The sequence below is a fragment of the Kitasatospora sp. NPDC004289 genome (genome assembly GCF_053602875.1).
In genome coordinates, this window is the sequence record NZ_JBSGEL010000038.1 from 1 (window position 1) to 57535 (window position 57535).

At 73.6% G+C, this 57535-nt stretch carries 49 protein-coding genes and 1 tRNA gene (1 of these 50 cut by a window edge); 26 read left to right on the top strand and 24 right to left on the bottom strand.

The window, feature by feature from the left end; translation table 11 throughout:
- Positions 1-97: 97 nt before the first annotated feature.
- Both ACWEPF_RS24340 and malQ read right to left on the bottom strand, forming a co-directional pair.
- Entirely contained in the window at positions 98-328 is a 231-nt protein-coding gene (locus tag ACWEPF_RS24340; RefSeq protein ID WP_345288592.1) for a hypothetical protein, read from the bottom strand.
- A gap of 21 nt (positions 329-349) precedes the next feature.
- Positions 350-2473 carry a 4-alpha-glucanotransferase gene (gene malQ, locus ACWEPF_RS24345; RefSeq protein WP_345288591.1) on the bottom strand — a complete coding sequence of 708 codons (2124 nt, stop codon included), beginning with the start codon at positions 2471-2473 and terminating at the stop codon, positions 350-352.
- A 403-nt stretch (positions 2474-2876) separates the two neighbouring features.
- On the opposite strand from malQ, the gene ACWEPF_RS24350 reads away from it, so the two are divergent.
- Positions 2877-6653: a beta-N-acetylglucosaminidase domain-containing protein gene (locus ACWEPF_RS24350; protein WP_452174147.1), complete on the top strand. Its 3777-nt coding sequence runs from the start codon at positions 2877-2879 to the stop codon at positions 6651-6653.
- A gap of 84 nt (positions 6654-6737) precedes the next feature.
- On the opposite strand, the gene ACWEPF_RS24355 is transcribed toward ACWEPF_RS24350, so the two are convergent.
- From ACWEPF_RS24355 to ACWEPF_RS24375, 5 genes are all read right to left on the bottom strand, one after another.
- Complete coding sequence (locus ACWEPF_RS24355) at positions 6738-8441, bottom strand: AMP-binding protein (protein WP_452174148.1); 1704 nt, start codon at positions 8439-8441, stop codon at positions 6738-6740.
- A complete protein-coding gene (locus ACWEPF_RS24360) occupies positions 8438-10312 on the bottom strand; it encodes an FAD/NAD(P)-binding protein (RefSeq protein WP_452174149.1) in 1875 nt (624 codons plus the stop codon). The genes ACWEPF_RS24355 and ACWEPF_RS24360 overlap by 4 nt, the downstream gene beginning before the upstream one ends.
- Positions 10309-11652, bottom strand: a complete 1344-nt coding sequence (locus ACWEPF_RS24365; protein WP_449798464.1) for a methylaspartate mutase — start codon at positions 11650-11652, stop codon at positions 10309-10311. Before ACWEPF_RS24365 ends, ACWEPF_RS24360 begins: the two co-directional genes overlap by 4 nt.
- Positions 11649-12131: a cobalamin B12-binding domain-containing protein gene (locus ACWEPF_RS24370; protein WP_452174150.1), complete on the bottom strand. Its 483-nt coding sequence runs from the start codon at positions 12129-12131 to the stop codon at positions 11649-11651. The genes ACWEPF_RS24365 and ACWEPF_RS24370 overlap by 4 nt, the downstream gene beginning before the upstream one ends.
- A gap of 146 nt (positions 12132-12277) precedes the next feature.
- Positions 12278-12694, bottom strand: coding sequence for a cupin domain-containing protein (locus tag ACWEPF_RS24375; protein WP_345288584.1), 417 nt, complete (start codon positions 12692-12694; stop codon positions 12278-12280).
- A gap of 227 nt (positions 12695-12921) precedes the next feature.
- Between ACWEPF_RS24375 and ACWEPF_RS24380 the strand changes: the two genes are divergently transcribed.
- Positions 12922-13845 carry a LysR family transcriptional regulator gene (locus ACWEPF_RS24380; protein WP_345288583.1) on the top strand — a complete coding sequence of 308 codons (924 nt, stop codon included), beginning with the start codon at positions 12922-12924 and terminating at the stop codon, positions 13843-13845.
- A gap of 118 nt (positions 13846-13963) precedes the next feature.
- Here the strand turns inward: ACWEPF_RS24380 and ACWEPF_RS24385 are convergent, their stop codons facing one another.
- Together ACWEPF_RS24385 and ACWEPF_RS24390 are read right to left on the bottom strand one after the other, a co-directional pair.
- A complete protein-coding gene (locus tag ACWEPF_RS24385) occupies positions 13964-14590 on the bottom strand; it encodes a pyridoxamine 5'-phosphate oxidase family protein (protein WP_452174151.1) in 627 nt (208 codons plus the stop codon).
- Positions 14591-14613: 23 nt separating this feature from the next.
- Positions 14614-15990, bottom strand: coding sequence for a vanadium-dependent haloperoxidase (locus ACWEPF_RS24390; RefSeq protein ID WP_452174152.1), 1377 nt, complete (start codon positions 15988-15990; stop codon positions 14614-14616).
- A 257-nt stretch (positions 15991-16247) separates the two neighbouring features.
- Between ACWEPF_RS24390 and ACWEPF_RS24395 the strand changes: the two genes are divergently transcribed.
- A complete protein-coding gene (locus tag ACWEPF_RS24395; RefSeq protein WP_452174153.1) occupies positions 16248-16712 on the top strand; it encodes a cupin domain-containing protein in 465 nt (154 codons plus the stop codon).
- A gap of 28 nt (positions 16713-16740) precedes the next feature.
- On the opposite strand, the gene ACWEPF_RS24400 is transcribed toward ACWEPF_RS24395, so the two are convergent.
- The 4 genes from ACWEPF_RS24400 to ACWEPF_RS24415 form a co-directional block, all read right to left on the bottom strand.
- Positions 16741-17940 carry an NAD(P)/FAD-dependent oxidoreductase gene (locus ACWEPF_RS24400; protein WP_452174154.1) on the bottom strand — a complete coding sequence of 400 codons (1200 nt, stop codon included), beginning with the start codon at positions 17938-17940 and terminating at the stop codon, positions 16741-16743.
- Positions 17937-18143: a ferredoxin gene (locus ACWEPF_RS24405; RefSeq protein WP_449798462.1), complete on the bottom strand. Its 207-nt coding sequence runs from the start codon at positions 18141-18143 to the stop codon at positions 17937-17939. Before ACWEPF_RS24405 ends, ACWEPF_RS24400 begins: the two co-directional genes overlap by 4 nt.
- Positions 18144-18162: 19 nt before the next feature.
- Positions 18163-19086 (bottom strand): pyridoxamine 5'-phosphate oxidase family protein, encoded by a 924-nt coding sequence (locus ACWEPF_RS24410; protein WP_345288577.1) that lies wholly within the window; start codon positions 19084-19086, stop codon positions 18163-18165.
- Positions 19087-19149: 63 nt separating this feature from the next.
- Positions 19150-19605, bottom strand: coding sequence for a VOC family protein (locus tag ACWEPF_RS24415; RefSeq protein WP_380149096.1), 456 nt, complete (start codon positions 19603-19605; stop codon positions 19150-19152).
- Positions 19606-19764: 159 nt separating this feature from the next.
- On the opposite strand from ACWEPF_RS24415, the gene ACWEPF_RS24420 reads away from it, so the two are divergent.
- Positions 19765-20334: a CGNR zinc finger domain-containing protein gene (locus ACWEPF_RS24420; protein ID WP_452174155.1), complete on the top strand. Its 570-nt coding sequence runs from the start codon at positions 19765-19767 to the stop codon at positions 20332-20334.
- Between the two features lie 267 nt (positions 20335-20601).
- On the opposite strand, the gene ACWEPF_RS24425 is transcribed toward ACWEPF_RS24420, so the two are convergent.
- Positions 20602-21174 (bottom strand): HNH endonuclease, encoded by a 573-nt coding sequence (locus tag ACWEPF_RS24425; RefSeq protein WP_345288575.1) that lies wholly within the window; start codon positions 21172-21174, stop codon positions 20602-20604.
- Between the two features lie 583 nt (positions 21175-21757).
- Here ACWEPF_RS24425 and ACWEPF_RS24430 point away from each other — a divergent pair.
- From ACWEPF_RS24430 to ACWEPF_RS24460, 7 genes are all read left to right on the top strand, one after another.
- A complete protein-coding gene (locus tag ACWEPF_RS24430; protein WP_452174156.1) occupies positions 21758-22918 on the top strand; it encodes a mechanosensitive ion channel family protein in 1161 nt (386 codons plus the stop codon).
- A 207-nt stretch (positions 22919-23125) separates the two neighbouring features.
- Entirely contained in the window at positions 23126-24334 is a 1209-nt protein-coding gene (locus ACWEPF_RS24435) for an ROK family transcriptional regulator (protein WP_452174157.1), read from the top strand.
- Between the two features lie 141 nt (positions 24335-24475).
- Positions 24476-25822: an ABC transporter substrate-binding protein gene (locus ACWEPF_RS24440; RefSeq protein WP_452174158.1), complete on the top strand. Its 1347-nt coding sequence runs from the start codon at positions 24476-24478 to the stop codon at positions 25820-25822.
- Between the two features lies 1 nt (position 25823).
- Positions 25824-26783: a carbohydrate ABC transporter permease gene (locus ACWEPF_RS24445; RefSeq protein ID WP_452174159.1), complete on the top strand. Its 960-nt coding sequence runs from the start codon at positions 25824-25826 to the stop codon at positions 26781-26783.
- Positions 26783-27667 (top strand): carbohydrate ABC transporter permease, encoded by an 885-nt coding sequence (locus tag ACWEPF_RS24450; protein ID WP_452174160.1) that lies wholly within the window; start codon positions 26783-26785, stop codon positions 27665-27667. Before ACWEPF_RS24445 ends, ACWEPF_RS24450 begins: the two co-directional genes overlap by 1 nt.
- Entirely contained in the window at positions 27667-28956 is a 1290-nt protein-coding gene (locus ACWEPF_RS24455) for a 6-phospho-beta-glucosidase (RefSeq protein WP_380148967.1), read from the top strand. The genes ACWEPF_RS24450 and ACWEPF_RS24455 overlap by 1 nt, the downstream gene beginning before the upstream one ends.
- 116 nt (positions 28957-29072) lie before the next feature.
- The gene (locus ACWEPF_RS24460; RefSeq protein WP_345288569.1) at positions 29073-30098 is read left to right on the top strand and encodes an N-acetylglucosamine kinase; all 1026 of its coding nucleotides are present in this window, start codon (positions 29073-29075) and stop codon (positions 30096-30098) included.
- A 169-nt stretch (positions 30099-30267) separates the two neighbouring features.
- Here ACWEPF_RS24460 and ACWEPF_RS24465 read toward each other — a convergent pair whose 3' ends face one another.
- Positions 30268-31245 (bottom strand): GlxA family transcriptional regulator, encoded by a 978-nt coding sequence (locus ACWEPF_RS24465; RefSeq protein WP_452174161.1) that lies wholly within the window; start codon positions 31243-31245, stop codon positions 30268-30270.
- Between the two features lie 71 nt (positions 31246-31316).
- Between ACWEPF_RS24465 and ACWEPF_RS24470 the strand changes: the two genes are divergently transcribed.
- Complete coding sequence (locus tag ACWEPF_RS24470) at positions 31317-31907, top strand: cysteine hydrolase family protein (protein WP_452174162.1); 591 nt, start codon at positions 31317-31319, stop codon at positions 31905-31907.
- Positions 31908-31932: 25 nt separating this feature from the next.
- Here the strand turns inward: ACWEPF_RS24470 and ACWEPF_RS24475 are convergent, their stop codons facing one another.
- A complete protein-coding gene (locus tag ACWEPF_RS24475) occupies positions 31933-32511 on the bottom strand; it encodes a nucleosidase (RefSeq protein WP_452174163.1) in 579 nt (192 codons plus the stop codon).
- Between the two features lie 401 nt (positions 32512-32912).
- Between ACWEPF_RS24475 and ACWEPF_RS24480 the strand changes: the two genes are divergently transcribed.
- The 8 genes from ACWEPF_RS24480 to ACWEPF_RS24515 all read left to right on the top strand — a co-directional run bounded on the left by ACWEPF_RS24480 (position 32913) and on the right by ACWEPF_RS24515 (position 44154).
- A complete protein-coding gene (locus tag ACWEPF_RS24480; protein WP_452174164.1) occupies positions 32913-34169 on the top strand; it encodes a hypothetical protein in 1257 nt (418 codons plus the stop codon).
- A gap of 13 nt (positions 34170-34182) precedes the next feature.
- The gene (locus ACWEPF_RS24485) at positions 34183-35154 is read left to right on the top strand and encodes a glutamate ABC transporter substrate-binding protein (protein WP_452174165.1); all 972 of its coding nucleotides are present in this window, start codon (positions 34183-34185) and stop codon (positions 35152-35154) included.
- A gap of 155 nt (positions 35155-35309) precedes the next feature.
- On the top strand, positions 35310-36671 hold the full coding sequence (locus tag ACWEPF_RS24490) for a hypothetical protein (protein ID WP_449798453.1): 1362 nt from the start codon (positions 35310-35312) through the stop codon (positions 36669-36671).
- A complete protein-coding gene (locus ACWEPF_RS24495; RefSeq protein ID WP_452174166.1) occupies positions 36664-39327 on the top strand; it encodes a tetratricopeptide repeat protein in 2664 nt (887 codons plus the stop codon). The genes ACWEPF_RS24490 and ACWEPF_RS24495 overlap by 8 nt, the downstream gene beginning before the upstream one ends.
- A gap of 4 nt (positions 39328-39331) precedes the next feature.
- A complete protein-coding gene (locus ACWEPF_RS24500) occupies positions 39332-40495 on the top strand; it encodes a protein phosphatase 2C domain-containing protein (protein ID WP_452174167.1) in 1164 nt (387 codons plus the stop codon).
- A gap of 142 nt (positions 40496-40637) precedes the next feature.
- The gene (locus ACWEPF_RS24505) at positions 40638-42008 is read left to right on the top strand and encodes a vWA domain-containing protein (RefSeq protein WP_452174168.1); all 1371 of its coding nucleotides are present in this window, start codon (positions 40638-40640) and stop codon (positions 42006-42008) included.
- A 72-nt stretch (positions 42009-42080) separates the two neighbouring features.
- Positions 42081-43634: an FHA domain-containing protein gene (locus ACWEPF_RS24510; protein ID WP_452174169.1), complete on the top strand. Its 1554-nt coding sequence runs from the start codon at positions 42081-42083 to the stop codon at positions 43632-43634.
- Between the two features lie 136 nt (positions 43635-43770).
- Positions 43771-44154, top strand: coding sequence for a globin (locus ACWEPF_RS24515; protein ID WP_452174170.1), 384 nt, complete (start codon positions 43771-43773; stop codon positions 44152-44154).
- Between the two features lie 127 nt (positions 44155-44281).
- Here the strand turns inward: ACWEPF_RS24515 and ACWEPF_RS24520 are convergent, their stop codons facing one another.
- The 5 genes from ACWEPF_RS24520 to ACWEPF_RS24540 form a co-directional block, all read right to left on the bottom strand.
- Positions 44282-45025: a hypothetical protein gene (locus ACWEPF_RS24520; protein WP_452174171.1), complete on the bottom strand. Its 744-nt coding sequence runs from the start codon at positions 45023-45025 to the stop codon at positions 44282-44284.
- A 186-nt stretch (positions 45026-45211) separates the two neighbouring features.
- Positions 45212-45682 (bottom strand): acyl-CoA thioesterase, encoded by a 471-nt coding sequence (locus ACWEPF_RS24525; protein ID WP_452174172.1) that lies wholly within the window; start codon positions 45680-45682, stop codon positions 45212-45214.
- A 120-nt stretch (positions 45683-45802) separates the two neighbouring features.
- On the bottom strand, positions 45803-47467 hold the full coding sequence (gene ettA, locus ACWEPF_RS24530) for an energy-dependent translational throttle protein EttA (protein ID WP_345288550.1): 1665 nt from the start codon (positions 47465-47467) through the stop codon (positions 45803-45805).
- A 246-nt stretch (positions 47468-47713) separates the two neighbouring features.
- Positions 47714-49078 (bottom strand): Cys-Gln thioester bond-forming surface protein, encoded by a 1365-nt coding sequence (locus ACWEPF_RS24535; protein WP_452174173.1) that lies wholly within the window; start codon positions 49076-49078, stop codon positions 47714-47716.
- Positions 49079-49404: 326 nt separating this feature from the next.
- The gene (locus tag ACWEPF_RS24540) at positions 49405-50049 is read right to left on the bottom strand and encodes a single-stranded DNA-binding protein (protein ID WP_452174174.1); all 645 of its coding nucleotides are present in this window, start codon (positions 50047-50049) and stop codon (positions 49405-49407) included.
- Between the two features lie 578 nt (positions 50050-50627).
- Here ACWEPF_RS24540 and ACWEPF_RS24545 point away from each other — a divergent pair.
- A tRNA-Arg gene (locus tag ACWEPF_RS24545) sits at positions 50628-50703 on the top strand.
- A gap of 43 nt (positions 50704-50746) precedes the next feature.
- Here ACWEPF_RS24545 and ACWEPF_RS24550 read toward each other — a convergent pair.
- Positions 50747-51397: a TetR/AcrR family transcriptional regulator gene (locus ACWEPF_RS24550; protein ID WP_452174175.1), complete on the bottom strand. Its 651-nt coding sequence runs from the start codon at positions 51395-51397 to the stop codon at positions 50747-50749.
- 63 nt (positions 51398-51460) lie between these two features.
- On the opposite strand from ACWEPF_RS24550, the gene ACWEPF_RS24555 reads away from it, so the two are divergent.
- The 3 genes from ACWEPF_RS24555 (at position 51461) to ACWEPF_RS24565 (ending at position 53523) form a co-directional block, all read left to right on the top strand.
- The gene (locus ACWEPF_RS24555) at positions 51461-52027 is read left to right on the top strand and encodes a GNAT family N-acetyltransferase (protein WP_345288546.1); all 567 of its coding nucleotides are present in this window, start codon (positions 51461-51463) and stop codon (positions 52025-52027) included.
- A 232-nt stretch (positions 52028-52259) separates the two neighbouring features.
- Complete coding sequence (locus ACWEPF_RS24560; protein ID WP_452174176.1) at positions 52260-52679, top strand: RidA family protein; 420 nt, start codon at positions 52260-52262, stop codon at positions 52677-52679.
- A 58-nt stretch (positions 52680-52737) separates the two neighbouring features.
- Positions 52738-53523, top strand: coding sequence for an enoyl-CoA hydratase/isomerase family protein (locus ACWEPF_RS24565; protein ID WP_452174196.1), 786 nt, complete (start codon positions 52738-52740; stop codon positions 53521-53523).
- A gap of 43 nt (positions 53524-53566) precedes the next feature.
- On the opposite strand, the gene ACWEPF_RS24570 is transcribed toward ACWEPF_RS24565, so the two are convergent.
- The gene (locus tag ACWEPF_RS24570) at positions 53567-54784 is read right to left on the bottom strand and encodes an acyl-CoA dehydrogenase family protein (RefSeq protein ID WP_452174177.1); all 1218 of its coding nucleotides are present in this window, start codon (positions 54782-54784) and stop codon (positions 53567-53569) included.
- A gap of 129 nt (positions 54785-54913) precedes the next feature.
- Between ACWEPF_RS24570 and ACWEPF_RS24575 the strand changes: the two genes are divergently transcribed.
- Both ACWEPF_RS24575 and ACWEPF_RS24580 read left to right on the top strand, forming a co-directional pair.
- Positions 54914-55507 carry a TetR/AcrR family transcriptional regulator gene (locus tag ACWEPF_RS24575; protein ID WP_345288543.1) on the top strand — a complete coding sequence of 198 codons (594 nt, stop codon included), beginning with the start codon at positions 54914-54916 and terminating at the stop codon, positions 55505-55507.
- A 102-nt stretch (positions 55508-55609) separates the two neighbouring features.
- A complete protein-coding gene (locus tag ACWEPF_RS24580) occupies positions 55610-57088 on the top strand; it encodes a cellulase family glycosylhydrolase (RefSeq protein WP_452174178.1) in 1479 nt (492 codons plus the stop codon).
- A 28-nt stretch (positions 57089-57116) separates the two neighbouring features.
- Here the strand turns inward: ACWEPF_RS24580 and ACWEPF_RS24585 are convergent, their stop codons facing one another.
- Positions 57117-57535, bottom strand: the end of a protein-coding gene (locus ACWEPF_RS24585; protein WP_452174179.1) for a M3 family metallopeptidase. 1612 nt of this gene lie beyond the right edge of the window; the window shows 419 of its 2031 coding nt (coding positions 1613-2031); the start codon falls outside the window, past its right edge; the stop codon is at positions 57117-57119.

The window sequence follows — 57535 nt, forward strand, 5'->3', positions numbered from 1 at the left end:
TGGCCGGCGGGACGAAGGAGCCGCAGTTGGTGCCGGTGGCCAGGCAGCGGAGCGCCCGGGCGGCGGCCCTTTCGGTTGGTGCGGGTGGCGGGTCGGGTTACTTCTTGCCCTTGCCCAGGGACGGGATCATCACCAGGCCGGCGATGATCGCGAAGGCGACCAGCGGGGCGGCCACGAACAGGCCGAGGGTCTGGGCCACGGAGATGCCGGAACCCGGGTCGTCGCCGTCGTCCCGGGTCAGCGCCAGGGCGGCGGGCGACGTCAGCAGCATCATCAGCGTCGCCGTGGCGGTGACCGCACCGGCTCGCAAAGCGTTCCTCTTGTCCACGTTTCCCAAGGTACCGGCCGCTTATCGGGCACCGCTCGCCGGGGTGCGCCTTCCGAGCGCCTCCACCAGCCGGGCGGCGGAGTCCGAGGCCGCCAGCTGCTCCAGGGTGACGGGGCGTCCGCTCCGGTCGGCCACCGGCAGCCGCCAGTTCGGGTACTGGTCCCAGGTGCCGGGCAGGTTCTGCGGGCGCGGGTCCCCCACCAGGTCGGGCAGCCAGACCCCGACCAGCTCGGCCGGGGTGGCCAGCAGGAAGGCGTAGAGGGCCTCGGGGGTCGGCTCCGCCCCCTCGGCCAGCAGGCCGAGCCGGGTCAGTTCGGCCTGCCAGTCGGCCAGTTCGGCGGCCGCCTCGGCCTGCTCCTCGGCCAGCGGGCGGCCCAGCAGGCCGAGCCGGTGGCGCAGCTCCACGTGCTCGCCGGAGAGCCGGGCCGCCGTGCTCGGCAGGTCGTGGGTGGTCAGGGTGGCCAGGCAGGCGGCCCGCCAGCGCTCGGGCGGCAGGATCGCCCCGTCCGCCCGCCAGTCCCGCTCGAACCAGAGCACCGAGGTGCCCAGCACCCCACGGGCCGTCAACTCCTCGCGCACCCCGGGCTCCACCGTGCCCAGGTCCTCGCCGATCACGTACGTGCCGGCCCGGTGCGCCTCCAGGGCCAGCACCCCGAGCATCGCCTCCGCGTCGTAGCGAACGTACGCGCCCTGGGTCGGCGGCAGCCCCTCCGGCACCCACCAGAGCCGGAACAGCCCCATCACGTGGTCGATCCGCACCGCCCCCGCGTGCCGCACCGCCGCCCGCAGCAGCTCCGCGTACGGGGCGTACCCGGCGGCGGCCAGCGCGTCCGGGCGCCAGGGCGGCAGGCCCCAGTCCTGGCCGTGGGCGTTGAAGGCGTCCGGCGGGGCGCCGACCGAGATGCCGGCCGCCAGCACGTCCTGCAGCACCCAGGCGTCCGCGCCGTCCGGGTGCACGCCGACCGCCAGGTCGTGCACCAGGCCGACGGGCATGCCCGCCTCCTCGGCGACCCGCTGGGCCTCGCCGAGCTGGTGGTCCGTCAACCAGGCCAGCCAGCGGTGGAACTCGACCCGCTCCGCCAGGTCCTGGGCGGCCTTGGTGACGTGCGGGCTGTCCGGGTGGCGCAGGCCCTTCGGCCAGTGGTGCCAGTCGTCGCCGTGCACCTCGGCCAGCGCGCACCAGAGCGCGTACCGCTCCAGCCAGCTGCCCTCGCGCGCCGCGTAGGCCCGGTAGGCGGCCTCGCGGCCGGGGCCCCGGGGGACGCGGTGCAGCAGTTCGAGGGCCTCCAGCTTGACGGCGCGCACCGCGTCGCGGTCCACCAGGCCGTCGTGGGCCAGCACCTCCTGGCTCAACCGCCTTCCCCGCTCCCCGAGTTCGGCGAGCTGCCGGTGGTCGGCGTACGGGTACTCGGGGACCGCCTCGATCCGCAGGTGCACCGGATCGGTGAAGCGGCGGGAGGACGGGCGGTACGGGGACGGGTCGGAGGGGGCACCGGGAAGGGCGGCGTGCAGCGGGTTGAGCTGGACGAAGCCGGCCCCGAGGGCGTGGCCGGACCAGGCGGCGAGCTCGGCCAGATCGCCCAGGTCGCCCATGCCCCAGGACCGTTCGGACAGCACCGAGTAGAGCTGGGCCAGGAAGCCCCAGGACCGGCGGCCGATCTCCGGCAGCCGCTGCGGGGCCACGATCAGCGGGGTGGAGTCCGCCCGGCCGTCGGTGGTGCGGACGGTCAGGCGGTGGCGGCCCAGCGGCAGGTCGGCGGGCAGCCAGTGCGAGCGGGACGGCGCGAGCGTCCAGGTGCCGCCGCTCTCCAGCTCCACCGAGAGGCGGGCGCCGGCCGGGACGTCCAGCGCGGTGCGGCGGCCGGCCCGGACCACCACGCACGGCGGGAGGACGCGGGCGGCGAGGTCGGCGCGGTGGCGCTCGAGCGCCGCGCGGACGGCGGCCGGGGTGGAGGCGTCCACGCCGAGGGCGGCCAGGACGGCGACCAGGGTGTGCGGCGCGACCGGCACCGGGCCGGCGCCGACGTCGTACGTGGTGTCCACTCCGTGCGCGTGCGCCAGGGCGGCCAACTCCGGTGAGGGCGGCGGCTCCTGGGCCGGGGCCTGCTGCGGGTCGGCGGCGTCACGGTCGAGATAAGCGGCCACTTCAGGGCTCCTGCGCTCGGTGTAACCGTACGGACACCCCCAGTCCTACCCGTGCCCGCCCCGCCCGACCCGACCCGACACGCCGCCCGCCCCGTGAGCCGCCCGGAGGGCGGCCAGGGGCGCGGGGAACTGCGCGAAGCGGAAGGCGGACCAGCGTGAGGTCGGGGCAGGCGAGCCAGTTGCCCGTGCTGCCGTTCCCCCGCGCGCCCACGCGGCGGAGCCGCACATCAGCAGAGCCTCGCGCCCCCGGGGTGACCACCGCCCGCGGCGCGGTCGGTGTGGGCGGACGGACATTGCCGCATAGCGGACATAGTGGGCGCGGGCGTTGACAGTGTTTCGGCTTGCTGATGGGCTGTGCCGCCGGGGGCACGTGGACTGGGGCGATGTGGGCGAGGAGGGTCCTGTGCAGGCTCGGGTGTCGGTGGCCGCCGGGAGGCTGCTGCGGCAGCAGATCGAGCAGAGTGCGGCCCTCCGTGACGTGCTGTACCACCCGGCCGCCCTGGCGGCCCGCCGGGCCACGGCGCGGACGGCCCGTCAGCTGGCGCCGCGCGCCGCGGACCGCCTGATCGCCGATCTCAAGGGGACCGCACCGCTGTTGGCCTCCGTCCGGGCCGAGCGGCGGCACCGCCCGGGCCCGCGGCGGGCGACGCTGCAGCTGGCCGCGACGCTGTCGGCGGCGGCCGTGGTGGGCGGGCTGCTGGTGGCCGCGCCGGGCACGGCGTACGCGGAGCCCTCCCCCGGACGGCCCGTCAGCACGGCGGAGCGCACCCCCCTGGGTTCGCTGGCGGATCCTCAGCTCTTCCCGCAGCCGCAGCAGTTGACCTCCGGCGGGCAGCCGGTGGCCGTTCCCGCGACGGTGCAGTTGGTGGCGGCGGAGAAGGCGGACGGCCCGGCGGTCGACCTGCTGAGGTCCCTGCTCACCTCGGCCGGGGCGACCGAGATCACCCCGCTGCCCGGGCCGCCGGAGCACCCGGCGCCCGGGAGCCTGACGGTGTACGTGGGCGGCCCGGCCGAGCTGGCCGGCGGCGCGGCCGACCGGGCGCTGCGAGAGCTGGCGCAGGCGGCCGGGCGCAAGGACGCCGAGGCGCTCTCCTTCGACGGACTGCCCGCCGGGGGCTACCTGCTGGCGGCGGGTCAGGTGCCGGGCGAGGGCGGCCCGCACGGCACCGTGGTGTTGGCCGGGGTGGACGCGGACGGGACGTACCACGCGGCGCAGAGCCTTCGTCAGCTGCTGGCCCCGGCGGCGGACGGCAGGGGCTTCGCGTTCCCGGGCGTGACGGTGCGGGACTGGCCCTCGGGCGCGCCGGTGCGCGGTCTGGCGGAGTCCTTCCACGGCACCCCGTGGAGCACCGACCAGCGGATCGCGCAGCTGGAGTTCCTCGGCCGGACCAAGCAGAACTTCTACCTCTACGCGCCGGGCGCCGACCGCTACCGGCTCTCCCGCTGGCGCGACCCGTACCCGGAGGCGGAGGCCGAGGACCTGCGCCGGCTGGCCGAGGCGGCCCGGCAGAACCACGTGACGCTGGGGTACTCGATCGATCCGGGCCAGTCCTTCTGCTACAGCTCGGGCCGGGACGTGGACGCGCTGCTGGCCAAGCTGGACGGGCTGCGCAGGCTGGGCTTCGGGGCCTTCCAGCTGGAGTTCCTGGACGTCTCCTTCGACGAGTGGCACTGCGGCACCGACCGGCGCGGCTTCGGCACCGGCCCGGAGGCCGCCGCCAAGGCGCAGGCCGCGCTGGTCGGCAAGGTCCGGGAGCGGTTGACCAAGGGGAAGCTGCCGCTGACGGTGGTGCCGACGGACTACCAGAAGGCGGCCGTCTCGCCGTACCGCAAGGCGCTGGCCGCCGCGCTGCCCGCCGACGTCCAGGTGGCCTGGAGCGGCGGTGCGGTGATCCCGGCGAAGATCTCGGCGGCCGCCACCGCGGAGGCGGCCCGGGCGGCCGGGCGGCCGCTGGTCACGCTGGACGGCTACCCGGCCAACGACTCGGCGCCGGAGCGGCTCTACCTGGGCGCGTACCAGGGCCGGGAGGCCGGGGTGGCGACCGGTTCGGCCGCGCTGCTGACCGCCGCGATGGAGCAGCCGGTGGCCTCGCAGGTGCCGCTGGCCACCGCCGCCGACTTCGGCTGGAACCCGGCCGGCTACCGGCCCGCCGACTCCTGGCGGGCCGCGCTGCGCCCGCTGGCCGGCTCGGCACAGGGCCTGGCGGCGCTCACCGCGCTGGCCGGGCACAGCTCCTCCTCGGTGCTGGCCAAGGGCGAGTCGGGCTACCTGACCCCGCTGGCCGAGCGGTTCTGGGCGGCCCTGGAGCCGACCGGCGGGGCCGCGCCGGACCGGGCGAAGCTGGCCGAGGCGGCGGCCCCGCTGCGGGACGCCTTCGCCACCATGGCCGGGGCCCGGCAGGCGCTGGCCACCGAGCAGGTCGGGGTGGAGGCGGACCCGTGGCTGGCCGAACTGGCCGGGTACGGGCGGGCCGGGCTGGCCGCGGTGGACATGCTGCTGGCCCAGCGCGGCGGGGACGGCTCGGCGGCCTGGCAGCAGCGGGTCGCGCTGCGCGGCGAGCGGGAGCGGCTCGGCCAGGGCGGCGCCACGGTCGGTGCCGGGGTGCTGGATCCGTTCCTGGACCGGGCGGTCCGGGCCGCCGACAGCTGGTCGGGGGTGAGTGCCGGGCCGGTCTCGCCGACCACCACCCTGGGCACCGCGCACGACCACCGGCCCTCGCTGATGACCGACGACTCGGCCGACACCTTCTACTGGACCGCCTCCCCGCCGCAGACCGGCGACACCATCGGCCTGGACCTCGGGCCGGGCCGCCCGCTGGGCAGCGTCACGGTGCTGATGGGCAGTTGGGGGCAGGGGCCGGACGCCCGCAGCGCGGCCGGCGACTTCCTGCGCGAGGGCGTGCTGGAGTACAGCACCGGCGAGGGCGGCTGGCGGCCGCTGGCCGATCTGAACGGCCGTCAGGACCTCACCGTGGCCGTCCCGCCCGGAGTGGTGGCCAAGGCCGTCCGGCTGCGTGCCACCTCGGGGCAGAAGACCGCCGTGGCGGTGCGCGAGTTCAGCGTGGCCGCGCCCGGCGAGACCCCGGCCACGGTGACCGGCGGCCCGGTGGCCGAGCCCGGCTCCTCGGCCGCGGCGGTCCTGGACGGGAACCCGGACACCGCCTACCGGGCGGCCACCGCCCCGGCCGCCGGGGACGCCCCGCTCACCGTGGAGCTGGGCGCGGCCCGTCCGCTGGACCGGGTCACCGTGCTGACCGACCCGACGGTGAAGGCCTCCGGCACCGTGGAGCTCGGGCTGCCGGACGGCACCTGGGTGCCGGCCGGGCCGGTCCGCCCCGGCTGGAACGAACTGTCCGCCGGCGGGCGGCAGGTGACGTCCATCCGGCTCAGCTGGGCGCCGGGCGGCGAGCCGCCGGTGGTCAACCAGATCGTGCCCTGGTACCAGGACACCCCGGCCGCCCGGCTCTCGCTCTCCGTTCCGGTGCTGGACGTGGTGGCCGGCGCCGCCGCCCCGGCGCAGACCAACACGGTGGTCGAGTCCGGCCGCCCGGACGGGGTGACCGGCCGCCTCACCGCCGAGGTGCCGGTCGTGGCCCAGGGCCTGACGGTGGCTCCGGTGCCCGAGCTGGCGGTGCCGCGCGGCGGCCGGATCGCCGCCCCGCTGCAGGTGACGGCGGCGGCCGGGACGCCCACCGGGACGTACGAGGTGCCGGTGGTCTTCGCGGCCCAGGGCATGACGGTGCGCCAGACCCTGCGGGTGCGGGTGGTGCCGCCGACCGGCGGGCCCGACCTGGCGCCGCGCGCGACGGCCTCCGCCTCGGGCGCCGACTCCGCGAAGACGCCCGCCTCGGCGGTCAACGACGGGGATCCGCGGACCAGGTGGTCCGCCCCGGCGAAGGACGACGCCTGGGTGCAGCTGGAGCTGCCGGAGCCGGTCCGGCTGGGCTCGGCGGTGCTGACCTGGGAGGCCGCGTACGCCTCCGCGTACCGGCTGGAGGCCTCGGCGGACGGGGCCTCGTGGACCACGGTGGCCACCGTGGCGGACGGCCGGGGCGGCACCGAGACGGTGCGCTTCGACGCCCCGGGCACCCGGTACCTGCGGGTGCAGGGCGTCACCCGGGCCACCAAGTACGGGTACGCGCTCACCTCCGTGCAGCTGTACGGCGTCACCGGACCGTGAACGGAAACGGAGCCGCGCCGCCCCCGGGTTCTCAGGGGTCGGCGCGGCTCCGTGACGGTGCGCGGTGGGGCGCGGTGCGGGGCCTCAGTTGGCCACCGCCAGTGCGGCCAGCAGGTGCTCCTCGTGGCCGAGGGTCTGCAGGGTGCGGAGCTCGGCGCGGCGGATCTTGCCGGAGATGGTGGTCGGCATCCCGGTGACGAACTCCAGGACCTTGACCCACTTCTCGGCCGGCAGCTCGGCCCGGACCCGCTCGAAGAGCAGCTCGGCTGCGTCCTCGCGCTCGGTCCACTCGGGGGCGAGCAGCACGAAGGCCTTGGGGATCCACATGCCGACCGGGTCCGGCACCGGCACCACGGCGGCCTGCTCGACGGCCGGGTGGCCCAGCAGTACCCGCTCCAGCTCCAGCGGGGAGATCCGGTAGTCGAAGGACTTGAACATGTCGTCGTCGCGGCCGACGTAGCTCAGCTCGCCGTCCACGCCCAGGCGGACCAGGTCACCGGTGTGGTAGTAGCCGCCGGCGAAGGCCGCCTCGGTCTTCTTCTGGTCGCCGGCGTAGCCGACCATGATGCCGGTCGGACGGACCGTCAGGTCCAGGCAGAGCTCGCCGACGCCGCCGGGGGCGACCGGGCGGCCGGTCTTCGGGTCCACCACCACCGGGCGGTAGCCGGGGAGCGGGCGGCCCATCACGCCGGCCTGCGGGCGGCGGCCGGGGGTGTGGCCGATCTGGCCGGTGGTCTCGGTCTGGCCGTAGCCGTCCCGGACGTAGACGCCCCAGGTCTCCTCGACCGTGTTGATCAGGGTGGCCTCCAGCGGCTCCCCGGCGCAGGTCGCCTCGCGGAGGGTGGCGGGGGCCTCGCCGAGGCCCTCGGCCAGCAGGCCGCGCCAGACGGTCGGCGGGGCGCAGAAGGTGGTGATGCCCTGCTCCCGCAGGGTGGTCAGGACGGCGGTCGGGGTGGAGAGGGCGGAGTCCAGGACCACGATGGTGGCCTCGGCGTTGAAGGGGACGAAGAAGGAGCTCCAGGCGTGCTTGGCCCAGCCGGGGGCCGAGATGTTCAGGTGGACGTCGCCGGGGCGGACCCCGTTCCAGTACATCCCGGAGAGGTGGCCGACCGGGTAGCTGGTGTGGGTGTGCAGCACCATCTTGGGGCGGGAGGTGGTGCCGGAGGTGAAGTAGACGAACAGCGGGTCGTCGCCGCGGGTGGCGCCCTGCGGGTCGAAGGCCTCGGGGGCGGTCTCGGAGTCCGCGTAGTTGGCCCAACCCTCGACCCGGGCACCGGTGTTGATCCGGGTCCAGCCGCCCGGCAGGTCGGCGAAGCGCTCGACCAGCGAGTCCTCGGTGAGCACGTGGCGCACCTTGGCGCGGTCCAGCCGGTCGGCCAGGTCGTCGGTGGTGGCGGTGGCGTAGGTGGGGACCACCACCGCGCCCAGCTTGATCGCGGCGAGCATGGTCTCGTAGAGCGGGAGGCGGTTGTGCAGGGCCATCAGGAGCCGGTCACCGCGCCGCACGCCCAGCGAGCGGAGCCAGTTGGCGACCTGGTCGGAGCGGCGGGAGAGCTCGGCGTAGCTGACCTCGCGGGCCGGGCCCTCGCCCAGCAGGCGGAGGGCGGTGCGGTCCCCGCCCTCGGCGGCGATCACGTCGAACCAGTCCAGCGCCCAGTTGAACTGCGGGAGTTGGGGCCACTGGAACTGCTCGCGGGCGGTGTCCAGGTCGTGCGCGTTGTCCAGCAGGACGTTGCGGGCGGCGCGGAAGGCGGCGGTGGCGTTGGGGTTGCGGCCGGCGGTGTTCACGCGGCTCCTCCGGCGGTGACGGTGGCGGACTGGCGGACGGTGGTGGTGACGGCGAGGTCGAGCATGGCGGCGGCGATCGAGTCGGCGTCGCGGCGGAACAGGGTGTTCAGGCCCGGCTTGCCGCTGCCGACCTGGGTGAACCAGCGGGTGTGCTCGGTCGGGATGCCCAGGGCGTAGAGGTCGCAGCGGATCCGGCCGCCGGCGTCGATCACCCGGAACGGGGCCTCGGTGACGTTCAGGCCGCCGGTGGCGTGGCTCGCGCCGGTCGCCGGGTCGGTCATCACGTACTCGCCGATCAGGCCGTCGGCCAGCAGCGAGGTGGTCAGCGGGGAGGTGTCCTTGTGCAGGTCCGGGGTGGGGATGCGGGCGTCGACCAGCACCTCGGCGTGGTGCACCGAGCCGGCCACCTGCGGGGAGGAGATCCGGAACTTCCCGGCCGTCTCGTCGGCCTCGAACTCGGTGGCGGGGCCCGCCACCTCGACCACGCCGGCCTCGATCAGCGCCACCAGCTGCTCCACCCGCTCGATCGGAGGTCCGGCGGAGAGCAGGGAGTTGACGGGGAGGAACTTCTTCTGGAACTCCTCCACGTAGGAGTCGGGCTGGAGGCCGCCGTAGTCGACCGCCTCGCGCACCACGTTGCGGATGTCGCGGAGGACGTCGAGGGCGGACTTGAGCGGACCGTCCGCGTTGCCGAGCTGGGCCGCATCGAGGTCCTCCCGCATGATGGTCAGCAGTTCGGCGCGGAAGTCCTCCGGGCCGGCGTACTCCTTGCCGCGGAACGGACGGGCCAGCGCGTCCAGGTCGAGCGGGGCCAGCGGGGCGCCGCCGGAGCGGGCCTGGGAGTCGGCGCGGACCGCCTCCACCTCCTGCATCAGCAGCGGGAGGACGTCCTCGTCGAAGCGCAGGCGTCCGCTGCCGCCGGCCTCGATCCGCCGCTTGCGGGCGTCGGCCACCGCGGCCGAGGTGAGGAAGCGCGGCTTGTGGCTGTGGTTCGGGTTCTTCTGGTTGCGGCCGCGGGCCGGGATCGGCAGGCCGCTGCGCGAGCCGGTGACGATCTTCGGCTCCAGGCCGCTGGCCAGGTAGCGCAGGGTGCCGTCCGCGTCGGTGGCGAAGGTGCCGCCGCGGCCGACGGTCAGGCTGAGCATCACGTCGTAGAAGGAGAGGCCGAGGCCGCGGATCGCGACGGTGGAGCCGGGGCGGACGGTCTGCTGGTCCAGCGCCATGTCGGCGGCGGAGTCACCGGCCAGGTAGGCGGTGCCCGGGTGGCGGTCGGCGAAGGCGAACATGCCGCGCTCGAAGGCGTCCGCCTTGTTGGTCGGGTGGCCGGTGGCGAGCAGGAGCTGGTCGACCTCCACCAGGTAGGGGGCGGCGTCCAGTTCGAGCACGTAGCCGCCCTCGGCGGCCGGCGAGGCCTGGGTGACCCGGGCCTTGACGGACACTAACTCGACCCGTTCCGGGAGGTTCTCGACGATCGAGCGGTAGACGGCCTGCTGGTACTGGCCGTAGCGCTGCCGGGAGGCGTAGTCGTCCGGGCCCAGCAGCGGCTCGCCGTGGGTTCTGGCCCGCTCGGCGATCCACTGGCCCAGCGAGGGACCGGCGCCGGGGCGGGCCGGGCCGCCGTCCGGGTCACCGGAGTACATCGTGACCTGGCCGACCACCGTGTTCATCGTGAACCAGTCGTCCTGGTCCGTGCGCCACACCCGCCCCGAGCCGACCTCCACCGCGTCGATCAGGTGGATGCGGACCTGACGGCCGCTCAGTTCGCCGTCGTTCAGCCGGGCGGCCAGGCGCTCCAGGACCGAGAGGCCGCGCGGGCCGGAGCCGATGATGCCGAGGGAGAGCGGGGCCTGGGAGGTGCGGTCGGTGGTCACTTGGCGTCCTTGGCGATCGAGGTGGTCGAGGTGAGGGTGGGGCGGCTGTACTCGGTCTCCAGGGCGGCGAGGTCGAAGCCGCGCTGCACGTGGGAGAGCATCCCGAGGAAGTCGTCGGCGCCGAGCCGGGCGGAGCCGGCGGGCTTGGTCGCCGCGATCGGCATGCGGCCGGTGGAGAGCCACTGGAGCCGGCCGTCGCCGTCGATGAAGCTGCGGGCCCGCTGGGCGTTGTCGGCGTGCAGGCAGAAGGGGACGTCCAGGTAGCCCTTCTCGAAGGCCTTGCGCAGCGCCTGGCCGATGTCGGGGTCGAGCTCCAGGACGGCCTCGACCAGCAGGCGGGCCTCGGCGTAGACCGGGTTGTCGGTGATCGAGCCGGGCTGCGGGAGGACGCCCTCCGAGGCCCGGGCCGCCTCGCCCAGGGCGAGGATGTTGTCGGCGACGGTGGGGATGCGGTGGGCCTCGGCCGGGGTCTTGACGATCAGGCGCTCGGCGCCGGTGGTGCGGGCCAGCGTGGCGCTGCCGCGGAGGAGTTCGAGGGCACCGGCCTCGGTGCGGGGGAAGACGCCCATGTAGGAGTAGAGGACGACGTGCCACTGGGTGTCGCCGAGGTACTGGCCGGCCAGGTGGCGCAGCGCCGCGATGGCGTCCACGTCCTGGTCGAAGCTGGTGCCCTGGGCGTAGCTGAGCGAGATGGAGGTCAGGCCGCGCTGGCGGAAGAACATGCCCTCCAGGGCGGAGATCGCCACCAGCAGGCTGGGCGGGCAGAGCTGGCCGAGCATGCAGCCGCCGAAGCTCTCCAGGTGGGCGCCCTGCACCCGCTCGGCGAGCATCTCGCAGCTGGCGGCCCAGGCGTCCACCGCCTGGGCGAGCGGGGTGCGGGAGTAGGGGAGGCAGTAGGAGACCGGGCCGCCCTCGGTGGCGTCCAGACCGGCGTCCAGCAGGGCCTGCACGATGCCGAGCGGCAGCGGGGAGCCGTGCCGGACCTGGATCGCGAAGTCCGGGGCACCGATGTTCGCCAGCATCTCGCGGGTGACGTCGGCGCCGTGCGCCACGATCGGGAAGCCGTTGAGGTCCGAGCCCTCGCGCAGGGCCTTGCGGGCGGAGTCGTGGTCGCCGACCCGGGTGTAGCTGTCGAGGGTGATGGTGCCCACCGTGGTGGCGTCGGCGGCGGCGACCGCCTGGAGCCCGCCGAGCATCACCGGGACGCTGGGCATGCCCATCCGGGGCTGGACGACCAGCCGGCCGGCGGCCGCGGCGGCGGCGACGGTGTCGCCGAAGGGGGCGGTGGACAGCAGGCGGCGGACGCCGCCCGCGGGGATGGTGGTGGCCAGGGCGCTCATGCCGCTCCTCCGACGATCGCAACGGGCTTGGGGGTCTCCAGGTAGCGGCGGAAGTCCGCCACGCCCTCTCCGTCCTCGAACACCGCGGTGAAGCCCGCGGCCATCAACTCGGCGCCGTAGCCGCCGCCTTCACCACCGCGGATGCCGAGCTTGCCGCCGATCACGACCGGCAGGTCGGCCAGGTCGGACTCGTCGCGCAGCCGGCCGATCATCCGGCGGCCGTCCAGGAAGCCGTGGCCGTTGACGCTGCTCACCACGACCATGTCGGGGTTGTGGCGGCGGCACTCGGAGATCAGCAGCTCGTCCGGGACGCAGGCGCCGATGTTGACGACCTCGTGGCCCATCTCCTCCAGCAGGAGCTGCAGGAAGACGAGGTTCCAGGTGTGGGAGTCGGAGGAGACACTGGAGACCAGGACCCGGCGGCCGCTGCGCTGGCGCTGGGCCGGCAGGTGCGCCCCGGTCGGGGTAAGCGATGACATGGGCTTCTCTCTGACGTTCTGCTGGGTGGGGTGCGGGGAGGCCGCTGAACTGCTGTCAGCCGGCGGGTGCGTCACGGGAGTTGCGGTGGGGCGGCCGGGGTGGCCGGCCCGCGGGGGGTCCCCGCCGGGCCGGCCGGCCGGGCCGGTCAGGAGGTCAGCGCGGCGGCGACCGGCCGGATCGGGTGCTGCGGGGTGCGCGGCGAGGCCGGGCGGGTGCGGATCGCCAGCACCGTGCAGCCGGAGGCGCTGGACATCTGGTGCTGGGTGCCCGGGCCCTCGACGATCAGGTCGCCCTTCACGTACGAGTCGCCGTCGCTGTGGTCCAGCTGGCCGTCCAGGACGAGCATCAGTTCGTAGCCGAGGTGCTCGTGGAAGTCGCCGTGCGCGGTGGGCGGGAAGCGGAGCAGCAGGCCCACCGACTCCTCGCCGGTCTCCGCGTTCGGGGCCCACAGGACGTGGTGCTCGACGCCCGCGCGGCCCGGCTCGGCCCAGGTCGTCCACTCGATGTCGGTGAGGTCGAAACCGCTGCGGAAGACATTCTGGATGAACTCGATCTCAGCCATGGGAATCCCCTTCTCGGATTTATCTGGATTGTGGCCGGGGCTTTTCTTTTTCCCGTTCCCCTTGCCTGTAATAAATGTATGGCCCGGGGAGACCCCTGGCCCCCCGGCCTTCCCGATGGGGAGGCAAGCGAGAAGCCGATGGCACGTGACACAGTCAGATCTTGTCGCTGTGGGGGCGGTGTGCACTCGCGCAGGATGAGGGGAACTCGATAGCGAGAGGAGGCGCAGTGGACATAGCCATGTACCAGCTGCGGACTTTCTGGGAAGTCTCGCGCCTGCAGAGCATCACCAAGGCGGGCCGCAAGCTCGGCTACTCGCAGTCCACCATCACCGCGCACGTCCGGGTGCTGGAGGCCCAGGTGGGCACCCCGCTGTTCCAGCGGCTGCCGCACGGGGTCAGGCTCACCGAGGCCGGCCAGATCTTCCACGGGTACGCCGCCCGGATGCTCTCGGCGGTGGACGAGCTGTCGGCCGCCCTCGCCGAGAACGGCGAGGTCACCGGCCAGGTGTCGGTCGGTGCGACCGGGTCTCTGGTGGACCGCGAGGTGTCCCGGCTGATCTGGGAGGCCCGCTACCGGTACCCGCGGGTGACCGTCTCCCCGCTCAGCATGCTCTCCACCCGGATCCCGGAGGAGGTCGCGGCCGGCCGCCTCGACCTCGGCCTGATGATGACCAGCACCGCCGAGCCCTCCGAGCCGCCGCCGGCCGGCGTGGTCCGGGAGCGGCTGCACGAGCTGGACCTGGTCTGCATCGGCTCGCTGGGCCTGCCGAGCGCCGAGGGCGATCCGGTCGGCCGCCTGCGGGAGGCGCGCATCCTCCAGGTGGACCACGGCTGCCCGTCCCAGGAGCAGGTGCAGACGGCCCTGCAGGACCAGTACGGCTTCACCCTGGAGGTGATGTCGGCCGGCTCGGTGGGCAGCGCCCTCGGGCTGATGCGCAGCGGTCCGTTCATCGCGGTGCTCCCCGAGCAGTCGGTGGCCCGCGAGGTGGAGCTCGGCTCGGTGGTGCTCCAGGAGCAGCTGCCGCGGATGCGGCGGGCGGTCTGGATGCTCTGGCGCGACCAGGCCTGGCAGCCGGCCGCGATGGTGGCCCTGCTGGAGCTGGCGCGGCGGGTCGGGCAGCTCACCGGGGAGCCCGTGGGCTCCGCCTGACGACCCGTACGGGCCGTACGCCCCGCGCGTCTCCCCACGCACGTCGAACGGCCGGAAGCCCTCGTAGCGTCGCTACGAGGGCTTCCGGCCGTGGGCCCGGGCCGGTCCTGGCGGACCGTCAGGCGGTGCCCAGCAGCTGGGCCTTGAGCCGGGCGTTCTCCCGCTCCAGCTCCTCGAGACGGGTGGTCAGCGGTTCGACCGCCGTCTCGATCTCCTCCTTGGTGAACCGCGGCGTGATGTGCTGGCTGCAGTTCCAGTCGAAGGCCTCGACCTCGATCACCATGACCCGCTCGGGCACGCCCGAGTACTCCTTGTCGCGGACCGCCTCGATCAGGGCGCGGTCCTCGTTGACGTCCACCGCCCGGGCCCGGCCGTAGACCTTCAGCCGGGCGCGGTGCGGGTAGTCGACCAGGAAGAGCGAGACCCGGCTGTCGTGGTCCAGGTTCCCGGTGGTGATGTACTGCTTGTTGCCCCGGTAGTCGGCGAAGGCGATGTGGCGCTCGTCCAGCACCTTGACGAAGCCCTTGGGCCCGCCCCGGTGCTGGACGTACGGCCAGCCCGTCGCGCTGGCGCTGGCCAGGTAGAAGCTGTCGCGCTCCTGGATGAACCAGGCCTCGTCCGGACCCAGCTGGTCCGCACCCTTCGCCCCGGCGGCCATCCGCTCGTAGCTGCGCGCGCTCCCGTGCGCCTGCTGATGGCGCTTGGTCTCCGTGGTGAAGGCGATCTGTGCGTACCGGCTGGTCACGGCATTACTCCTCGTCAGGTGGGTTACAGGACGTTCTTGTTGACCTCGGCCGCCACCTTGTAGCCCATCTCCAGGGCGGCCTGGTTGTCCCAGCGGAAGTGCACGCCGGCGTAGAGGCGGCTGTTGGCCTTCTCCTGGGCGGCCTGGGTGAAGCTGTTGAAGTGGCGGACCACGCCGACCGCGTTCGGGTCGTCGGTGCCGCTGCTGAACGGGATGTTGTCGCAGCCGAAGTAGTTCTTCATCGCGCCGGCCCAGGCCGCCACGATGCCGGAGTGGCCCGAGACGTAGGTCGGGAACGGCGGGGAGAAGTGCACGCCCTGCGGGGTCATCGAGAGCGGACGCCAGTTCGGGTCGGCCGTGGTCAGCGGGTTGTTGTCGGTGTCGGCGAAGTTGATCGCGGACTCCGGGCGCCACAGGTCGTTCTCGGTGTCGAACTTGGAGTCCCAGATCGCGATCGCGGCGTCGGCCATCGCGACCGAGATCATCGCGAACAGGCGGGCGCTGGCGGCGGAGTCGACCCAGGGGTGCTGCTGCTGGTAGACGGCCATCGACTGGACGTACTGGTGGCCGATCGGCTTGTAGGTGCCGTTGACGTCGTTGGCCCAGTAGCGCGCCTGCTCGGTCTGGTCGGCCGTGCGCTCGGTCGAGGTGGCACCACCGAGGCGGCGGACCTCGTCCACGCCGGCCGCGTACTCCGGGCTGGCGATGAAGGCCGGGATGGTGGTGTAGCCGAACGGCAGGCTGGTCGGGCGGAACTGGCTGCCGGAGAGCAGGCCGAAGGGCTTGACCTTGCCCCAGTTCGGCGAGTGCGGGACCGGGGCGCTGCCCGGGGTGGGCCGCCAGTAGCCGGGCGAGTTGTTGACCACGTAGGGGGTGTTGTCGTCCGCGCCGTCGCCGACCCGGTCGGTGATGATGCCGTTGGCGGCGGCGTTGCCGATGGCTATGCCGCGGTTGATGTTGATCGCGTTGGTCGGGCGGCGCAGCGAGACGGCGGTGTTCAGCTCGTCGTCGAAGTTGATCGCCGGGAAGGCGGCCTTCAGCGCGCTGTAGGCGGCCTGGTCGATGGCGGCCTCCATCGAGCCGTTGTAGCCGCGGCTGTTCGGGACCAGGGTGCGGTACGGGCGGCCGATCTGCTGGATCGAGTTGACGGCGTCGTAGATGGCGAGGTTCATCATCGCGCCGCCGCGGCCCAGCGGGCCGGGGGTGCCACCGGTGGTCCGGAAGGCGTCCATCAGGACGTTGTTCCAGTAGATGACGTGGTCGGTGCGGTGGACGGCCGACGTCTCGGCGTCCTCCACAGCGTTGGCGCTCTGCGGGACGAGCGAGACCAGACCGCCGATGGCCAGGACCGAACAGGCGGCCTTGAGCACGGAACGGCGAGTCCTCGTGGTGCGGTTCATCTGGGCGGTTCCTTTTCGCTAGGAGGCTTGCGAGAAGGAATCTAGGGCCTGCCGACAGGTTTAGACAGAGTTTTCCCGAGAATCAGCCATCGGCATTTCCGATACCGGGACGGACCGTCGATCCTGGGAATTCCCCGGAACCTGACATATGCATACGATAAACCTTGATGTGTCTTCGGCAAATCGCCTAGCGTCCCTGCCGTCGGAAATACCTCCGACCGACTCCCCCGCACGTTATACCCCCTGGAGATATGGACGTGAACAGCACGCGTACTCGTCGTGGCCGTCGCACTGTGGTCGCCGCCGCTCTGGTCGCCGGTCTGCTCGGCGCCGGTGGCGTCGCCTCCGCCAGCCCGGGCCACCTGATCACCGCGAAGACCACCGCCGAGGGCAAGTTCGTGAAGCCCCAGAACGTCAAGGTCAAGAACGTCAGCCGGGTCATCGAGCAGACCCTCACGATCCAGCCCGGTGGCGACACCGGCTGGCACGTGCACCCGGGCATCGTCTTCCTGACGGTCGTCAAGGGCACCATCACCCGCCGCAGCGCGGACTGCAAGGTCGAGACCTTCCCGGCCGGCAGCTCGTTCATCAAGCAGGGCGACATCCCCCTGAACGGCGTCAACCTGGGCACCGAGCCGATCGAGCTCCACCTCACCTACGTCCTGCCCGAGGGCACCCCGCTCCGCTACGAGCGCGAGGCGCCGAAGTACTGCAAGTTCTGACCGTAGGTCAGCCTGCTCGGTGCGGTGGTCAGCGCACCGCACCGAGCAGCACCTCCTCCAACTCCCGCCGGTAGCCGGCCAACCGGCCGACCCGGTTGACGGTCAGCGCGCCGACCAGCGCGCCGGCCCGGTGGTACGAGACCTCCAACCGCCGCCCCGGAAGGTCGTGTTCGACCACCCGGACCTCGTCGGCGAAGGCCGGCAGGCCGACCGAGCGGACCTTCACCCCGTGCAGGTCCGACCAGAACGACGGCACTCCCGTGAACGGCTCCGGCGCTCCGGGGTGCAGCAGGGTGTGCGCGGCCGCGGCCGCCTGCTCCACCGCGTTGGTCCAGTGCCCGAGCGCCACCCGCGCGCCGCCGGCCAAGGGGTGCGGCCAGCGCACCACGTCGCCCGCCGCCACCGCGCCGGGCAGCACCGAGCCGTCCGCCCGCAGCACCCGCAGCGCGGCGTCACAGCCGACCCCGCCGTCCAGGGCCAGGCCGGCCCCCTCCAGCCACCCGGTGTTCGGCACCGCCCCGAGCGCCAGCACCGCCGCGTCCAGCGCGAGTTCGGTGCCGTCGGAGAGCACCGCCCCGGTCAGCCGGGCGCCGCCGCGGAAGGCCGTCACGGTGACGCCGGTGCGCAGGTCGATCCCCGACTCCCGGTGCAGCGCGGCCAGGTAGCCGCCCGCCTCGGCGCCGACCGCCCGGGCCAGCGGCTGCTCCGCGGCCTCCACCACGGTGACCTCCAGCCCGCGGGAGCGGGCGGTGGCCGCGATCTCGCCGCCGAGGAACCCGGCCCCGACCACCAGCAGCCTGCGCCCCGGCCGGAGTTCGGCCCGCAGGGCGAGGGCGTCGTCGCGGCCGCGCAGGGTGTGCACGCCCTGCGGCACCGGGCCGTCCCAGCCCCGGGCCGCCGAACCGGTGGCGACCACCAGGCCGTCCCAGCCCAGCTCCTGACCGTCCGCCAGCTTCACGGTGCGGCCGTCCGGGTCCAGCGCCACGGCCGGAGTGCCGAGCAGCCACTCGGCGCCGAGCCCCTCCGGGACGGGCAGGGCGGTGGCGTCCGCCGGATCCTCCGAGGCCAACTGCTGCTTGGAGAGCGGCGGCCGGTCGTACGGCGGGTGCGGCTCGGCGCCCACCAGGGTCAGCGCGCCGTCGTAGCCGCCGGCCCGCAGCGCCTCGGCGGCCCGCAGGCCGCCCAGCGAGGCGCCGACCACCAGCACGCGTCCCAGGCCGCCGCTCACCGGTCCGCGCCTCCCGCCGCGGCGGTGGCGATGGCGCGGACCGGGCAGACGGCGGCGGCCTTCTCCACCTTGTCGCGCAGCCCGTCCGCGGGCTCGGCCTGGTAGACCAGGTAGTCGTCCTCGTCGAAGGAGAACACCTCGGGCGCGGCGTAGACGCACTGCCCGTGGCTCTCGCACAGGTCCATGTCGACGGTGATCCGCATGTCCGTACTCCTCTGAGGGTCAGCTGACGGGGGTGACGGGAGGGTTGAAGCGGGAGGCCTCCGGGGCGCTCCAGCGCAGCGGGGCCGCGTCCAGGACCTCCCGGACGGCGGTGACGTCGAACTCCACCAGGCGCTGGGCACCGGGGACTTCGGCGATCAGCTCGGGGTCCCAGACGGTGCGGGCGGTGCCGGTGAGGTGGAGGGAGGAGCCGGACTCCCAGCCGGGGACGAGGATCCCGGCGGCCGGGTTGAGTTCGAGGTTGCCCAGGGTCAGGAACATCGCGTTCCCCACGTAGTCCGGCCAGCGCAGCCGGGTGGGCGAGAGCACCCGGAGGAACCCGGGGCTGCCTCCCCGGTGGGAGGCGTCGGCGTCACCGCCGTCCGAGGCGGTGGCCACGAAGAAGGTGTCCGCCTCCCGGATCCGCCGCTGCTGGTCCTCGGTCAGCTCCGCCGAGTCGAGCGCGCGGGGCCGGCGGCCGGCGGCCTCCTCGACGGGGAGCGGGCGGTGGTCGCGCTTCTGGATGTACTTGGGGCAGTTGGCGATGACCTGGTCGAGGTCGACCCGCAGGCCGTCGCCGTCCGGGACGGAGCGGCCGTTGATCCGCATCCGGCGCCGGGTGGCGGGCTCGATGGCGATCATGCCGATCCGGGCCGGGCCGGCCAGCGTCGCGGCCAGCGGGTCCTGCGGCCCCGGACGGGCGGCGACGGTCAGCGTCCGCTCGTCCGGGGCCCGGAGGAACCCGGGGGTCCCGCTCACCTGGGTGGCCCAGATCCGGCCGTCGCGGTCGGCGCCGCCGATCACGACCATCGGCTGGCCGGTGAGGAACTCCGCGGCCACGGGCGGGATGACCGTGCCGATCCCGCCGAGGGAGAACCCGGCCTGCCGGCTGAGCTCCGCCCGGTCCTGAACGGCGAGTTCCCCACGGTGGTAGGCGGTCGTCACGGTCTCTGTCCTTCCGGTCGGATCGGCGGGATCGGTACGGCGTGGTCGGTACGGCGGGGCGGCCTAGAAGAAGCCGCAGGTCGGGGCACCGGTGGTGGGGGCCTCCTGGCCCTCGGCACCGGACGGGCTGTAGATCTCCAGGCGGATGCCGTCGGGGTCGGTGAAGAAGATGCCGCCGGAGGAGGCGCCCTCACCGTGCGGGACCACGCCGTCGTAGGCGAACTCCGCACCCAGGTCGCGCAGCACGGCCTCGGCGTCCTTGACCTCGTCGACCGTCTCCACCTGGAAGGACAGGTGGTGCAGGCCGGCCGAAGCGGTCGGGAAGGCCACGGCGCTCTGCTGCCAGAGGGTGACCTGCAGCTTGCCGTCGCGGCCGAGGAAGGCGAACCGGCGGTCCGTCTCCTTGCCCTCGCCGAGCACCTCGAAGTCGAAGACCTTCCCGTAGAAGTTCATCGAGCGGTCCAGATCGGTGACGTTCAGGCCCACGTGGCCGGTCTGCAGCGACTTGAAGTTACCCATGGTGATCACGTGCCTTCATAGAGGTGGCCCGGATACGTTCCCGAACCGCTGAAAGCGACTTTAGTGGTTAGATTCCGGGGCAGCAAACCGACTAACTTCCGTTTACCGGTTAGTATTGCTAGTCTTTCGCTTTTCACCGCGCACGTGAGGAGGAGCCCGATGGCCCCGTCGACCACGGCCGACCCGCGCCCCCTGGCCGGCGAACCGCTCTCCATCGATCTGCTGAACACCCGCTGGAAGCCCCAGTCCGGGCCGCGGGACCTGCTCGACAGCACCGAGGGCCTGGCCGCCTGGCTCGACTTCCCGACGGCCCGTCAGGCCTTCGGCGCCACCGCCCCCGAGGCCACCCCCGAGGCCCTGGAACGGCTGCGGCAGGCCCGCGACGCGATCGCGGCGGCGGTGCGCACGCCCGAGGACCCGGCCGCCCGCGCCGCCCTCAACGAGGTCCTGTCCCACGGCCGGGTCCGCCACCTGCTCACCGACCACGGCCCCGCCACCGCCGTGGAGACCGACTCCCCGGAGTGGCTGCCCGCCTGGACGGCGGCCGAGGACTACCTGCGCCTGCTCGGCGACCGACCGGAGCGGATCCGCCCCTGCGCCAACCACGACTGCGTGCTGCACTTCTACGACGTCTCGAAGAACGGCACCCGCCGCTGGTGCTCGATGTCCGTCTGCGGGAACCGGGCCAAGGCCTCCCGGCACTACGCCCGGCACGGCAGCGACTCCTGAGCGTCCCGGTGGGTCGGGGGTCATGCCGAAGACGCTAGGGAGCGCCGCTCCGGGCCTGCCAATCCCGGCCCGATACTCCGTCAGGTCCGGTCACCCGCGCGGACGACGGCCTCCCCCGGACGGCCCCGGACGTACGGCGGGCCGCCGCACCGCCCGCGCTGCGGGTGGAGCGGCGGCCCATGAGGCGTACCGAGGGGCGGCCCTGTCGTCGGTCGTGGCGGCGTCGTCGGAGCTGTCGGTGCTGTCGGTGGTGTCGGTGGCGGAAGGTCAGGCGGAGAGCGGCTCGGGCTCGCCGCGCGGGCGGCTATGGTCGTGGTGCTCGTACTCGCGGAACTGCTCGGTGGCCCCGTACGGCTCCAGGTAGGGCCGCCACCGCGGGTCCTTGATGCCGGTGCCGATGATCCGCCAGGCCAGGCCGGTGGGCGGGGCGGGCGGACGCTTCATCCGCCAGCCGAGCTCGGTCAGGTGACGGTCGGCCTTGGTGTGGTTGCAGCGGCGGCAGGCCGCCACCACGTTGTCCCACCGGTGCTGGCCGCCCCGGCTGCGCGGGATGACGTGGTCGACGCTGGTGGCGGCGGCCCCGCAGTAGACGCAGCGACCGTGGTCGCGGGCGAACAGGGCCCGGCGGGTGAGCGGGACCGGGCCGCAGAAGGGGACCCGGACGAAGCGGGTCAGACGGACGACGGACGGCGCCGGAACGGCGCTGGTGGCGCTGTGCAGAGTGATCCCGGAATCCTCCAGGCAGACCGCCTTGTGGTTGAGGACCAGGATGAGAGCGCGTCGCATCGAGACCACACCCAGCGGTTCGTACGACGCGTTGAGGACCAGGACATGCGGCACGGAGGCCTCCTTGGACGCCTGCGGCGCGTGGCTCGCGCCGGGACGAGCGGTCGACCGCGGGCGGGTGCCCCGCCGCGATCTCCACAAGTGTCGCCTCACGCCGTCGTGGGGCGCCACCACTCCTGCGAAACGGATCCGATGTGGATTCCGTCATACCCGGTATGCCCATCCACCTCCCGCATCCCACCCCACGACCAGCCCCTCGGCGTAAGAGCCGGGCATCGGAGGGCGCGACCCGGGGCGCTGCCGGTGGTGCGGCCGGGGGCGCGGGGAACTGCGCGAGGCGGAAGTCACGGACCCGTGTGCCGGGTACGGAGTTCCACTTGCAGGTGAGCGACCGCACCCGGCACACGGTCCAGGCCTTCCGCCTCGCGCAGTTCCCCGCGCCCCCGGGGTAACCACCACGCGCCCACGCGGCGGAGCCGCACATCAGCAGAGCCCCGCGCCCCCGGGGCAACCACCACCCACCACGCGCCCACGCGGCGGAGCCCCGCGCCCCCCGGCACCGGGAAGTGCCCCCTGCGGGCCGGGCTAGGCTGGCATTTCGCCCAGCCGTAGCACCGAGTAAGGAAGGACTCCGCCCGTGACCGCTTCCGGCACGCTCGGCCTCCTCGCCGACGCCTCCCCCTCCCCCGGCCCGACCGCGGACCCGCTCACGAACCTGCCGACCTCGCCGGCCGAGGCCGCGGAGGCCACCAAGCAGGCCACGGAGTGGGTCGGCCGCAGCTGGCAGGGCTGGCTGGAGGGCGGCCTGCGGATCGTGCTGATCGTGCTGCTCGCCCTGGTGCTCCGCGCGGTGCTGCAGAAGATCATCACCAAGTTCATAGCGCGGATGGTGCGCCCCGCCGAGGCCGAGGCCGAGACCGGCCGGTTCAGCGGGCTGCTGGCCAACAGCGGGGTGGTCAACACCGAACGGCGCCAGCAGCGCTCGGAGGCGATCGGCTCGGTGCTGCGCAGCGTGACCTCCTTCACCATCCTGGGGACCGCGGCCCTGATGGTGCTCTCCGCGCTCGGGGTGAACCTGGCGCCGCTGCTGGCCAGCGCCGGTGTGGCCGGCGTGGCGATCGGCTTCGGCGCGCGGAACCTGGTGACCGACTTCCTCTCCGGGGTCTTCATGATCCTGGAGGACCAGTACGGCGTCGGCGACGAGATCGACACCGGCGTGGCCACCGGCACCGTGCTGGAGGTGGGCCTGCGCGTGACCAAGCTGCGCGGGGCCAACGGCGAGATCTGGTACATCCGCAACGGCGAGGTGAAGCGGATCGCCAACATGAGCCAGGGCTGGGCCACCGCCTCGGTGGACGTCCAGGTCGGCTACAAGGAGGACCTGGCCAAGGTCGAGGAGCTGATCAAGGAGACGGCGGAGCGGCTCTCCAAGGAGAGCCCGTTCGACGAGTTGATCTGGGGTCAGGTCAAGGTGCTGGGGCTGGAGTCGGTGGCCTTCGACTCGGTGACGGTCCGGGTCGAGGCCCGCACGTCGCCGGGGAACGCGCTGCTGGTCTCCCGCACCCTGCGCCAGCGCCTCAAGATCGCGCTGGACGGCGCCGGGGTGAAGGTCAAGGAGGAGACCGTGACGGCCGCGGCGGCCGCGGCCGCCGCAGCGGCCAAGTCGGCGGAGAGCGCCACCGCCGCTGCCGCCGCGGGCACCGCCGCCGCGGCCGGTACCGCCCCCTCCGCCCTGGCCGACCCGACCTCCCCCGCCTCGCTCGCGACCAAGCCGATCCCCGCCCAGGGCACCGAGTAGCAGCGGCCGCGCCGGGACCCCGTCACCCCTCCGGTGGCGGGGTCCCGGCGTGTGCTGGGTAACGCTTCGGCAACCTGCGGGCGACGCCCCGTTGACACCCCCTGGCCTAGGCGAATAGCTTCCTCCCAGGGATTGGAAACTTTCCTAACAGTCCAACGGGAGGCCCCGAGCCGCACGGCCGGGGCCAGAGCAGGGAGGATTCTGGGCGTGACCGACAACACCCGCACCCCCCTGGCCGGCACCCCGAGCCTGCTGCGCGCGATCAACGACCGTGCGGCGCTGGAGCTGCTGCTCGCCCACGGCCCGCTCTCCCGGACCCAGATCGGCACCCTGACCGGCCTCTCCAAGCCCACCGCCTCCCAGCTGCTCGGGCGGCTGGAGAGCGCGGGCCTGGTGCTGCCGGTCGGCACCACGGCCGGCGGCCCCGGGCCCAACGCGCAGCTGTACCAGGTGAACCCCGCCGCCGGCCACGTGGCCGGGGTGGACGTGACGACCACGCACGTGCGCGCCGCCGTGGCCGACATCACCGGTTCCACGCTGGCCGAGCGCGTCACCCCGACCAAGGGCTGGCCAGCCGCCGAGGCGGTGGCCCGCACCGCCGAGGTGCTGGCCGAGACCGTCCGGGAGGCCGGGCTGGCCCCGGGCAGCCTGCTGGAGACGGTGGTCGGCGTGCCCGGCGCGCTCGACCCCGGCAGCGGCCGGCTCCGGTACGCCTCGCACCTGCCCGGCTGGCACTCGCCCCGGCTGCTGGAGGAGCTGACCGAGGTGCTCGGCTCCGGGGTGACCGTCGAGAACGACGTCAACCTGGCGGCCATGGCCGAGCAGGCCTTCGGCGCGGCGCGGGGCAGCGAGGACTTCGTGCTGCTCTGGGCCGAGGAGGGCCTGGGCGCGGCGATCGTGATCGCCGGCCGGCTGCACCGGGGCTTCACCGGCGGCGCCGGGGAGATCGGCTACATGCCGGTGCCCGGCTCGCCGGTGGTGCACCACCCGCGCAAGAACACCGGCGGCTTCCAGGACCTGGCCGGTGCCGACGCGGTGATCGCGCTGGCCCGCGAACACGGCCTGGAGGTGACCGCCGACGACTCCACCGTCGAGGCGCTCGCCGAGGCCGCCGTCGAGGTCGCGCTGCGCACCGAGGGGGCCGGCGACGACTTCCTGGACACCCTGGCCGCCCGGCTGGCGGTCGGCCTGGCCGCGGTGGTCGCGGTGGTCGACCCGGAGCTGGTGGTCCTGGCCGGGCGCACCGTGGCGGCCGGCGGCGACCGGCTCTGCGAGCTGGTCCAGGCCGAGCTGGCCCGGACCTCCGTTCCCCGTCCCGAGGTGCGCTCCAGCACCGTCCCGGGCTCCCCCGTCCTGCAGGGCGCGCTGCAACGCGCGCTCGCCACCGCCAGGGAGACGGTCTTCACCACCCACTGACCGTCCCCTCCCGCACCTCCCGCACCGCCCGTATTTCCCGTACCGCCTGAACCAGTGTCACCGCCTGACCCACCGTCACCACGCCACCGCCCGCCCACAGGGCGGTCCGGCCTGCCCGGATTCCCCCCAGGAGGACCTTCGATGCGCTCCCCCCGCAGACCGTCCCGCGTACTCGCCGCCGTCACCGGCAGCGCCGTCCTGGCCCTGCTCGCCACCGCCTGCACCGGCACCGACTCCGGCACCACCGACGAGTCCGCCTCCGGCAAGGACGTCACCATCACCTTCTGGCACGGCTGGAGCCAGGAGAGCGAGATCAAGGCGATCGACGACAACGTCGCCGCCTTCCAGAAGGCCCACCCGAACATCAAGGTCAAGGTCGTCCCGCGGATCGAGGACGACAAGGTCCAGCAGGCGCTGCGGGCCGGCGGCCAGGACGCCCCCGACGTGGTCTCCTCGTTCAGCACCGACAACGTCGGCAAGTTCTGCGCCTCCAAGGCCTGGGTCGACCTCAACCCGCTGATGAAGAAGGACGGCATCGACCCGGCCAAGACCTTCCCGGCCGCGATGCTCAAGTACAGCCAGTTCCAGGGCAACCAGTGCTCGCTGCCGCTGCTCGGCGACGCGTACGGGCTCTACTACAACAAGGCCGCGTTCGCCGCCGCCGGGATCACCGCCCCGCCGAAGACCTTCAGCGAGTTCGAGGCCGCCGCGGTCAAGCTGACCCAGACCGAGGGCGACTCGTACAAGCAGCTCGGCTTCATGCCGAACTACCACGGCTACGAGACCGCGCTGCCGCACTACCTGAGCCAGTACGGCGTGGAGTACTTCGACGCCCAGGGCAAGTCCACCGTGCACACCGACCCCAAGGTGGTGCAGGCGCTGACCTGGCAGAAGGGCCTGGTCGACAAGCTCGGCGGCTTCGACAAGCTGGAGAAGTACCGCACCGGCTTCGGCGACGAGTTCAGCGCCAAGAACCCCTTCCACACCGGCCAGGTGGCGATGGCACTGGACGGCGAGTGGCGCACCGCCGCGCTGGCCGACGAGAAGCCGGACTTCGAGTGGGCCACCGCGCCGTTCCCGGTGCCGGACGACCAGGCCGCCAGCTACGGCAAGGGCTACCAGACCGGCACCATCGTCGGCATCGCGAGGACCAGTCAGAAGCAGACCGCCGCCTGGGAGTTGGTGAAGTTCCTGACCACCGACACCGACGCGGTGGTGAACTTCGCCAACGCGATCCACAACGTGCCGAGCACCTTCGCCGCGCTGGACTCGCCGAAGCTGACCTCGGACGCGAACTTCAAGACCTTCCTGGAGATCGCCAAGAACCCGGCCTCCAACGGCGCCCCCGCCTCCATCAACGGTGGTGCCTTCCAGGTCAGCCTGCAGAACTTCTCCTTCGAGGTCGAGGCCGGCCGGGCCACCGACCTCAAGGCCGGGCTCAGCGCCACGGCCAAGGAGATCGACGCCGCCGTCGACCAGGCCAAGTGACATGACGCTCAACCTCTCCACCGTCCCGGCGGCGCTGCGTCGCAAGCGCCGCCGGGAGGGCCTGCGCACCCTGGCCTTCCTGAGCCCCTGGCTGATCGGCTTCGGCCTGTTCTTCGCCTACCCGCTGGTCTCCACCGTCTACTTCTCGTTCATGAAGTACGACGGCTTCGGAGCACCCGTCCCCCGAGGTCTGCAGAACTGGGACTACGTCTTCAACGACTACCCCGCGTTCTGGACCGGGCTGGGCAACACGCTCTGGCTGGTCGTCGTCATGGTCACCCTGCGGGTGGCCTTCGGGCTCGGCATCGGTCTGCTGATCACCAAGGTGAAGACCGGTGCCGGTCTGTTCCGCACCCTGTTCTACCTGCCGTACCTGGCCCCGCCGGTGGCCGCCACGATGGCCTTCGCCTTCCTGCTCAACCCCGGCACCGGCCCGGTGAACGACCTGCTCGGCGGCCTCGGACTGCCGCAGCCCGGCTGGTTCACCGACCCGGAGTGGTCCAAGCCCGCGCTCACCATGCTGGCCATGTGGGGCGTCGGCGACCTGATGGTGATCTTCATGGCGGCCCTGCTGGACGTGCCCCGCGAGCAGTACGAGGCGGCCGAGCTGGACGGCGCCGGCCCCTGGCAGAAGTTCCGCTTCGTCACCTTCCCGAACATCACCCCGATCGTGCTGTTCGCGGTGGTCACCGGGGTCATCCAGACGATGCAGTACTACACCCAGGCGATCGTGGCCGGGAAGGTGGCCAGCGGCGTGATCGGCGGCTCCGGCCAGCAGTTCGAGCCCGGCTACCCCAACGGCTCCACCTGGACCCTGCCGCAGATGGTCTACAACCTGGGCTTCCAGCAGTTCAACTACGGCGCCGCCTGCGTGGTCGCCCTGGTGCTGTTCGCCCTCTCGATGGCGTTCACCGCCGTGCTGATGCGCCGCAAGTCGGGGCTGCTGGGAAGTGAGGACTGATGGCCGCCTCCGTCGCCGTACCGCTCACCCGCAAGGGTGCCGAACTGCGGGTCGCCCGCCGCCGGGCCGCGCTGCACTGGGTGGCCGTCCACTCCGTCGCGATCGCCGCCGCGCTGTTCTTCGTGCTGCCCTTCGTGTTCGTCCTGTTCACCTCGCTGATGACGGACCGTCAGGCGCTCACCTCGGACCTCTGGCCGCACGAGTGGGTCTGGAGCAACTACGTCGAGGTGTTCAACACCCCCGGCTTCCTGAGCTGGTGGCGCAACACCCTGCTGTACGCCGGGCTGGGCACCGTGCTGACGATCGTCTCCAGCGTGCCGGTCGCCTACGCGCTGGCCCGGTTCCGCTTCCGCGGACAGCGGCTGGCCCTGCTCGCGGTGATCTCGATGATGATGCTGCCGCCGCAGGTGGTGATCATCCCGATGTACCTGTTCTGGGCCAAGCAGCTGCACCTGACCGGTTCGCTCTGGCCGCTGATCATCCCGATGGCCTTCGGCGACGCGTTCTCGATCTTCCTGCTGCGGCAGTTCCTGCTGACCATCCCCAAGGAGTACGTGGAGGCCGCCCGGATCGACGGCTGCGGCGAGCTGCGCACCCTGCTGCGGGTGGTGCTGCCGATGGCCAAGCCGGCCATCGCCGCCGTCGCGCTGTTCCAGTTCTTCTACTGCTGGAACGACTACTTCGGCCCGCAGATCTACTCCAGCGAGAACCAGAACGCCTGGACCCTCAGCTACGGACTGGCCTCCTTCAAGGCCTCGCACCACACCAACTGGAACCTCACCATGGCCGCCACCCTGCTGGTGATGGCCCCGGTGATCGTTCTCTTCTTCTTCGCGCAGAAAGCCTTCATCGAAGGCGTGACACTGACAGGGGTCAAGGGCTGATGTCCGCACTCAAGTTGGCGATCGTCGGTGGCGGTTCCACCTACACGCCCGAACTCATCGACGGGTTCGCCCGGCTCCGCGACACCCTGCCGATCGGCGAGCTGGTGCTGATCGACCCGGCCGCCGACCGGCTGGAGCTGATCGGCGGGCTGGCCCGCCGGATCTTCGCCAAGCAGGGCCACGACGCGGTGGTCACCACCTCCACCGACGTGGCCGCCGGCGTGCAGGGCGCGGACGCGGTGCTGCTCCAGCTCCGGGTCGGCGGCCAGGCCGCGCGCAACCAGGACGAGACCTGGCCGCTGGAGTGCGGCTGCGTCGGCCAGGAGACCACCGGCGCCGGCGGCCTCGCCAAGGCGCTGCGCACCGTCCCGGTGGTGCTGGACATCGCCGAGCAGGTCCGCCGGGCCAACCCGGACGCCTGGATCGTGGACTTCACCAACCCGGTCGGCATCGTCACCCGGGCGCTCCAGCAGGCCGGCCACAAGGCCGTCGGCCTGTGCAACGTGGCGATCGGCTTCCAGCGCAAGTTCGCCGCCCACCTGAACGTGGCCCCCGAGCTGGTCCGGCTGGACCACGTCGGCCTCAACCACCTCACCTGGGAGCGCGGCGTCACCCTGCTCGACTCCCCCGACGCCACGTCGGGCCGGGAGGTGCTGCCCGAGCTGCTGGCCGGCTTCGGCAAGGAGATCTCCGAGGACCTGCACCTGCCGCTGCCGGTGATCCAGCGGCTCGGCGTGGTGCCCTCCTACTACCTGCGCTACTTCTACCAGCACGACCAGGTGGTCGAGGAGCTCAAGGTCCAGGGCTCCCGGGCCGCCGCGGTCTCCGCGATCGAGGCCGAGCTGCTGGAGATGTACGCCGACCCGACCCTGGACACCAAGCCGGAGCTGCTGAGCAAGCGCGGCGGGGCGTTCTACTCCGAGGCGGCGGTCCAGCTGATCGCCTCGCTGCTGGGCACCGACGGCCGCACCACCGTCCAGGTGGTCAACACCCGCAACGACGGCGTGCTGCCCTTCCTGCCCGACGACGCGGTGATCGAGGTCCCGGCCGAGGTGGACGCGGCGGGCGTGCGGCCGCTGCCGCAGCGGCCGGTGGAGCCGCTGTACGCGGGCCTGATCGCCGGCGTCACCGCGTACGAGCACCTGGCCCTGGACGCCGCGCTGCGCGGCGGCCGGGACCGGGTCTTCGACGCCCTGCTGGCCCACCCGCTGGTCGGGCAGATCGAGCTGGCGGACCAGTTGACGGACCGTCTGATCGCCCACAACCGGGCCCACCTCGCATGGGCATGAGCAGTCCGGCGGGCACCCGCGGTCCGGCGGGCACGAGCGGCCCGTCGGGCGTCAGCTTCCCGAGGCAGGCCGGGCCGGGGCAGTCGGTCCGGAACGCCCCCAGCAGTGAGGATCCGATGGAGCAGCAGGCACAGCTCGCAGGAGTCCTGGCCGTCGACGCCGGGAACAGCAAGACCGACGTGGCACTGGTCAGCGCCACGGGCGTGGTGCTCGGCCGGGCCCGGGGCGGCGGCTTCCAGCCGCAGAGCATCGGCGCCGAGGCGGCCATCGAGGGTCTGGCCCCCCTGGTCGCCTCGGTGGCCGTCCAGGCCGGGCTCGACCCGGTCCGGCTCGGGACGGACGGCGGGGCGCTGACCAGTCACGTCAGCGCCTGCCTGGCCAACGCCGACCTGCCGGTCGAGGAGGAGGCGCTGCTCGCCGCCCTCTCCACCCGGCCCTGGGGCCTGACCAACCACGTCGCCAACGACACCTTCGGCCTGCTCCGGGCCGGCACCGACGGCCCGCTCGGCGTCGCGGTGGTCTGCGGCGCCGGGATCAACTGCGTCGGCCTGCTGCCGGACGGTCGCACCGCGCGCTTCCCCGCGCTCGGCAAGCTCACCGGCGACTGGGGCGGTGGCGGCGGGCTCTCCCAGGAGGCCCTCTGGTACGCCGTCCGGGCCGAGGACGGCCGGGACCGGCCGACCGCGCTCGCCCCGGCGATCGCCGCCCACTTCGGGCTGCCGACCGCCGGAGCGGTCGCCGAGGCGATCCACCTCGACGAGCTGGACCAGGGCCGGCTGCACGAGCTGGTGCCGGTGCTGTTCGACGTCGCGGGCGAGGGCGACCCCATCGCCCTCGAACTGATCGACCGTCAGGCCGACGAGATCACCCGCCTCGCGGTGGTCGCCCTGCGCCGGCTCGACCTGCTCGCCGAGGCCGCCCCGGTGGTGCTCGGCGGCGGCGTCCTCGCCGCCCGCCACCCGCTGCTGCTCGACAACGTCATCGCCCGCCTCGCGGCCACCGCCCCCCTCGCCGAACCCCGCGTCGTGGTCGCCCCGCCCGTCCTCGGGGCCGCCCTCCTCGGCCTCGACCACCTCGACGCCGGGGCCGCGGCCCAGCAGCACCTCCGCAGCGCCTTCCCCACCCCGGCCCTGGCCGCCTGACGGCCCCTGAGGGCCCGCAAGGGGCCGTTCAGGGGCGCGAGGAACTGCGCGAGGCGGAAGACGACGACCCGTGTGCCGGGTACGGACACTCACTTGCAAGTGGTTCTCCGTACCCGGCACACGGGTCTCGTTCTTCCGCCTCGCGCAGTTCCCCGCGCCCCCGGGGTGACTATGGCCGCGCGCTGAAGCTCCGCCGGTAGTCCCGCGGGGCGACCCCCACGCGGCGGGTGAAGGCCGGCCGGAGCGAGACCGCCGAGCCGAAGCCGCAGCGCAGCGCGATCTCCTCGACCGTCAGGTCCGTCTCCTCCAGGAGGCGCTGCGCCGCCAGCACCCGCTGCTCCGAGAGCCACCGCAGCGGCGGCACCCCCACCGCCTCCGCGAACCGCCGCGCGAACGACCGCTCCGACATCACCGCCATCCGCGCCAACTCCCCCACCGTCCACGGCCGCTCCAGCGAACCGAGCACCGCCGCCCGCACCCCGGCCAGCGGATCCTCGCCGGCCACCGGAACCGGCGAGGGGATGAACTGCGCCTGCCCTCCCGCCCGGAACGGCGCCGTCACCATCCCCCGGGCGATCGCGGCCGCCGCCCCCTGCCCGTGCGCGGCCCGGACCAGGTGCAGGCAGAGGTCGATCCCGGCCGCCACGCCCGCCGAGGTCCAGATCAGTCCGTCGCCGGTGAAGAGCACCTCCGGATCCACCGTCACCGCCGGGTAGCGGCGGGCCAGTTCACCGGCCAGGTGCCAGTGCGTGGTGGCCCGGCGTCCGTCCAGCAGCCCCGCCTCGGCGAGCAGGAAGGCCCCGGCGCAGAGCGAGGCGAGCGGCACGCCGGCCCGGTGCGCGGCGCGCAGCGCGTCCAGCACCGGCCCAGGAGTGGCCGCGGACGGGTCCTCGACGCCGGGGACCACCACCAGGTCGCAGCCGGCCAGCCCGTCCAGCCCGTGGTCCGGCCACCGCTCCAGGCCGCCGCCCATCCGGACCGGCCGGGCATCCGGGCCGCGGTCCGGGCCGCCGCCCGGACCGCAGACCCGCAGCTCGAACTCCGGCAGTCCGGGACGGCTCCCACCCCGCGACGCCCAGATCTCCCCCACCACCGCGTAGTCGAAGGCCCGTACACCGTCCAGCACCAGGCAGCCCACCGTTCGCATGGCAGGAATCTATCGATCACCGGCGCTCGGCCCCCTCACCGCCCTCCGAAGGCCGGCCGGAGGATGGAGCCATGACGAACACCAGCGCCTTCGACGCCCCGCTCACCCTCGCCCCCGACGCCGTGCTGATCGTGATCGACGTCCAACAGGGCTTCGAGGACGAGGAGTTCTGGGGCCCCCGGGACAACCCGGACGCCGAGCTGCGGATCGGCGAACTGCTCGACGCGTGGCAGCGCACCGGCCGCCCGGTGGTGACGGTCCAGCACGGCGCGCCGCGCGGCCCGCTCGCGGTCGGCTCCCCCGGCTACGCCCTCAAGCCCTTCGTCGCCGCCGCGACCCCGGACCTGCACGTCACCAAGACCGTGAACAGCGCCTTCTACGGCACCCCCGACCTGCACGAGTGGCTGCAACTGCGCGGCGCCACCCAGCTGGTGGTGGCCGGCATCATGACCAACGTCTGCAACGAGACCACCGCCCGGATGGGCGGCAACCTCGGCTACGACGTCGTCTTCCCGATCGACGCCATGCACACCTTCGCGATGGCGGGCCCGGACGGCGAGCCGGTGCCGGCCGAGGTGCTGGCCCGGAGCACGGCGGCGGTGCTGCACGCGATGCGGTTCGCCAAGGTGGTCCGCACCGAGGAGGTGCTGAAGGCGGCCTGACCGGGCGTCAGCACCGCTGCCCGGGTCAGAGCAGGTGGCTGCGGACCCAGGCCGCCATCAGCTCGGCGCAGCCGTCCACCGACTCGCGCCAGGTGCGGGCCGCGCCCGCGCCCGCCTCGTCGCTGACGTGCTTGACCAGCCGCACCGGCACCCCGGCCCGCTGGGCGGCGGTGGCCACCGCGTAGCCCTCCATGTCGACCAGGTGGGCCCGGGCGGCCAGCCGGTCGCGGGCGTCGGCGTCGGAGACGAAGAGGTCGCCGGTGGCCAGCACCGGGCCGTCGGCCACGCCGTCGAAGACGATCTCGGCACCGAAGGTGCGGCCGGTGAGGGAGTGCAGGACGGGCGTGTCCAGGTCGTGCTGGATCACCCGGGAGACCAGGTGGGTGCCCTCCAGGCCGGGGTGCAGGGCGCCCGCGGTGCCCAGGTTGACGATCTCGGAGGGCCGCTCGCCGCGGGCCAGCACGGTGGCCAGCGCCACCGAGGCGTTGACCTTGCCCATGCCGGTGAGCAGGACGGGGAGCTCGCCGCCGAGGTGGGCGGCCTCCTCCTCGACCGCGACGACGAGCAGCGGGCGGTCCGGGGTGATGGTTCCGATCAGGCGCATGGCCCCCATCGTAGGACGAACCCCTCCCCACCCCCCATGGCCTTGATCGCCAGGAACCGCATAGGGTGCGTCCGGCGTCGCCGGTAGAGCGCGGAGGCTGCCGGAAGCTCAAGAGCGGCGCAACTCGCGTGTGGCGGCCGGACCCGGCGGCCATACTGCTCGCGGGGGACGGTCCCGGAGGCGGGGCGGGTCCCAGGGGGAGGTTGGGGCAGGTGGCGACACCGGTGGTGCACGGCGGGCGTCCGCCGATACCGAGAACACCCGGCGGCGAGGCCGCGGCCGGGGCGGGGACGGAAGCAGGGACGGAAGCGGCCCGGACCTCCGGAGGTCCGGCGCGGCTGCTGGACCCGGACCGGCTGAGACGGCTGACCGGCACCGCGCCGGCGCGGCTGAGGGCCGCCATGACGGTGCTGACCGTCCTGGTGCTGGCCTTCGGGGCGCTGACCGCCTGGCAGGTGAGCGTCCGGGCCCGGGCCGCCGGGCAGGTGGTGACGCACAGTCAGCCGATGAGCCAGGACGCCGCCGAGGTGTACCGCTCGCTGGCCGACGCGGACACCACCGCCGCCGCGGTCTTCCTGCTGGCCTCCGACGCCCCTCCGGAGCTGCGCGCCCGGTACGAGAAGGACCTGGCCACCGCCGCGGAGCTGCTCGCCCGGGCCGCGGCCCGGACCGGCACCGGCGGCAGCAGCGCGCAGACCCAGCAGTGGGTGGCCGACCTGAACCGGCAACTCCCGGCGTACGCGGGCCTGGTGGAGACCGCCCGGGCCAACGACCGGCAGGGCCTGCCGCTCGGCGGGGCCTACCTGCGGTACGCCTCGAAGCAGATGCAGACCGAGCTGCTGCCGGTCGCCCAGAAGCTGGTGGAGGCGGAGAACCGACGGCTGGACGCGGACTACGCCGACGCCCGGTCCGTCCCGTGGGCCGGTGCGGTGCTCGGACTGCTGGTGCTGGCCGCGCTGGTCTGGTGCCAGGTCCTGCTGCTCCGCCGGACCAACCGGGTCTTCAACCCCGGCATGCTGGGCGCCACGGCCGCGGTGCTGGCCGGACTGGCCTGGCTCACCGTCGGCACCACCCTGGCGCAGGCGGACCTCGGCGAGAGCCGGGGCAACGGGGCCGCGCCGCTGCGGGTGCTGAACCAGGCCCGGATCGAGACCCTCCAGGCCCGGGCGGCGGAGAACCTCGACCTGGTCTCCCGGGGCGGCTCGGACAGCTACGACAAGGACTGGGCCCGCTACACCGCTTCCCTGGCCGGAGCTCCCGTGGAGGACGGCAAGGCCCGGACCGCCGTGAAGGGCACCCTGGGGCGGGCCCTGGACGAATCGCCGCGCGGGGCCCGCAACGCGGTCACGGAGGCCGCGAACGACTTCCTGCGCTGGGACGCCCTGCACCGGAAGTCCGAGAGCGGCGACGACTACGGCGCCTCGCTGCGGATCGTGGTCGGCAGCGGCGGCGGGGCGGAGAGCTCGGCAGCCGTCTTCGCCGAACTGGACCGGAAGTTGGGGAGCGCCGCGGCTGCCGAGCAGGCGGCGTTCGACCGCGCGGCCCGCGGGGTGGACGGCGATCTGGCCGCCCTGGCCTGGGGCCTCGGCGTGCTGACGCTGCTCGCGGCGGCGGGGGTCGTGGTGGGCCTGGGCCGCCGCCTGGCGGAGTACCGGTAAGGGGGAGTTGACGGTGCGCACGGAACGAACGGTTCGTGGAACGACCCTCGCCGCCGCGGCGGGCGGCGTGGCGGTGGCCCTGGCCGCCGCCGGTCTGACGGTGGGCCTGCGGGCCGCCCCGGCCGGGCCGGCAGGCCCGGCAGCAGTGCCCGCCGCCGCGGCGCTCGCCGCGCCGGCGGCTCCGGCTGCTCCGGTGACCGAGGACTGCGCGGAGAAGACGGTGGCGCCCAGCTCCTCGCTGACGGGCCGCAAGGTCCAGGAGATCCGCAACCGCGGCACCCTGGTGGTCGGCGTGGACCAGAACAGCTTCAACTGGGGCTACCGGAACCCACAGACCGGCCGGATCGAGGGCTTCGACATCGACCTGGCCAAGGCCGTCGCCAAGGCGGTGCTGGGCGACCCGGAGAAGATCACCTACCGGACGGTGCAGACCCCGAAGCGGATCGAGGCGATCCGCACCGGCCAGGTGGATCTGATCGTCCGCACCATGACCATCAACTGCGAGCGCTGGAAGGACATCGCCTTCTCCGCGCCCTACTTCGCCAACGGCCAGCGGCTGGTGGTCCCGAAGGCGGTGCAGGCGAGGACGGTGGCCGAGGGCCTGAAGGGCAAGCGCGCCTGCGCGGCCCAGCAGTCCTCCTCCGACACCGAGTTGAAGAAGCCCGAGTACGGCACCGCCTCGGTGACCCTGGTGGAGAACCAGCTGGACTGCCTGGTGCTGATGCAGCTCGGGAAGGTGGACGCCACCCTGACGGACGGTTCGCTGGCCGCCGCCCAGGTGGCCCAGGACCCGACCGCCAGAATGGTCGAGGAGAACCTCGGCTCGACCCGGATGGGGATCGGGCTGAAGCAGGAGGACACCGACCTGGTGGCGCTGGTCAACCAGGTGCTGGTGGACTACCGGGCGAACGGCGGCTGGCAGGCCTCCTACGACCACTGGCTGGCGGCGAGCATGGGGGCCTCCTCGGCTCCCTACCTGCCGTAGCGTCGTCGGCGCCGAGCCCGTGGATCGCGGTGCGTGGTGCATGGTGCGCGGCTCCTGGTGCGTGGTGCTCGGTTCGTGGTTCGAGGTTCGTTCGGTGATGTGGTCTTGGTCGAGAGAGGGATGACGTGGCGTTGGCAGGAGCTGCCGGGCCGGCGATGAGCCGGGAGGAGGTGGACCGCGAGCTGGGCCGGCTGGGTGCCGAGCGCGACGCGGTCGAAGCCGCGCTGCTCTCCCTCCAGGAGCACCAGGGCCGCCGGCTGCTGGAGGGCGCCGTCCTGAGCGGGCGGACCCAGGAGCGCTGGGCAGTGGCCGAGCCCGGACTGGCGCTGCTCTGGGCGCTGTTCGACCGCTACGCCGAGGCGCTGGCCTCGGCCCGGGCGGTCCGGGCCCGGCGCAACCGTCCCGGCGGGGCGGAGCTCGCCGAGCTGACCGAGCTGCTGAGCGGCCCGGCCGTGACCGTCTCCGGCGGCCAACTGCCGGACGCCGCAGGGCCGGTGCCGGTCCGTCTGGTGGAGCAGATCAGCCTGGCCGAGCTGCTGGAGCGGATGAACGCCTGGTACGCCGCGGTCTACGAGGTGGTGGCCCCGGCGGACGCGGTCTGGACGGCGCTGCCCGCCCGGATCGACCTGCTGCTGGCCGAGCTGGGCCGGGTCCGGATGCTCTCCGGCTCGGTCGGGGTGCGCAGCGGGGCGCACCCGCTGGCCGATGACCTGGACGGCCTGGAAGGGGAGTTGACGCAGCTGCGGTCCGAGGTGCGGTCCGATCCGCTGGCGTTCTGGCGGCCGGGCCGGGTGCCCTCGCAGCGCACCGGGACCGTCTCGCCCGGGGCCGCGATGGCGGGGGTGCTGGCGGGGGCCGCGGACACCGAGCGGTTCGACCGGGCCGGCCGGGCGCTGGACGGGCTCAGGCTGGAGCTGGACGGGCTGCTGCGGCTGCGCGACGAGGCCCAGGACCGCCTTCAGCAGGTCGGTGACCTGCTGCGCCGGGCCGACGCCACGCTGGCCGAGGCCCGCCGGGCCCGGGGCGAGGTGCTGGCCAAGATCGCCGCCACCGAGGTGCCCCAGGTCCCGGGACCGGCCTCGGCGCTGCGCGAACGGGTCACGCTCGCGGTCGAGTTGCAGCAGAGCGGCCAGTGGCACCGGCTGGCCCCGCTGCTGGACGCCTTGGAGGACGTGGCGGTCAAGGAGCTGGGCCGGGCCCGGCAGTCGCTCACCGAGGTGGCCCAACCGCTCGCCGTGCGGGCCGAGTTGCGCGGCCGCCTGGAGGCGTACAAGGCGATGGCGGCCCGGCTCGGGCTGGCCGAGGACCCGGTGGTGGTGGAGCGCTTCGAGAAGGCGCGCTGGCTGCTGTGGAGCGCGCCCTGCGACCTGCGAGCGGCGGCGGAGGCCGTGGTCCGCTTCCAGCAGGCGCTGCGGCCGCCCGCACCGGCGCCGGCGCCCGTCGAGCCCGCCGCGGCGGCCGCCGGACAACCGCAGGACCGGATACCGGATGGACAGGGGGATGGCGTCGATGGGTGAGAACTGCGTCCGACCGGACTGCTCCGACGGGACGATCGACCAGGACGGCTACTGCGACAACTGCGGCCTGGCGCCGCTCGGTTCGACCACCACGGCGTCGACCGGCACGGCGTCGTCGGCCACGGGATCCTCGGCCGCCGGGTCCTCGGCCGCCGCGCCGGACGGCGGGCGGGTCGTCCCCGGCCTGCCGGTCACCGGGAGCGCCTGCACCCGTGGCTGCGGCGGGACCATCGACCCGGACGGCTACTGCGACGAGTGCGGTCTGGCCGCCGAGACCGGCCGGGTGAGCGCCGTCCCGTCGGCCCGGACCGGGTCGCACTCCGGCACCACCTCCTCCCGCTCCTCCCGGACCATGTCCGGCCGCTCCCGCTCGCACCGCTCCACCCGGACCGGCAGCGGCCGTTCGGTCTCGGTGCGCAGCGGCACCGGCAGCGGCTCCACCGGGACGGCGCGGCGGGGCAACCTGGGCGCGGGCCTGGTGAACGTCCCCGTGGTCCCCGCGGCCGACCCGGCCTCGGCGGTGCTGACCGATCCTCAGGTGCCGGAGCGCAAGCGCTTCTGCAGCAACTGCGACGCCGAGGTGGGCCGGGAGAAGAACGGCCGCCCCGGACGGGCCGACGGCTTCTGCACCAAGTGCGGCACGCCGTACTCCTTCACGCCCAAGCTCACCCGGGGCGACCTGGTGGGCGGTCAGTACGAGGTGATGGGCTGCCTGGCGCACGGCGGCCTGGGCTGGATCTACCTGGCGGCCGACCGCCGGGTGAACGACCGCTGGGTGGTGCTCAAGGGCCTGCTCGACACCGGGGACCAGGACGCCCTGGCGGTGGCCATCGCCGAGCGCCGCTTCCTGGCCGAGGTGGACCACCCGAACATCGTCCGCATCATCAACTTCGTCGAGCACCCCGACCTGCGGACCGGCTCCACCGACGGCTACATCGTGATGGAGTACGTCGGCGGCCTGTCGCTCAAGGACATCGCCAACGACCGCCGCACCATCGAGGGCCGGCGCGACCCGCTCCCGGTCGAGCAGGCCATCGCGTACGCGCTGGAGGCGCTGCCCGCACTGGGCTACCTGCACGCCCGCGGGCTGGTGTACTGCGACTTCAAGATCGACAACGTGATCCAGAGCGAGGACTCGCTCAAGATCATCGACCTCGGCGCGGTCTGCCGGATCGGCGAGGACGGCCCGATCTACGGCACCCTCGGCTACCAGGCCCCGGAGATCGCCACCGACGGCCCCTCGGTCGCCTCGGACCTGTACACCGTGGCCCGCACCCTGGCGGTGCTGACCTTCGACTTCCAGGGCTACAACACCCGCTTCCGGTACGAGCTGCCCGGCCCCGAGCAGGTCGAGCTGTTCGCCCGGTACGAGTCGTACTACCGGCTGCTGGTCCGGGCCACCGACCCGGACCCGGCCCGCCGCTTCGGCTCCGCCGAGGAGATGGCCGGGCAGCTCACCGGCGTGCTGCGCGAACTGCTCAGCCTCCAGGACGGCCGCCCCCGGCCCGCGCTCTCCACCCTCTTCGGGCCGGAACTGCGGGTGGTGGATCGTGAGCTGACGCCGGCTCCGCCCGCCCCGGCCGCCGCCGCGCTCGCCCTGCCGGTGCCGCTGGTGGACCCGTCCGACCCCTACGCGGGCCTGCTGGCCACCCTCAGCACGAGCGGCCCCACCGAGGCGCTCGCCGCGCTGGCCACCGCTCCGTCCCCCTCGCCGGAGCTGCGGCTGCGCGCCCTGCGCGCCCACCTGGAGCGGCTCGCCGGGGACCCGCGGACCCCCGAGCCCGCCTCGGTCGTCATGGTCCCCGGCGCACCGCCCGTGCAGGTTCCCGCGCCCGGCTCGCGGGAGGCCGCCGCGACGGTCGCCGCCGAGCAGGAACTGCTCGCGCTGGAGCAGGACCACGGGGACGACTGGCGGGTGGTCTGGCACCGGGGCCTGTTCGAGCTGGTGGCCGGCCGGGCCGCGGCGGCCGCCGAGTCCTTCGACGCGGTCTACGACGCCTTCCCGGGCGAGCAGGCCCCCAAGCTGGCCCTCGCGGTCTGCGCCGAGCTGCTCGGCAACGGCGAGGACGCCGCCGAGTTCTACCGCCTGGTCGGCACCACCGACCGTGGCTACGTCAGCGCCGCCTTCGGCCTGGCCCGGGTGCTGCTGGCCGCCGGCGACCGGGAGGGGGCGGTCCGGGCGCTGGAGAGCGTGCCGGAGTCCTCGGCGCACTGGACCTCCGCCCGGGTCGCCACCCTGCGGGCCCGCCTGCGCGGCCGGCCCGCGACCGACCCGCTCGGCCCGGAACTGGCGCGCTGCTCCGAGCAGCTGACGGCGCTTCCGCTGGACGCCCGACACGCCGAGGAGCTCTCGGTGGAACTCCTCGAGGCCGCCCTCGGCTGGGTGCTGGCGGGCTCCCCCTCCGACGCCGCGAACGGGACCGGGAACGGGGCCGTGAACGGCGCCGTGAACGAGCCTGCGAACGGAGCCGGGAAGACCGGCGGAGGTGCCTCCACCGGTACGATCGACGTGCTCGGCCGACCCGCCGTTGAACGGGAACTGCGCTTCGCCCTGGAACACTCCTATCGAGTACTGGCACGGTTGACCGACCGCGCCGAGATCAGGATCGAGATGGTGGAGCGGGCCAACCGTGCCCGCCCCCGGACGTGGGTGTGAACCGATGCCGCAGCAGACCGTGTGCCCGAGCTGTGCCGAGCCGCTGGACCCCGAGGACGACTACTGCGGCGCCTGCGGCGTCGGCGTGACCGACGCCACCGCCCCGGTGCCCGCCGCTTCCGACGGAGCGTCAGCGGCCGTGCCCTGCGTGCACTGCGGCGCGGCGGAGCTGACCGCCGACGGCTACTGCGAGTCCTGCGGCGGCGTGCAGCCCCGCCCGCGCGACCACCAGGAGCGGGAGGTGGAGGGCGTCGCCGGGGTGACCGACCGGGGGCTGCGGCACCACCGCAACGAGGACGCCTTCACGGTGGCCGCCACCCGGCTGCCCAGCGGCGAGCCGGTCGCGCTCGCGGTGGTCTGCGACGGGGTTTCCTCCTCGGCCCGGCCCGACGAGGCCTCGGAGACCGCCGTCCGGGCCGCCTCGGCGCACCTGCTCGCGGCGCTGGAACGCGGTCAGCGTCCGGACCAGGCCATGCGGGAGGCGATCGGCGAGGCCGCGAAGGCGGTCAGCGAGCTGGCCAAGGACGGCGTCCGCACCCCCGGCGGCAGCCTCAACGCCCCGGCCTGCACCTACGTCAGCGCGGTCTCGGCCGCCGGGCTGGTCACCATCGGCTGGGTGGGCGACACCCGGGCGTACTGGATCCCGGACGACCGCGAGTCGGCCGTCCCGTACCGGCTGACCGAGGACGACTCCTGGGCGGCGCGGGTGGTGGCGATCGGCCTGATGGACGAGGCCGAGGCGTACGCCGACCCGCGCGCCCACGCGATCACCGGCTGGCTCGGCGCCGACGCGGAGGACCTGGAACCGCACACCGTGAGCTTCACCCCGCACGTCCCCGGCGTGCTGCTGGTCTGCACCGACGGCCTGTGGAACTACGCCGAGGCCGCCGCCGACCTGGCCGAGCGGGTCCGCCCGGACGCCCGAACCGAGCCGCTCGCCGCGGCCCGGAACCTGGTGGAGTTCGCGGTGGCCGCCGGCGGGCACGACAACATCACCGTCGCGGTGCTGCCGATCAGCCCGCCGCCGGAGTCCTCGCTCCAGACCGTGCCCCTCCAGGCCGGCGCCGCGACCGGTGCCGCACCGCTCCACTCCGACCCGACCATCCAGCTCCAACGGCCCGCCGACCAGACCCTCCAGCTCCAGCTCCAACCGGCCGACCGGGCCTGACGACCGGTCACCCCGGGACCGGCGACCCCGGCCCGCGGCCGTCGGCCCCGGCCACCCGCTCCCCCGCGCCCGTGCCCGTGCCCGTGCCCCACCACCGACCCAGCGAACCCGCGATCACCCGATCCGCACGACAGGAGCAACGATGGCCGTTCTGTCCCGGTCCGAGCCGAGTTTCAGCGTCGACGTCTTCCAGAACGAGTACCTCGCCGAGGGCGCCCGCGAGGTGAACGCGATCGTCACCGTGACCGCGACCGGCGGTGGCACCACCGGAGGGCGGCCGGTCTCCCGGGACGCCGCGGAGGGCGCGGGCGGCGCGGGTGGTTCCGGCGGCGCGGGCGGCGCCCAGGCCGCCGTCGTGATCATGGTGGACTGCTCGGGGTCGATGGACTACCCGGCCGAGAAGCTGCGCAACGCCCGCGCCGCCACCGCCGTCGCGGTGGACACCATCCGGGACGGCGTCGCCTTCGCCGTGGTGGCGGGCACCCACGAGGCCACCGAGGTCTACCCGGGCGGCGGAAAGCTCGCGGTGGCGGGCGAGGCCACCAGGGCCCAGGCCAAGGAGGCCCTGCGCAAGCTCTCCGCCGGCGGCGGCACCGCGATCGGCACCTGGCTGCTGAAGGCCCGTCAGCTCTTCGCCAGCCGCCCCGAGTCCACCATCCGGCACGGCATCCTGCTCACCGACGGGCGCAACGAGCACGAGAAGCCGGGCGGCCTGGAGGCCGCCCTGGAGTCGGCCGCCGGGTACTTCACCGTGGACTGCCGCGGCGTCGGCACCGACTGGCAGGTGGCCGAGCTGCGCAAGATCGCCTCCGCCCTGCTCGGCACCGTGGACATCGTCGCCGAACCCTCCGGCCTGGCCGAGGACTTCCGGCAGATGATGGAGGCCGCGATGGGCAAGCAGGTCGCCGACGTGTCCCTCCGGGTCTGGACGCCGGCCAACGCCGTGGTCCGCTACGTCAAGCAGGTCTCCCCCTCGCTGGAGGACCTGACGGACCACCGGTCCGAGGCCGGACCGCGCGCCGGGGACTACCCGACCGGCTCCTGGGGCGACGAGAGCCGCGACTACCACGTCTGCGTGGAGGTCCCCTCCGCCGAGGTCGGCAACGAGATGCTGGCCGCCCGGATAAGCCTGGTGCTGCCCCGACCGGACGGCAGCACCGAGGTGCTCTCCCAGGGTCTGGTGCGCGCGGTCTGGACCGACGACCTCGCCTCCACCACCCGGATCAGCCCGCAGGTCGCGCACTACACCGGCCAGGCCGAGCTGGCCTCCTCCATCCAGGAGGGCCTGGAGGCGCACCGGGCCGGTGACCTGGACCGGGCCACCGCCAAGCTGGGAGCGGCGGTGCGGATCGCCCACCGGACGGGGAACGACTCCACCTACAAGCTCCTGCAGAAGGTGGTGGACGTGGTGGACCCGAAGGAAGGTACCGTTCGGTTCCGTAAGAACGTGAGCGAAGCCGACTCGATGACGCTGGAGACCCGGTCCACCAAGACCGTCCGGGTGAAGAAGTGACGGTCCGGTGAGACCGGGCCGCTCGTGCTGGACTCTGCTGGAACGTGACGTCGCTGGAATGTGGGGGACCTGATGCCGATCTGCCCTAGGGGCCACGAGTCGCAGGCCGAGGACTGGTGCGACTTCTGCGGCTTCCCGATGACGCCTCCGCCCGGGCTGGCCGTGCCGGGCTCGGCCGCACCGTTCGGCAGCGGGCACACTCCCGCGCCGGGCACGGGGGCGCCGCCGACCGCCGCACCGCACCTGCCTCCGGTGTCGCCGGTCGCACCGGTGTCCCCGGTGGCGCCCGCACCAGCCGTCGCTCCCCCCGCGCACTTCGGGCGCCCGGATGACCCCTACGGCGCGGGCGCACCGCGGCACACCCAGCCCGGCCGGCCCGACCCGTACGCGGCCCACCCGGCGCAGCCCCAGGGCCACCAGGCCCCGGGACACCCGGCGCCGCACCAGCACCAGGCACACCAGCACCACGGGCAGCAGCACCAGGCGCACCAGGCCGCCGCGTACCAGCCGCAGCAGTCACAGCAGCCGCACTCCGCGCCCTACCAGCCGCACCCTCAGCAGTCCGACCCGTACGCCCAACCCCCGGGCGGAGCTGGACAGTTCGCCCCTCCGGCCGGCCCCGGCGCGCACGCCCCGCACCCGGCCCACCCCGGGCAGGCCGGGCACCCCGGGCAGGCACCCGAGCTCACCACCGACCTGGTCACCTGCCCGATCTGCCGGACCCCGCAGACCGGCCGGTACTGCGAGGAGTGCGGCTTCGACTACGCCCTCTCCAACCCCGAGGCCCAGCACCCCGGCGCCGGCCGTCACCCCGGCTTCCCGCCGCCCGCGCCGGCCCCCGCCCCGGGGCCGTACCAGCCACCCGTGCCGGCGCCGGCCCCGGCGCCCGACCCCTACCTGCCCCCGGTGCCGCCGCCCGCGCCGAGCCCGGAGCCCTCGCCGTTCCCACCGGTCGGCGCCCAGGGCGCCCCGGCCGCACCCCCCGTACCCGGGGTGTCCGGCGTGCCCGGCGCCCCTGCGGCGCCGGGGCCGTTCGGTGCGGGCGATCCGTTCCGCAAGCACGAGCGGTTCGCGGAGCCGACCGGCGCCGAGGCCCTGCAGACCTTCGACTCGGGCCCGACCTACGCCCAGCCCGGCACCGCCCCCGGTGACGAGTTCGGCACCTCGTTCCACCTCCAGCCGCCGGCCGCGCAGCAGCCCCCGGCCGCTCCCGTCCGGTCCACCTGGATCGCGGTGGTCAGCGCGGACCGCGACTACTTCACCGACATGATGGCCCGCAGCGGCCCGGAGGCGGCCGGGCTGTTCTTCCCGCCGTACTGCCCGGAGCGGCGGATACCGCTCACCGGCCGGGGACAGCTGCGGATCGGCCGCCGCAGCCAGCACCGGGGCACCGTCCCGGAGATCGACCTCTCCGTCCCGCCGGAGGACCCGGGCGCCTCGCACCAGCACGCCCTGCTGGCCGAACAGGCCGACGGAAGCTGGGTCCTGGTGGACCAGGACTCGACCAACGGCACCACGGTCAACGGCGGCGCCGAGCCCGTGCCCCCGCACACCGCCATCCCACTCAACGACGGCGACCGCGTCCACATCGGCGCCTGGACCACGATCACCCTGCACCGCTCCTGACGGCCCGTACGCCAGGACCCGCACCACCCCGGCCCGCACCACCCCGCCGCCCCGGCGGCCGCACACCCGACGTACCACGGTCCTAGGCCGATGGACCTGGTGTACGGCCGCCGGGGCGGTCTGCGACCATGGTCAAGTGACTGACGAGGTGACCTTCTTCGACCAGGTCGGCGGCGAGCCGACGTTCCAACGCCTGGTGCACGTCTTCTACCAGGGCGTCGCCGAGGACGAGTTGCTTCGCCCGATGTATCCGGAGGAGGACCTCGGCCCGGCCGAGGAGCGCTTCGCGCTGTTCCTGATGCAGTACTGGGGCGGCCCCCGCACCTACAGCGAGGAGCGCGGCCACCCGCGGCTGCGGATGCGGCACGTCCCGTTCAAGGTGGACCGTGCCGCCCACGACGCCTGGCTGCGCCACATGCGCACCGCGGTCGACTCCCTGGAGCTCCCGGCCGACGCCGAGCGCCAGCTCTGGGACTACCTGACCTACGCCGCCGCCTCGATGATCAACACCCCGGGCTGACGCCGACGGGGTCGGGTCCGATCGGGTCCGCTCCGGTCAGGCCGGATCGCCCTGGCCCGGTCGGGTCCGCTCCGATCGCGCCGACCCGGCCCGACCGACCCGGCCCGCCCCGACCGGCGCGGGCCGGTCAGCGCAGCGGACTGAGGCCCAGACCCGCGCCCGGAGCGGCGGCCGCCCGCAGCGCGACGGAGCCGGCCGGAGTGCCCAGGCGCAGCCAGGCCCCGGAACGGTGGGCGGTGACCGGCCCGCCGGGGGCGAGGAAGCCGATCACCTGGGCGGCGTGCGCCGCACGCAGCGGGAGCCCGGGAGCCGCGGTCAGCGGGCGGGACCAGATCTCGTCGGCCAGGCCCTCCAGCACCGACCGGCTGCGGTGGTGCTCCGGCACCTCCGCACTGCGCTGCTTGAACTCCTCGATGGCGGCGGCCAGTTCGGGCGCCACCTCGGCGGCGGCGGTCTCGGCGATCCGCTCCCAGCCGGTCCGCGGCGGGAGCAGCCCGGCCCAGGCCGGGCCGGTCACGGCGGCGGGCAGGCGCAGCTCGTCGGCCGCCTCGTCCAGTCCGTCGAGCAACTGACCGGCGGAGACGGTGAGGTCGAACTCCGGGGCGTCCGCGCCGAGCCGGACGCTGCGCACCGCGAGCACCCCGGTACCGCCCAGCGGAAGCCGGCCGAAGACCGCGAGCACCACACCGCCCGCACCACCGCCCTCGGCGCCACCACCCGCCGGACCACCACCTGCCGCGCCGCCACCCGCCCGCACCGCCTGCAGCCGAACGGCCGCAGCGCGGTCGAAGCGCAGCAGCCTGCTCAGGAAGGCGGCCAGACCGGCGGCCTCGCCCTGGTCGGCGAGCGGGAGCGGGGCAGGGGTGGTCAACGGATCAGCTCACTCATGGGGGCGGCTCCGCGCGGGGCTGCGACGCGTACGAGGCGGCGACGCGCGGGAGACGGCGACGGGAGGGCCCGCCGGACGGGTCCCGGGGCGGGCGGTGACGGAGGGGCGGGCGGTGACGGACCGTCAGGCGGGCCGGATTCGGGCCCGGACCGCGACGGGCGCGCGGGCTCAGGCCGCGGCGGCCGCCACACCGGGCGACCGGTCCCCGGCCTCGTCGGCGTCCTCGGTGAAGCGGCTCAGGAACTCGCGCTCGACCGGGCTGATCCGGCGCGGGCGGCCCTCGGCCAGGTCGTAGGGGACCACCACGGTGGAGGCGCGGACGTAGACCGTCTCGGTGCCGTCGGCGGCGGTGTCCTTGATCTCGTAGGCCACGGTGAGCGAGGCCCCGCCGATCTTGGTCACCCAGGTCTCCACGGTGACCGGCTCGGGCCGGTGCACCAGCGGGCGCTTGTAGTCGATCTCGTGACGGGCCACCACCGAGCCGCCCGCGAACTCCCCGGCGCCGGCGGCGGCGGCCTGGGTGAACATGAAGTCGATCCGGGCCTCCTCCAGGTAGCGCAGGAAGACCACGTTGTTCACGTGTCCGAAGGCGTCCATGTCGGACCACCGCAGGGGGCAGGCGTAGATGTGGCGTGCCACGGTCGATCTCTCCTCAGGTTTCCGGTCGCCCGTCGGCCGACGTGACCCGTCGGCAGCTTACGGGCGGCGGTCCGGCAGCCCGCCCGCGGGGCGGGCTGCCGGACGGGGCGCACCGACCCGTCAGTCGCGGGTCAGCTTCTTGTAGGTGGCCCGGTGCGGGCGGGCGGCGTCGGCGCCGAGCCGCTCGATCTTGTTCTTCTCGTACGACTCGAAGTTGCCCTCGAACCAGAACCACTTGCTGTCGCCCTCGTAGGCGAGGATGTGGGTGGCCACTCGGTCCAGGAACCAGCGGTCGTGGGAGATGACCACGGCGCAGCCGGGGAACTCCAGCAGCGCGTTCTCCAGCGAGGAGAGGGTCTCGACGTCGAGGTCGTTGGTGGGCTCGTCGAGGAGCAGCAGGTTGCCGCCCTGCTTGAGGGTCAGCGCCAGGTTGAGGCGGTTGCGCTCACCACCGGAGAGGACCCCGGCCGGCTTCTGCTGGTCCGGGCCCTTGAAGCCGAACGCCGAGACGTAGGCGCGGGACGGCATCTCGACCTGGCCGACGTTGATCCAGTCCAGACCGTCGGAGACGACCTCCCAGAGGGTCTTCTTCGGGTCGATGTTGGCCCGCGACTGGTCGACGTAGCTGATCTTGACGGTCTCGCCGACCTTGACCGAACCGGAGTCCGGGGTCTCCAGGTCCTGGAGCATCTTGAACAGCGTGGTCTTGCCGGCGCCGTTCGGGCCGATGATGCCGACGATGCCGTTGCGCGGCAGGGTGAAGCTGAGGTCGTCGATCAGGACCTTCTCGCCGAAGGACTTGTTGAGGTGGTCCACCTCGATCACGACGCTGCCCAGGCGCGGGCCCGGCGGGATCTGGATCTCCTCGAAGTCCAGCTTCCGCATCTTGTCGGCCTCGGCCGCCATCTCCTCGTAACGGGCGAGGCGGGCCTTGGACTTGGCCTGGCGGCCCTTGGCGTTGGAGCGGACCCACTCCAACTCCTCCTTGAGCCGCTTGGCGCGCTTGGCGTCCTTCTGGCCCTCGACCTTGAGACGGGACTGCTTGGTCTCGAGGTAGGTGGAGTAGTTGCCCTCGTACGGGTACGCGCGGCCGCGGTCGAGCTCGAGGATCCACTCGGCGACGTTGTCCAGGAAGTACCGGTCGTGGGTGACGGCGACGACGGTGCCGGCGTACTTCTCCAGGTGCTGCTCCAGCCAGTTCACCGACTCGGCGTCCAGGTGGTTGGTGGGCTCGTCGAGGAGCAGCAGGTCGGGCGCCTCGAGCAGCAGCTTGCAGAGCGCGACGCGGCGGCGCTCACCACCGGAGAGCTTGGTGACCGGCCAGTCGCCGGGCGGGCAGCCCAGCGCGTCCATGGCCTGCTCCAGCTGGGCGTCGAGGTCCCAGGCGTTGGCGTGGTCCAGGTCCTCCTGGAGGGTGCCCATCTCCGCGAGCAGCTCGTCGGAGTAGTCGGTCGCCATCAGCTCGGCGATCTCGTTGAAGCGGTCGAGCTTGCCCTTGATCTCCTTGACGCCGTCCTGGACGTTCTCCAGGACCGTCTTGGTCTCGTCGAGCGGGGGCTCCTGCAGGAGCATGCCGACGGTGAAGCCCGGCGACAGGAAGGCGTCACCGTTGGAGGGCTGGTCCAGCCCGGCCATCATCTTCAGCACCGTGGACTTACCGGCGCCGTTGGGGCCCACGACGCCGATCTTCGCCCCGGGGAGGAAGCTCAGCGTCACGTCGTCAAGGATGACCTTGTCGCCATGGGCCTTGCGCACCTTGCGCATGGTGTAGATGTATTCCGCCACGTGAGATCGCTCCGGCGTCGTCGTGTGAGATGGGGACCGCCCCGCAACTACGGGGAGCCGAACATTCGGCTTGCAGCGTTCCATTCTGCCGCAACGCGGCACCCGCCCCGAACCGCCCTTCCCCGGACCGGCCCGAGTTGCCGCGGCGGGCCCGGCCGGGACGGCACCGGCCCCGTCCCCTCGACTGCGGAGGGAACGGGGCCGGTGCGGGGGCTCAGCCCTCGGCGGGCTGAGTCACCGTCAGGCTCAGGCGCGGCTGTGGCGGCCGCGACGGCGCAGGGTGTAGACCGCGGCGCCACCGGCGATCACCAGCGCACCGGCGATGCCCGCGAGCAGCGGGGTCTGGCCGCCGCCACCGGTGTTGGCCAGGACCGGACCGCTCGGGCTGGCCGACGGGGTCGGGGTGGCGCTCTTGCTGCCGGAGACCGACGGCTTCGGGCTCGGGGTCACGGCGGTGTCCGTCTTGCAGTTCAGGACGCCCTTGAACTCCTCGAACTTGCCGCCGCCCAGCGGGACCTTGATGTTGTACGCGGTGTCCTCGGCGACCTTGACCGGGACGCTCTTGCTGGCGCCCGGCGGGACGGTCACGGTCTGGCCGGCCAGCGTGAAGGTGTAGTCCTGGTCACCGTTGTTGGCGACGGTGACCACGACCGCGCCCTGGATGCAGTCGATCTTGGCGGAGGGGGCCGGGATCGGGCCGGTGGGGGCCCAGTTGACCGTGACGGAGGCGGCGGCGTTGACCGGCTGCGAGCCCGCCAGGATCAGGGTCTGGCTGTGCTTGTTCTCCTTGCCGACGCCGACGAAGGCCCGGCCGACGGAGACCTCGGCGGCGGTGGTGGTCGCCTTGATGGCGGCGCTGCCCGCGGCGGCACCGGCGGCGCCGGCCTTGGCGAAGACCTGGTCGCCGTTCTTGGCGCTGGTCACCGGCTTGCCGCTCTTGTCGGTGAGGGTCAGGCCGGCCTTGGTGCCCGCCTCGTCCAGGGCCAGCGAGACCGCGGTGCCGTTGGTGGTGACGGTGATCGGGCCGAGCAGGTCACCGCTCTTGCCCGACACCGAGGCCGGGTTGAGGGTGAGGGTCGGCTTCGGCTCCTCGAGCTTGACCGCCTTCTGGCTCAGGTAGTCGGCGAGCTTGACGGCCTTCTCGTTGTTGATCGGGGTCGCGTTGACCCCGTCGGAGAGGCGCCAGATCGCGGCCTGGGTGGCGACGGCCGCGTCGTCCTCGGTCAGGCCCTCGATGCCGCTGGAGGTGGAGAGCGCGGCCGGCTTCACCAGCGGGTAGGAGTTCTTGAGGATCCAGAGGATCTTCCCGGCCTCGGTCGGCTTGTCCGCCAGCGAGGTGGCGGACCAGCCGGTCTCGCTGTAGTCGGCGCTCTCCTGGGTCGGGTTCAGGAGGTCGATGCAGTACGTGTCGAGGGTCTTCTCGTCCTCGGTCATGAGCTGCAGGATGCCGCCCTGGACCTTGTGCTCCTCGCCGTTGCGGTCGTACTTGATGCTGCCGCTGTGCCGGACGCCCGGCAGCAGCTTGGCCTTGGTACCGGTCGAGCTCGGCGTGTCGGCCGCCGACGCGGCCGTGGCCATCGCTCCGCCGACGAGCATGCTCGTCGCGAGCATGACAGAGCCTATGCGGGAGAACGCCCGCCCCTGCTTGTGGAACATCTCGACCCCTCCGGGCTGGGCGTTGCCGATGGCAGCCCGCCTTGCAAAGCGACGCACCCTGTGACACCGCCGCACCTGTGTTGAACCAGACGCATCCTATTGACCGACGGGCGCCAGCAAACCTCCGTGCCGAACCAGGACGGTTCCGTATCTATATTGTTATCAAGCAGCTGATCACAACGGTGTACTGACGATCCGCCAGATTCTCACGATCAATCAGGACGGTTTCCGCTTCGGCACTCCCGCGGCCGGGAAGTGTCCGGAGTCGGTCGGAGCCCGGCTCATCCGGCGACTACTCGATCACCTCCCGCATTTCCGTCACCCGCCTGCTCCAACTCCCGCACACCATCGGCCCCTCCCTCCCCATCCGTCCCACCCGCACCAACCGCCACCGGGACCCGCACCGACTCCGCCACGGCCGCCCGCCTGGAGTCCAGCGCCGCGACGATCCACCCCGGCACCGCCTGCTCGGCCGGGGCCGGCTCGCGCCCACCCGGCGGCGACGGCGGCGGCCCGGCCGCCGGATCGTCCCGACCCGAACGGCCGCCCACCAACTCGGGTTTGGCCTGCACCGCCCAGCGGAACGCGGTGGTACCGCGCCCGAGGTCGTGACCCACCACCCGGGCGTCGATCTCGACCACGCAGTGCCGCTTCTCCGGCTCGCCCCACTCCCTGACCCTCAACCGGCCGCTCACGACCACCGGATCGCCCTTGCTCAGCGAACTCACCACATTGGCAGCCAGCCAGCGCCAGGCCTTCACCGTGACCCAGCTGGTGTCCCCCTCCACCCAGTCGCCCTTCTCCCGGTCGTAGCGGCGCTCGGTGGCCGCCATCCGGAAGTTGGCCACCGGAACCCCGGCGGCGGTCTGCGAGTAGTTCACCACCGTCGCGACATTGCCGATCATGGTCACCATCGACTCGTTCACCGGAACACCCTCCGTCCGTCGGGAATCACCCTGCGGAATCGTCCGCAGAACCGAGGGTTCCCCCTCCGCGGAAATGCACGGAGAAGTTCCGAAATCCTGTGGACAACCCGGGCATGGGGATAACCGATGTCACTCTCCGGAGTGAATCAATCGCATTTCCGACTGACCTGACGCCAGTTTTTCGGGGCCATGACAACATCTTCGCCCCGACGCCTCCGGCCGCCCGCCCGCCGACCCTCCCCGGCCCCGCCGCCGGTCGGTGCGCCGCCCCGGCATCCCCGCACGTCACCCGGTGCCCACAAGGCCGAAAACCTCCCCCACCCGGCCACCGGGCACGGGCATTCTCCGCACCGAATCCATAACAGGTGGGGAGACAGCCCCGTAACGACTGCACAACGTCCGCCGCCAGAAGCCGTCAGAGCGCTGCGCACCCGGCCGCCACCTGCGATTATCGGACCGCTCAACCGGCTCGACACACCCGGCACGGTGCTTGAAGACCCGGACGAGTATCTGGGCTCCCTTATCCTGTCCCGGACCTCGCACGCCGACCGAAGCCCTCCCCGGGCGGATGTCGCCGCGCCCCCATAGCTCAGCGGATAGAGCACCCGCCTTCTAAGCGGTAGGTCGCAGGTTCGAATCCTGCTGGGGGCACCACCGCGCCGCGGCGGGCCCGCTCCGGCCACCGCCGCCGACCCCCTCAGAGGGTCTCCAGGTACCCCTCCAGCAGCGCCGCCTGACGCTCCGCCGGGAACTCCTCCGGCGACAGCAGGGCCTGCACCACCAGCCCCAGCGCGAAGGCCTGCACGCCCGCCGCGACCTCCGTCGCCGACCGCTCCGCCGACACCTCCCCGGCCCGCTGCGCCGCCTCGACCAGTGCCGCGTTCCGCTCCCTGGCCCTGCGGTAGCGCTCCGCGTGCTGGGCCGTCAGCTCCGGATCGGCCAGGGCCGTGTCCCAGGAACTCACCCAGATCCGGTTCCCCGCGACGGACTCGGGCGTGGTCGGCAGGATGCCGAGCAGCACCTCCCGCAGCCGCTCCAACCCGTCCGCGCCCGGGGCGGCCGCCCCGCGCCCGGCGTCCGCGCCCGCCGTCCCGGCCGGCTCCGCCGTCCCGGCCCGCTCCGCGGCGGGCAGCCGGCCCTGGGCGTCCTGGTCCAGCAGCTCCAGCGCGTACGAGAGCAGCGCCCGCTTGTTCGGGAAGTAGTGCGTGAGCAGACCGGTGCTGGCCCCGAGCTCGGCCGCCACCGCGCGGAGCGTCAGACCGCCGAAGCCGCGCTCGGCGAGCACGCGCCAGACGGCGGCGGATACGTCGTTGCGACGGGCGGCATGGTCTCCACGGGCGGGCGGCATGGCGCTAGGGTACCTACCAAACGTTTGTTATGTACGTACGACCATCCGCCCACAGGAGGCCCCGTGTTCGCCGTACCCCTCGCCGAGGGCGCCGAGCTCCGCCCGCTGGAGCCCTGGCAGGCCGAGGAGTTCCTCGCCCACATGGACCGGGCCCGGGACAACGTCAACCCGTACGTCCCCTGGGCCACCCGCTCCACCGACCTGGAGTCGGCCACCGCCACGCTCCAGGGCTTCGCCGACCGGAAGGCCGCCGACGCCCGCCAGCTGTTCGGCATCTGGCTGGACGGCACGCTGGTCGGCGGCGTGATGTTCGTGGCTTTCGACGCCGAGCAGGGCAACTGCGAGATCGGCGCCTGGACCGAGCCGGCCGGCCAGGGCCGCGGCCTGATCAGCGCCGCCACCGCCCGCCTGCTGGACTACGCCTTCACCGAGCGCGGCCTCTACCGGGCCGAGTGGCACAACAGCTCGGTCAACCCGCGCAGCCGCGCGGTGGCCCAGGGCCTCGGCTTCCAACTGGAGGGCGTGCTGCGCAAGTCCGCGCTGTACCGCGGCGAGCGGCTGGACTACGAGGTCTGGGCGATCCTGGCCCCGGAGTGGGCCGAGAAGCGGGGAGGCTCCGACCGTGCCTGACAGCTCGTGGGCGCTCGACAGCGCGTGGGCGCCGGCCGGCTCCCGGTCGCCCGACAGCTCGTGGACCACATGGCGCCCCGCCCCGGAGAGCGGCACCCGGGCGGCCCGGAAAACCGGGTGACAGGCCGGGCCGGACGGCCGAGGATCGGAGGTCGTCCGGCCCGGCCCACCCAGGCCCGGCCCACCCAGACCGGGCCCGCCCAGGCCCAGCCCTCGACCGGTCGGAGTCCCGATGGCCCAGCACCGCACCGTCCCCGCCCTCTTCCCGCCGCCCGGTTACGCGCACACCGCCGTGGTCGAGGCCGGCGAGCGGCTGGTCTTCCTGGCCGGAGGCGTCCCGCTGGACGCCTCCGGCGAGCTGGTCGGCCCGGGCGATCCGGTGGCCCAGGCGCACCAGGTGCTCGCCAACCTGGAGACGGCGCTGGTCTCGGTCGGCAGCTCGCTCGACCGGGTGGTGGCCTCCACCGTCTACGTGGTGGCGGACCGGCCGGGCCCGCTCTCCACGGTCTGGGACGTGGTCGACGCCTCGGCGCTGCACGACGGCCCGCACACCTCGACCCTGCTCGGGGTCACCACCCTCGGCTACACCGGCCAGTTGGTGGAGATCACAGTCACCGCCGTGGTGCCGGAGCCGTCCGCCGTGGAAGGCTGAGCCGACCCACCCCCAGGAGGCGGCCTTGACCGAGCAGTTCGAGAGCGACCGGTCCGGGATCGAGCACGTCGACACCGGTGTCCCCGGCCTGCGGGCCACGGTGGACGGCGCGGTCGCGACCCTCGTCCTGGACCGCCCCGAGCGGCGCAACGCCGTGACGCTCGCGATGTGGCGCGCGCTCCCCGGCGTGCTCGACCGGCTGGCCGCCGCCCCCGGGGTGCGCGCGCTGCTGCTGACCGGCGCGGGCGGCACCTTCAGCGCCGGCGCCGACATCGCCGAGCTCTCCGAGGTGTACGCGGACCCGGACCGGGCCGAGGCCTACCACGCGCAGAACGTCGCGGCCGAGCAGGCGCTGGCCGCCTTCCCGCACCCGACCGTCGCCGTGGTGCACGGCCACTGCGTGGGCGGCGGCTGCCAGTTGGCAGTCGCCTGCGACCTGCGCTTCGTCGCCCACGACGCCCGCCTCGGCATCACCCCGGCCAAGCTGGGCGTGGTCTACCCGGCGGTGCCGACCACCCGGCTGGCCCGGCTGGTCGGCCCGGCCCGGGCCAAGTACCTGCTGTTCTCCGGCGAGTTGGTGGACGCCCGGCGGGCCGAGCTGTTCGGACTGGCCGACGAGGTGCACCCGGCGGCCGAACTGGACGCCCGGGCACACGAGTTCGCCGCACTGCTGGCCACCCGCTCCCCGCAGACCCTCGGCGCGGCCAAGGCCGCGCTGGAGGCCGGGCCCGGGGTCGAGGACGCCCGCGCCGCCCTCGCCCCCTGGGAGCGGAAGTCCCGCCGGTCCCCCGACGTCCGCGAGGGCCTGGCCGCCTTCCTGGAGCGCAGACCCCCGCGGTTCTGACAGCACGTCACCACAAGGGCGCCACCGCCCCGGCACCACCGCGCTAACGGATCGGCATCCCCGAGATGGCCCGGGCGATCACCAGCCGCTGGATCTCGCTGGTGCCCTCGAAGATCGTGTAGATCGCGCTGTCCCGGTGCATCCGCTCCACCGGGTACTCCCGGGTGTAGCCGTTCCCGCCGAGCAGCTGCATCGCCTGCGAGGTCACGTACTTGGCGGTCTCGCCCGCGTAGAGCTTGGACATCGAGCCCTCCGCCGAGGTGAACGGCTGGTTGGTGGCCGCCATCCAGGAGGCCCGCCAGACCAGCAGCCGGGCCGCGTCGATCCGGGTCTTCATGTCGGCCAGCTGGAAGGCCACGCCCTGGTTGTCGATGATCGGCCGGCCGAACTGCACCCGGGTCCTGGCGTAGTCCAGCGCCACCTCGTAGGCGGCCCGGGCGATGCCGATGGCCTGCGCTCCGACGGCCGGGCGGGAGGCCTCGAAGGTGGCCATCGCCGCGTTCTTGCCGCCCTTGCGGGCGCCCTCGCGGGCCCGGGCCAGGCGCTCGTCGAGCTTCTCCTTGCCGCCGAGCAGGCAGCTGCCGGGCACCCGGACGCCGTCCAGCACCACCTCGGCGGTGTGCGAGGCGCGGATGCCGTGCTTCTTGAACTTCTGACCCTGGCTCAGGCCCGGGGTGCCGGGCGGCACCACGAAGGAGGCCTGGCCGCGGGCCCCGAGCTCCGGGTCCACGGTGGCGACGACCACGTGGACGTGGGCGATGCCGCCGTTGGTGGCCCAGGTCTTGGTGCCGTTGATCACCCACTCGTCCTTGGCCTCGTCGTAGACGGCGCGGGTGCGCAGCGCGGAGACGTCGGAGCCGGCGTCCGGCTCGGAGGAGCAGAAGGCGGCCAGCTTGACGTCCTCGGGGGTGCCGAACATCTGCGGCGCCCAGGTGCCGATCTGCTCGTCGGTGCCGTTGGCCAGCACCGCGACGGCGGCCAGGGTGGTGCCGGTGATGGCCAGGCCGAGTCCGGCGTCGCCCCAGAACAGCTCCTCCATGGCGATCGGGATGCCGACGCCGGAGGGGTCGAAGAACTGCTGGGCGTAGAAGTCCAGCGAGTAGATGCCGAGCTTGGCCGCCTCCTGGATGACCGGCCAGGGGGTCTCCTCGCGCTCGTCCCACTCGGCCGCGGCCGGGCGCATCACGTCGGCGGCGAAGCCGTGCAGCCAGTCGCGGACGGCGAGCTGGTCCGGGCCGGGGTCGAGGGAGAAGGTGCTCATGCGGGGTGCCTCCGGTCGCGGTGTCGTCCCATGCCGTGGGGTGTTACCCCCGGTAACATGCTCGGAGTCTGCTACTGATTGGTAGGCCTGTCAACGTCCACATCCACCCCCACGCCCAGGGAGCAGCACATGCCGGACGAGCCCCGCCGCGAGCAGTTGCTGAACGCCGCCGACCGGGTCGTGCAGCGGGACGGCCCGGGCGCCAGTATGAACGCCATCGCGGCCGAGGCCGGGATCACCAAACCGATCCTCTACCGCCACTTCGGCGACCGGAACGGCCTGATCAGCGCCCTGACGGAGCGTCACACCAGCGGCCTGCTGGCCGCCGTCCGGGCCGCACTGAACGAGCCGCTGGAGCGCCGCGACCGGGTGGAGCACGTGCTGGACGTCTACCTGGCCGGGATCGAGTCCCGCCCGCAGGTCTACCGGCTGATCACCCAGGGCGGCGACCAGGGCCGGGCCGCCGGGCAGGCGCTGGCGCCCGCGCTCCAGCAGATCGCCGACGAGATCACCAAGGCCGTGCAGGCCCAGGTCGACCTCGGGGCGGACGGACCGCTGCTCTCCGAGACCTGGGGCCGGGCGATCACCGGCATGGTGCTGGCCGCCGGGGACTGGTGGCTGGACCAGCGGCCCTGCCCCCGAGCCCGGATGGTGCAGGCACTGGCCGACCTGCTCTGGGGCCGCCTCGCGGCGGCCGCCGCGCTCCCCGGGGCGCTCGGCTGACGCCACGTAACATGAGCCTGCCTCACCTCTTGTGCGCACCAGGGGCCTGGGGCAGGATCGGCGCACCCAGACTGGCCCCAGGCCCTAGCCGTGAGGTGTCCCGTGCGCGCTCGACGTACCGCCGCCGCTCTCTCCCTGGCCGCCGCCACCGCCCTCACCGGCCTGGCCGCGCCCGCCACTGCCTCGGCCCACCAGCAGCAACCGCTCTTCCCCTCCGGCACCTCGACCACCGCCGACGGCCGCACCCACCTCACCGACGCCCACGGCCGGGTGGTCCAGCTGCGCGGCTTCAACGTGGACAAGTACGCCGAGGTGACGGAGGCCGATCTACGGGCGGCGGCCGCCCAGGGCTTCACCCTGGTCCGGGTGGCGATCTCCTGGAACCGCCTCGAACCCACCCGCGGCCGGCTCGATCCCGCCGAACTGGCCCGCCTGCACCGGGTGCTCGACTGGGCCGAGAAGTACCGGCTGCTGGCCCTGGTCGACTTCCACCAGGACGTCTACGGGCCGAAGTTCGGCGGCGGCGACCGCGGCATCCCGCTCTGGGCCACCCGGGACGACGGCCTGCCGTTCGAGGCCGACCCGGACGACTGGTTCGCCGGGTACTACCAGCCCGCCGTGCAGGCCGCCTTCACCCACCTCTACGACGACGCCGACCTGCGCCGCTGGCAGGCCGACTTCTACACCCGGCTGGCCCGCGAACTCCGCGGCCACGGTTCGCTGCTGGGGTACGACCTGTTCAACGAGCCGTCCGGCCCGATCCCCGGCGACCCGACCGACCCGGCCGTGCTGGTCGCCGCCTCCGCCGCCCTGGAACGCGACCGGCTCCCCGCCATGTACCGGCGCCTGATCGCGGCGGTCCGCCAGGCGGACTCCCGCTCCTGGCTGTTCGTGGAGCCGACGGTCCTGGTCGGGCTCGGCGTGCCGACCGAGCTGCCGCCGTTCGCCGACCCCCGCTCCGGGGCCGACCGGATCGGCTACGCCCCGCACTTCTACGACACCGCCGTCGAGGCCGGCCAGGACTGGGACCCGTCCGGCGGCTTCGTGGAGAACTACACCGCCGCCGTCACCGCCTACCCGCGGGCCCACCGGCTGCCGGTGATCGTCGGCGAGTGGGGCCCGCCCAGCGCCCGCACCCCCGGCAACCGCGAACTGGTGCGGCGTCAGACCGCCGCCATGTCCGGCTTCGCCGAGGGCTGGGCCATGTGGTACTGGTGCAGGGGCAACGGCGGCTACTGCGCGCTGGACCCGCAGGGCCTCCCGGCCCCGGGGCACGAGCCCGCCTTCGCCCCGTACGCCCGGGCGCTGGCCGGCACCCCGCAGGACGAGACCTTCCGGGACGGCGCCTACGCCCTCACCTTCACCGCCGGCGGGCGCACCGCGGGCGGCAGCGGCGGCTGGACCGAGATCACCCTGCCCGCCACCGCCTACCCGAGCGGCGCGAAGGTCACCGTCTCCGGCACCCGCGCCTCGGTGCTGGACGTGGAGCAGCCCCGGGACGGCCGGGCCGGCACCGCCCGGGTGCTGCTGCCGCAGGCCCGCCCCGGCACGGTGGTCACGGTGCGGATCACCGGCCGGTAGCGGGCCCCCTGACGACGGGTCAGGACGGTCAGCCGTCCAGGCCCCGGCGGGCCAGCAGCGGCTCCAGTTCGGGGGCGCGGCCCACCACGTTCCGGAAGCAGGTCAACGCGTCCACACTGCCGCCTCGGGAGAGCAGCTCGGTCCGGAAGACCTCGCCGCTCTCCCGGACGCCGCGCCCGTTGGTCTCGAACCAGCGGACGGTGTCGGCGTCCAGCACCTCGGACCAGATGTACGCGTAGTACCCGGCGCTGTAGTCGTTCGAGAACACGTGGCTGAAGTACGTGGTCCGGTAGCGCGGCGGGATCAGCGGCTCGGCCAGCCCGGCCTTCGCCAGTGCGAGCGCCTCGAACTCCCGCGCGTCCCCGATCTCCTCCCCGGCCGGCACGGTGTGCCAGGCCCAGTCCAGCAGCGCCGCCGCCAGGTACTCCACGGTCCGGAAGCCGTACC

Coding starts and splice junctions, on each gene's coding strand:
- ACWEPF_RS24365 (WP_449798464.1), bottom strand. CDS start 11,652: ATGAGCGCCCTGGCCACCACCATCCCCGCGGGCGGCGTCCGCCGCCTG.
- ACWEPF_RS24370 (WP_452174150.1), bottom strand. CDS start 12,131: ATGTCATCGCTTACCCCGACCGGGGCGCACCTGCCGGCCCAGCGCCAG.
- ACWEPF_RS24375 (WP_345288584.1), bottom strand. CDS start 12,694: ATGGCTGAGATCGAGTTCATCCAGAATGTCTTCCGCAGCGGTTTCGAC.
- ACWEPF_RS24390 (WP_452174152.1), bottom strand. CDS start 15,990: ATGAACCGCACCACGAGGACTCGCCGTTCCGTGCTCAAGGCCGCCTGT.
- ACWEPF_RS24405 (WP_449798462.1), bottom strand. CDS start 18,143: ATGCGGATCACCGTCGACATGGACCTGTGCGAGAGCCACGGGCAGTGC.
- ACWEPF_RS24415 (WP_380149096.1), bottom strand. CDS start 19,605: ATGGGTAACTTCAAGTCGCTGCAGACCGGCCACGTGGGCCTGAACGTC.
- ACWEPF_RS24420 (WP_452174155.1), top strand. CDS start 19,765: ATGGCCCCGTCGACCACGGCCGACCCGCGCCCCCTGGCCGGCGAACCG.
- ACWEPF_RS24440 (WP_452174158.1), top strand. CDS start 24,476: ATGCGCTCCCCCCGCAGACCGTCCCGCGTACTCGCCGCCGTCACCGGC.
- ACWEPF_RS24445 (WP_452174159.1), top strand. CDS start 25,824: ATGACGCTCAACCTCTCCACCGTCCCGGCGGCGCTGCGTCGCAAGCGC.
- ACWEPF_RS24450 (WP_452174160.1), top strand. CDS start 26,783: ATGGCCGCCTCCGTCGCCGTACCGCTCACCCGCAAGGGTGCCGAACTG.
- ACWEPF_RS24455 (WP_380148967.1), top strand. CDS start 27,667: ATGTCCGCACTCAAGTTGGCGATCGTCGGTGGCGGTTCCACCTACACG.
- ACWEPF_RS24460 (WP_345288569.1), top strand. CDS start 29,073: ATGGAGCAGCAGGCACAGCTCGCAGGAGTCCTGGCCGTCGACGCCGGG.
- ACWEPF_RS24465 (WP_452174161.1), bottom strand. CDS start 31,245: ATGCGAACGGTGGGCTGCCTGGTGCTGGACGGTGTACGGGCCTTCGAC.
- ACWEPF_RS24470 (WP_452174162.1), top strand. CDS start 31,317: ATGACGAACACCAGCGCCTTCGACGCCCCGCTCACCCTCGCCCCCGAC.
- ACWEPF_RS24475 (WP_452174163.1), bottom strand. CDS start 32,511: ATGCGCCTGATCGGAACCATCACCCCGGACCGCCCGCTGCTCGTCGTC.
- ACWEPF_RS24480 (WP_452174164.1), top strand. CDS start 32,913: ATGACGGTGCTGACCGTCCTGGTGCTGGCCTTCGGGGCGCTGACCGCC.
- ACWEPF_RS24490 (WP_449798453.1), top strand. CDS start 35,310: ATGAGCCGGGAGGAGGTGGACCGCGAGCTGGGCCGGCTGGGTGCCGAG.
- ACWEPF_RS24495 (WP_452174166.1), top strand. CDS start 36,664: ATGGGTGAGAACTGCGTCCGACCGGACTGCTCCGACGGGACGATCGAC.
- ACWEPF_RS24500 (WP_452174167.1), top strand. CDS start 39,332: ATGCCGCAGCAGACCGTGTGCCCGAGCTGTGCCGAGCCGCTGGACCCC.
- ACWEPF_RS24505 (WP_452174168.1), top strand. CDS start 40,638: ATGGCCGTTCTGTCCCGGTCCGAGCCGAGTTTCAGCGTCGACGTCTTC.
- ACWEPF_RS24510 (WP_452174169.1), top strand. CDS start 42,081: ATGCCGATCTGCCCTAGGGGCCACGAGTCGCAGGCCGAGGACTGGTGC.
- ACWEPF_RS24535 (WP_452174173.1), bottom strand. CDS start 49,078: ATGCTCGCGACGAGCATGCTCGTCGGCGGAGCGATGGCCACGGCCGCG.
- ACWEPF_RS24550 (WP_452174175.1), bottom strand. CDS start 51,397: ATGCCGCCCGCCCGTGGAGACCATGCCGCCCGTCGCAACGACGTATCC.
- ACWEPF_RS24560 (WP_452174176.1), top strand. CDS start 52,260: ATGGCCCAGCACCGCACCGTCCCCGCCCTCTTCCCGCCGCCCGGTTAC.
- ACWEPF_RS24570 (WP_452174177.1), bottom strand. CDS start 54,784: ATGAGCACCTTCTCCCTCGACCCCGGCCCGGACCAGCTCGCCGTCCGC.
- ACWEPF_RS24575 (WP_345288543.1), top strand. CDS start 54,914: ATGCCGGACGAGCCCCGCCGCGAGCAGTTGCTGAACGCCGCCGACCGG.